Genomic DNA, 55,713 nt, shown 5'->3' with positions numbered 1-55,713 from the left:
TGAACCGGGAGGCCCCGTACCCGTGGACGGAGCAGCCGTCGGACTTCGGCACCGCGAACTTCGCCGGCAACACCCTGGTGGAGTCGACCGCCTTGGACGGCACCCGTACGGAGGTCGGCTTCGAGGTGCGCGACGAGATCACCACACCGAGTCTGGGCTGCTCCGCCAAGCGGGAGTGCGCGCTCGTGGTGATCCCGGTGATGGAACTGGTCTGCACCGAGGACGCGGGGGCACCGTGTTCGGCCGGTCCGACCGGCCCGGCGGGCAGCCCCAGCAACAACCCCGACTACAACGAGACCCTCACCGCCAGCGGCTGGGCGCTGGAGTCGAACTGGCGCAACCGGTTCGTCGTACCGATCGAGTTCGCGCCGACGGAATCCACCTGCGCGACCACCGACTCCCGTCCCCAGCGGGCCGTGGTCGGGGCGGAAACCGCCGACCTGGCCCTGCGTCGCTGGGGGCAGGCCATGTGCGTGGACCCGGACGCGCCCCGGCTGGCCCACGTACGCCAGAGCGAGGAGGTGGCGCGCAACCTGTTGTCGAACCGCAGCGGGAGCGGCTACGGCGCCGACGCCGCCCTGGTCACCCGACCGGTGACCGGTTCACCCCGACCGCTGGTGCACGCCCCGGTGCTCGCCACCGGGGTCGCGGTGGCGTTCGTGGTCGACGTACGGCTCAGCGGGAAGGCGCCGTACGAGCTACGCGACCTGCGGCTGAGCCCTCGACTGCTGGCCAAACTGCTGACCCAGTCGTACCAGGGAACGTTCTTCTTCAACCGCGACCATCCCGCGGTCAGCGCCAACCCGGAGACGCTCTTCCACGACCGGGAGTTTCTCGCGCTCAACCCGGACTACCCGACCGACGCCACCGGTGCGCCGCTCAACGTCAACAACGCCAGCGGCGCGCAGGGCCTCACCGTCATCACCAACGACGCGGACGCGTACTACGAGCTGACCCGGTACGTGGCCGAGGATCCGGAGGCCACCCGCTGGCTGGCCGGGGAGCCGGACGAGTACGGCACCAGGGTCAACCCGACCTACCGGGGCACCCCCTTCCCGATCGCCCGGTTCGAGTTGCGCGACGAGTGGGTCCCGGAGGGTGTGCCGTGCGGGCCGCTGCCCGGCCTGACCCGGGTCCAGCACGTCGCACCGAGCCTGGAGGGCGGGATCTACTCGATCGCCGACTCGCAGGGGCTCAACCAGGAATGCGTGAACGCCAACCCGCCGGGGGAGACCCCGAACTGGGTGTGGACGAAGCCGAACCGGCAGTACTTCCCGAGCCGCGTCTACCTGACGATCACCTCCGTGGCGTACGCCGAGGCGTACGGGCTGCCGATGGCGCGGTTGCAGACGGACCGCACCGGCGACGAGCGTACGTTCGTCGGCCCGACCCCGGCGGCGATGGCCGAGGCGCTGCGGCACACCGTCACCGACGACGACTCCGGCACCCGGCGGATCGACCACGCGGCGCTCCCGCCGACCGCCTATCCCGGCACGCTCCCGGTCTACCTGGCGGTGCCGACCGCCGAGCTGCCCGGCGACCTCGCGGCCGACTACGCCGAGATCATGCGCCGTGCGGTCAGTGCCCGGCACCAGACCCTCGGCGGTGGGATCGGCCAGCTGCCGCCGGGCTACCTGCCGCTACCGGACGAGTGGCGGCGCCAGACCCTCACCCTGGCCGACGCGGTCGCCCGGCAGCAGCCGGAGCCGAGCCCGACGACGAGCGCGCCGCCGGCACCGGCACCCACCGACTCGGACGCGGACGACGAGGAGGCCCGGCCCGCCGCCGTGCCCACCCGGGGCACCACCCCGAGCGTGTCGGCCCCGGCGACGGCCCGGCCCACGCCGTCGGTCACCGGCGCCGCGCAACCGCAGGTCCGCGCGCTGACCCGCACCGACACGTCGGCGCTGGGCACCTGGGCGTTGCCCGTGGTCCTCGGCACCGGGCTGCTCGTCCTCCTGGTGATCCCGCTCGTGCTGCTCGCCGCCCAGCCGGACCATCCGGTACGGCGCTTCACCCGGGCCACCGGTCGGGTGCTGCGGCGGACGGGTCGGTAGCGGCCCACCACTCGCCCGCAGCGCCGCTCGCGCCGATCCCGGTGGCGGCCACCGAGCGTTACTGCCGCTGCTCGCGCCGATTCCGGTGGCTCGACCCGAGTCGCCGGCGGCGCGGTGGCCCGTCCGTCGCCGGTCGGCCGTCCGTCGCCGACCGGCCCGTCGAGAAGGAGTTCCGATGGCCGGTACCAGCGTGTCCGTACCGGGTCCGCCGGGTGTGGACCGGAATCCCGGACCGGGTCCGGACCGCGACCCCCGAGCTGTCGGCGGCGCCGGGGCCGGTCGGTCGCCGGCCCGGCCGGCGACCGGTGGGGTCGCGGTCTCCGTGGTCCGCGCCCTGCTCCTGGTGGCGCTGCTGACCTTCGGCTTCGTCGGCTACCTCAGCGTCGTCAGCCCGTTGCAGCAGTTGCGGACCCAGAACAACCTGTACGACCGGATCAGGGGTGAGCTGGCCCAGGCGACCACCCCGTTCGGTGGTGCGATCGAACCGGGCACCCCGGTCGCCGTGATCACCATCGACGCGATCGACCTGCGGGCCGTGGTGGTCGAGGGCACCTCGTCGACGGACCTGCTCGCCGGCCCCGGACACCGCCGGGACACCCCGATGCCCGGCCAGGCCGGTGTCTCCCTCGTGTACGGCCGGGCCGGCACCTTCGGTGCGCCGTTCCGGCGGCTGCCGGACCTGCCGGTGGGGACGGAGATCCAGGTGGTGACCGGCCAGGGCGGCTTCACCTTCCGGATCACCGGTTCGCGGCGCGACGGGGACCCGGTCCCGGCGCCGTTGGCGGCCGGTGCCGGGCGGCTGACCCTGGTGACCGCCGAGGCGAACCGGCCCCTGACGGCGGTCAGTACCGTCTTCGTCGACGCCACCCTGGACGGTCCGGCCCAGCCCGCACCGGCCGGGCGGCCGGCGCTGATCCCGTCCTACGAGCGGGCTCTCCAGCCCGACTCGACCGCCGGCTTCGCGCTGGTGCTCTGGCTCCAGGCGCTCGCTCTGGCCACCGCCGGGCTCACCTGGAGCCGGTACTACTGGGGACGCTGGGAGACCTGGGTGGTGGGCAGCCCGATAGTGCTCGCCTGCGTGTGGCAGACGTACGAGGCCGGGGTGCGGCTGCTGCCCAACCTGCTCTGACGGCGATCGTCGGTACGCCGACGGAGGGGCCGGGCGGCGGTTGCCACCCGGCCCCTCCTGGTCGGTGTCGGGGTCAGGAGACCGGGACGCCGCAGTTGTTGGCCGCCGTGCCCTTGGGCAGGGTCTGGAAGCCGTTGGCGGTGATGACCGCGTCGGCGGCGCTGCTGCACAGGTAGCCGGTGCGGGCGAAGACGGCACCCACGGTGGCGGTACGGCTGTTCTTGACCACGTTCCAGAGCAGCCGGCTGACGTTGAAGTTACCGGTGGTCGTACGCAGAGCGATGATCTTCTGGCCGTTGACGACCGGCACGTTGACGTTGTAGCGGCCGACCGAGAACGGGGCGATAGCGTTCGCGTCGGCGCTGATCGGAGCCGCGTCGTGCTCCTGCGGGTCGTCGTTGACGCAGAAGCTGCTCGGGCTCTCGCTCTTGGTGATGATCTGGGCCTCGGTCAGCCCGATCTGCTCCAGGAAGAACTTGCGGGTGCCGGAGTTCGGCTGCGGCAGCAGCGGCTTGATGGTCTGGGTGCTGGCACCGGCGACGAAGTCGCTCCACTGGTTGGCGGTCGCCTGGCACTGGTAGATGGAGACCAGCCGGGCGACGGTGAAGACCAGGCTCGACGGGGCGTTGGTGGCCGGGCTGCCGTCACCGTTGGCGCGGGCGACGGCGATCGCGAGCGAGTCCTGGGCGAACGGGTACCAGGTGGTGGTGCCGGCCGGGCTCGGGGCGCTCGACGAGCGGGCGAAGTCGAGGTAGTCGTCCTCCGGGTTGCCGGGGGTGGGGCTGTTGGTCGCGGCCAGCAGCGCCGTCACACCGGCGCCGGAGCCGTTCGGCCGGGTGATCGACGGCGCTCCGGACTGCGGGACGATGGTGCCCGTGCCGGCGTCGAAGGAGGCCAGTCGCCGGGTGGGCGGGGTGGCCTGGGAGTTGTAGGCGGTGGCGAGGCCGTTCAGGACGAACTGGCTGGTGTCCGAGCCGGCGCCGACGAAGTCGTCGCTGTCCGGGGTGAAGGACGGGTCGGCCTGGGCGCCGGTGGCGGCGAACGCCAGCGACATGGCCACGGCGGCGAACGCTGCCCCGGCTGCCTTGAGGACGGTCTTGCGCATCTGCGGGATACCTCCGCTTATTTCGATCTACCTCGATCTGAGGCCTCGTACAGCCCACCAGTCCGTCACTGGGCGTACCACCAACGTCACCTAACGACTGACTGCGCGCGGCACGGCCCTTGTGTGAACGCACAACCAATCCTCCAAATCGGACATTCGACGGCGCCCGGTGGACGGCCATGTCCAGGAGTGGTCGTGTTCACATCCGCGTCGCCGTCGATGCCTACGGTCGGATGGCCCTTGTCCGGCGGGACCACGCCGTCCTTGTGACGGCGTTGCTGAGGAGTCGCAGGTGACAACGAGTACAGGGTCGGATGTCGCGGTGCACGTCGACCGGACGTCGACGACCGCCGTCGAACCGGTTGTGGCCGGTGCGCTCGGCTCCACCCTGCGTACCGACCGGCTCTCGGCCTGGTTCGGTACGCACAAGGTGCTCGACCGGGTCAGCCTGACCATGCCGGCCGGGGTGGTGACCGCCCTGATCGGCCCCTCCGGCTGCGGCAAGTCCACCTTCCTGCGGATCCTCAACCGGATGCACGAACTGGTGCCGTCGGCGTCCCTGGCCGGCGACGTCCTCCTCGACGACCTGGACATCTACGGTGCCGGTCAACCCCTGACCGAGACCCGGCGGCGGATCGGGATGGTGTTCCAGAAGCCGAACCCGTTCCCGACCATGTCGATCGCCGACAACGTCACCGCCGGACTCAGACTCACCGGCCGGCGTACGGGACGCGCCGAGAAGGCGGCGCTGGTGGAGGAGTGTCTGACCCGGGCGGGACTGTGGCGTGAGGTCAAGGACCGGCTCCGGCAACCCGGCGGAACCCTGTCCGGGGGACAGCAGCAGCGACTCTGCATCGCCCGGTCGCTCGCCGTACGCCCCGACGTGCTCCTGATGGACGAACCCTGCTCGGCACTCGACCCGACCTCCACCCGGCGGGTCGAGGAGACGATCGCCGACATCCGCTCCACGGTCACCGTGGTGATCGTTACCCACAACATGCAGCAGGCCGCCCGGGTGTCCCAGCAGTGCGCCTTCTTCCTGGCCGAGGAGGGCCGGCCCGGACACGTGGTCGAGTCCGGCGACACCCGCCAGATGTTCGGCGCCCCACGGGATCCGCGTACGGCCGACTACGTGAACGGGCGCTTCGGCTGAGGCTGTGATGCCAACCACCGGGTTGGCGTCAATCGGACGGCGATGGTTCCTGCCGCGTTAAGCTGTTTGACCGGTGCCGCGATCCCGTCGCGCCGCCGAAGAACCGATGCGCCGAGTTCCTGGCACGCACAGCGTTGCCATCGTGCGGATCGCCACGCTGACCGCGAACCGGGTAGCCGATGGGCCGGGAACGCCCTCCCCCACGCGGTGCAGCTCATGTTCGTCGAAGGGTGGCACATGCGCGCGTACCTGGCCGGCACTGAGCAGATCGAGGCGTCCGAGGAGACCACGTCGCTCGCGGTGGGCGACCCGCGCCACCCCGGCGCCGAACTCCTCGGTCGGCCCGGCGACGTGCCGCCACGTACCGCCGAGCCCGCAGAGGTGCCCGTCGGGCCGCCCGTCGATGACGACGACGGGCTCCGGGCGCTGTATCCCGGGCAGGCCGCGCCGCGTACCCGTACCCTGCTGGACATTCTCGGCGAGACCACGCACCGGCACCCGTACGCGCCGGCTCTCGACGACGGGATCACCCTGCTCAGCTACCAGGCGCTCGAAGCCCGGGTCGACGAGCTGCGCCGACGGCTCGTCGCGGCGGGCGTCGGGGTCGGGGATCGGGTCGGCGTACGGGTCCCGTCCGGCACCGTCGACCTGTACGTCTCGATCCTCGCCGTGCTCGCCGCCGGTGCCGCGTACGTGCCGGTGGACGCCGACGATCCGGACGAACGGGCCGAGGTGGTGTTCGCCGAGGCGGACGTCTGTGCCGTTCTCGGACCGGAGCGGACCCTCACCCCGCGCCGCGCCCCCGGTGGCACCGCCGGTCGGCCGGGCCCCGACGACGACGCGTGGATCATCTTCACCTCCGGATCGACCGGCCGGCCGAAGGGGGTCGCGGTCACCCACCGCGCCGCCGCCGCGTTCGTCGACGCCGAGGCGGGGCTCTTCCTGGCCGACGAGCCGATCGGTCCCGGTGACCGGGTGCTGGCCGGGCTGTCGGTGGCGTTCGACGCCTCCTGCGAGGAGATGTGGCTGGCCTGGCGGTACGGGGCGTGCCTGGTGGCCGCGCCGCGCTCGCTGGTGCGTACCGGAATGGATCTCGGCCCGTGGCTGGTCGAACAGCGGATCACCGTCGTCTCCACGGTTCCGACGCTCGCCGCGCTCTGGCCGGCCGGCACCCTCGACGACGTACGGCTGCTGATCTTCGGCGGCGAGGCCTGCCCGCCCGAACTGGCCGAGCGGTTGGCCGTCGACGGACGCGAGGTGTGGAACACCTACGGGCCGACCGAGGCCACCGTGGTCGCCTGCGCCGCCCGGCTGACCGGCGAGGGCCCGGTGCGCATTGGGTTGCCGCTCGACGGCTGGGAACTGGCGGTGGTGGACACCCACGGCCGGGTGGTCCCGATGGGCGAGGTCGGCGAACTGGTCATCGGCGGCGTCGGGCTGGCGCGTTACCTGGACCCGGTGAAGGACGCCGAGAAGTTCGCGCCGTTGCCGGCGCTGGGCTGGTCGCGTGCGTACCGCAGCGGTGACCTGGTCCGGGCCGAGCCGGAGGGACTGCTCTTCGTCGGCCGGGCCGACGAGCAGATCAAGCTCGGTGGGCGGCGGATCGAACTGGGCGAGGTCGACGCCGCGCTCCAGGCGCTGCCGGAGGTGGCCGCCGCGGCGGCCGCCGTACGCACCGCCGGACACGGCAACCAGCTCCTGGTCGGGTACGTCGTGCCCGCCCTCGGTGCCGGGTTCGACAGGGCCGCGGCGGTGGCCCGGCTCCAGGTGGCCCTGCCCGCCGCACTGGTCCCGCTGATCGCGGTGGTCGACGGGCTGCCCACCAAGACGTCGGGAAAGGTGGACCGGGCCGCGTTGCCGTGGCCGCTGCCCGGTGTGGAGCCGACCGGAACCGGTGCCCGGTTGGCGGGGACCGAGGCGTGGCTGGCCGAGTGCTGGGGCGAGATCATCGGCGTCGCACCGACCGACCCCGACGACAACTTCTTCGCCAGCGGCGGTTCCAGTCTCAGTGCCGCACAACTGCTCACGTTGCTGCGCGACCGCTATCCGGGCGCGTCGGTCAGCGACGTGTACCAGCACCCGACGCTGACCGCGCTGGCCCGCCGGCTCGACGGGTTCGAGACCGTGGAGGCCACCGCCAGCCGGGTCGTGGCGCCGACGCCACGGCGTACGGGTCTCGCGCAGACCGCGCTGATGCTGCCGCTGTTCGGCATCGTCGGGCTGCGCTGGGTGGTCGCCCTGGCCGCGATCAACAACGTGCTCGCCCTGTTCGGCACGTACCCGTGGGCGCCGACCGTCTCCTGGTGGTGGGTGTTGCTCGGCTGGTTGCTGGTGATCAGTCCGCCGGGCCGGATCGCGATCGCGGCCGGCGGCGCCCGACTGTTGCTGCGGGGCCTGCGGCCCGGCAGCTACCCGCGCGGCGGCAAGGTCCACATGCGACTGTGGGCGGCCGAACGGCTGGCCGCGTCGGCCGGCGCGACCAACCTGGCCGGCGTCTGGATCACCTACTACGCCCGTGCGCTCGGCGCCCGGATCGCGAACGACGTCGACCTGCACTCGCTGCCGCCGGTGACCGGGATGCTCCAGCTCGGGCCGGGCGCCGCGATCGAGCCGGAGGTCGACCTGTCCGGGCACTGGGTCGACGGCGATGTCGTCCACGTCGGCCGGATCCGGATCGACGCCGGTGCGACCGTCGGCGCCCGCAGCACCCTGATGCCCGGCGCGCGGATCGGCAAACGGGCCGAGGTCGCACCCGGATCGTGCGTGACGGGTCCGGTGCCGGCCGCGCAGCGCTGGGCCGGCGTCCCGGCGAGCCGGTCCGGCAAGGCGGCCCGCCGCTGGCCGCAGGATCGTCCCGGTCGGGCCCGCCGGTGGACCGTGGCGTACGGGCTGAGCTCGCTCGCGCTCGGTTTCCTGCCCGCCGTCGCGGCGGTACCCGGACTGCTCGTGCTCGGCCGGTTCCTGCGCGACACCGCCACCCTGCCCGACGCCCTCGGCCGGGCACTGCTCGGCGTACCGCTCGCCACGGTGACGGCGATGGCGACGTACGCGCTGCTCATCCTGGTCCTCGTCCGGCTGCTCGGGATCGGCCTGCACGCCGGTCACCACCCCGTGCACGGGCGGGTCGCCTGGCAGGCGTGGGCCACCGAGCGGCTGATGGACCTGGCCCGGGTCGGCCTCTTCCCGCTGTACGCGAGCCTGTTCACCCCGGTCTGGCTGCGCGCCCTGGGGATGCGGGTCGGTCGTCGGGTCGAGGCGTCGACCGTGCTCGCCCTGCCCTCGATGACCACGGTCGGCGACGGCGCGTTCCTCGCCGACGACACCCTGGTCGCCTCGTACGAGCTGGGCGGCGGCTGGTTGCGGATCGGTGCCGCGCGGGTCGGCAAGCGGGCGTTCCTCGGCAACTCCGGCATGACCGCGCTCGGCCGGGCGGTGCCCAAGCGCGGGCTGGTCGGGGTGCTCTCCTCCACCCCGAAGCGGGCCAAGGCGGGCAGCTCGTACCTGGGCATGCCGCCGATGAAGCTGCCCCGGTCGGCGGAGCGGGGCGACCAGAGCCGCACCTTCGACCCACCGGTACGGCTGATGGTGGCGCGGGCCGCCGTCGAGCTGTGCCGGGTCGTACCGGTGATGTGCGCGGTCGCGCTCGCCGTCGGCACCCTCGCCACGTTCGAGGCGATCATCGCCGGGTACGGCTACGTCGCCGCCCTGGCCGCCGGTGGTGCGCTGCTGCTCGCCGCCGGGGTGGTCGCCGGGGTGGTCGCCACCCTGGCGAAGTGGCTGCTGGTCGGCGCGTTCCGGCCGGTCGAGCACCCGCTGTGGAGTTCGTTCGTCTGGCGCAACGAGCTGGCCGACACGTTCGTGGAGGTCCTCGCCGTGCCGTGGTTCGCCGGTGCGGTCGGCGGAACCCCGCTGATGAGCCTCTGGCTGCGTGGTCTCGGTGCCCGGATCGGGCGCGGGGTGTGGTGCGAGACCTACTGGCTGCCGGAGGCCGACCTGATCCGGATCGGTGACGGTGCCACGGTGAACCGGGGGTGTGTCGTGCAGACCCACCTGTTCCATGATCGGATATTGCGCATGGACCAGGTGACTCTCCACGAGGGCTCCACGCTCGGCCCGCACGGGATCGTGCTGCCCGGCGTGACGGTGGGGGAGCACGCCACGATCGGCCCGGCGTCACTGGTGATGCGGGGGGAGACCGTGCCCGGTGGTGGCCGTTGGCTCGGCAACCCGATCGTCGCCTGGCCGGCGGAGAGGGCACGCCGAGGGTGAACGCGAAAGGGGCCCCGTCGGGCTCCGTCGGTGGCCTGCCGGCGGACCCGTACCTGCCCGGACACGGCAACGCCGGCTACCGGACCACGCACTACGACCTCGACCTGGAGTACCGGACCGGCCCCGGCCGGCTCTCCGGGCGGGCGAAGATCTCCGCGGTCGCCGACGCGGTGCTCGCCGAGATCAGCCTGGACCTGGGCATGTTCCGGGTGGAACGGGTGCTGGTCGACGGGGTGGCGGCCAGCTATGTGCACCGCGCCGGCAAGTTGCGGATCCGACCGGCGCGGCCGCTGCCCGCCGGGGCGTCGTTCACGGTCACGGTGCGGTACGCGGGCTCCCCCCGACCGATTCCGAGCCGGTGGGGCGACCTCGGCTGGGAGCGGATCGACGACGGCGCGCTGGTGGCGAGCCAGCCGACGGGTGCGCCGTCCTGGTTCCCGTGCAACGACCATCCGGCCGACAAGGCCGCGTACCGGATCGCGGTCACCACCCAGTCCCGGTACGCGGTGATCGCCAACGGCACCCTCGTCTCGCGCAAGGCCGGCGTCAACACGACCACCTGGGTCTACGAGCAGTCGGCGCCGATGCCCAGCTACCTCGCGACCGTCCAGATCGGACGGTACCGCCTGCTCGACCTGGCCGCCGGTCCGATACCCCAGCGGGCGGCCCTGCCACCGCGACTGCTCGCCCCGGCGGGGCACGACTTCGGCCGGCAGCCGGAGATGATGACCGCGTTCGAGTGCGTCTTCGGCCCGTACCCGTTCGACGAGTACGCGGTCGTCGTGGTGGACGAGGAACTGGAGGTGCCGGTCGAGGCGCACGGGCTGTCCATCTTCGGCGCGAACCACGTCGACGGGCGGCGGGGGTCCGAGCGGCTCGTCGCCCACGAGTTGGCGCACCAGTGGTTCGGCAACAGTCTGACCGTCGCCGACTGGCGCCACATCTGGCTCAACGAGGGCTTCGCGAAGTACGCCGAGTGGCTGTGGTCGGAGCTGTCCGGCGGTGAACCGGCGCGTACGCACGCCGCCCGCTGGTGGACCGTGCTGGCCGCGCAACGGCAGGACCTGCGGCTGGCCGATCCGGGCGTACGGCGGATCTTCGACGACCGGGTGTACCAGCGCGGTGCGCTCACCCTGCACGCCCTGCGGGTCCTCGTCGGTGACGGGGCCTTCTTCGACCTGGTCCGGGACTGGACGCGGGTGTACCGGCACGGCACGGTCACCACCGAGCAGTTCACCGCGTTGGCGCAGCGCCACACGACCCGGCCGCTGGGCGGGTTGTTCGCCGACTGGTTGTACGAGCCGGCCCTGCCGCCGTTGCCGTCCTGACCGGACGTTCCCGGCGTCCTGCGGGCTGACCGGGATGTCAGGTCGGCCGGAGGCCGGCCAGGACGAGGTCGTAGAGGCGGCCCGCCTGCGCCCGCCAGTCGCCGGTCGGGTTGAGCTGCCAGAGACCGGCCAGGGCGAGCAGGACGTCGTCCGGGTCGAGCCCGGGGCGTACGGCGTCCGCCCGTTCCGCCGCCGTGAGGAGGGTGGCGAGGGCGTGCGCGATCGGTGCGTACGTCTCCGCGAACAGTTCGTTGTCGGAGGTGGTGGCACTGCGCAGCGCCTCGGCGAGTCCGTGTTTGGTCATCGCGTACTGGGCGAGGCGGGCGACCCAGGCCCGCAGCGCCTCGTCTGCCGGTAGCTCCGCGAGCAGTTCGTCGGCCGTCCGAACGAGTTGCTGCACCTCGTGCCGGTACGCCTCCAGGACGAGGGCCTGTCGGGTCGGGAAGTGCCGGTAGAGGGTGGCGTTGCCGATGCCGGCACGTCTGGCGATCGCGTTGAGGGAGATGTCCCCGGATTCGGCCAGGGCCTCGACCGCCACCGCGAGGATCGCCTCGCGGTTTCCGCGCGCGTCGGCGCGCAGGGACGCCGGTCGTGCGGGCATCGTTCCTCCCGGACTGGGAAACGGGGAGTTCCCCGGTTATGCTGGTGAGACTAAACGGGGAACTCCCCGCTTAGTTGTCCGTGGGGACCGGTCCACGATCCCCGTCCCCGATTATCGCAAGGAGCCCCGGATGGCCACCCACATCGAGATCACGCCGGCCGAAGCGGCGGACCGGCTCGCGATCCGTGAACTGTTCGACGCGTACGCGCACTGCGCCGACCGCCGCGACGCGGACGGACAGAAGGCCCTCTTCACCGAGGACACCCGCTTCGCCGTGCAGATGGGCGGACCGGGCACGGAGCCGACCTACGTGCTGCACGGACGCGAGGCACTCACCCCGGTCTTCGCCGACCTCAACCGGTACGAGTCCACCACGCACCTCAACGGCCAGAGCACGGTCACCCTCGACGGCGACCGGGCCACCGGCGAGAGCTACTGCGTCGCCCACCACCTGTTCACCGTCGACGGCGAGCGGAAGATCATGGTGGCCGCGCTGCGCTACCTCGACACCTTCACCAAGCGCGACGGCGGGTGGTACTTCGCCGAGCGCGTCCTGGTCGTGGACTGGACCGAGACCCGCCCCTCGGCGGCCTGAGCGCGGATCGGTCGGCGGCTCAGGGCTGGACGGTGCCGGCGTCCGGCGCGTGACCGGTCGGTCTCGTCGTCTCCGGTTCGGGCGCGAGGAACTCGCCGAGTCCGGTGGCCGCGAGGACGCGGGCGACCACCCCGGTGGCGCCGGTGACCCGTAACCAGCCACCCGCGTCGGTGCACAGGTTGTTGCCCCGGACGAAGCCGCCCAGGCCGGTGGAGTCGCAGAACGACAGCGCCGACAGGTCGAGCAGGATCCGGTGCCGACCGGCCTCCAGGAGCCGGTCGATCCGGTCGTCGAGCTGCGGGACCGTCGCCAGGTCCAGCTCGCCGCCGAGGCGGAGTACGGCGGGGTCGGCGCTGCCGCCCGGCACGATGGTGAAGGTCATGCGTCCGTTCTTCCTCGCCGGAATCCTGCCCGTGCAGCTTCGCACGCGACCGCCGGTGCTACCGCTACCGGTAGGTAACGATAGGAGGCCGTTGCCGCCGCCGGGAGGTGCTGCCGGATGAGAAAATTCTTGACGGGTTTCATACATTTCTGAGCTTTCATGATTTCGTGAAATCTGTGTAGCGTCGAGGTATGACAACAGCTATCTCGGTCTCCGGCCTGGTGAAGGCGTTCGGTCGCAGCCGTGCACTGGACGGGCTCGACCTGTCCGTCGACACCGGCGAGGTACACGGCTTCCTCGGGCCGAACGGCGCCGGCAAGTCGACCACCATCCGGGTCCTGCTGGGGCTGCTCCGCGCCGACGCCGGCGAGGTCAGCCTGCTCGGCGGGCACCCCTGGCGGGACGCGGTGGCACTGCACCGGCGCCTCGCGTACGTGCCGGGCGACGTCAACCTCTGGCCGAACCTGACCGGCGGGGAGGCGATCGACCTGTTCGGGGCCCTGCGCGGTGGGCTGGACCGGCGCCGCCGGGACGACCTGGTCGAACGGTTCCAACTCGACCCGTCGAAGCGGGCCAGGACGTACTCGAAGGGCAACCGGCAGAAGGTCGCCGTCATCGCCGCGTTCGCCTCCGACGTCGAGCTCTACATCCTCGACGAGCCGACCTCCGGGCTGGACCCGCTGATGGAGGCCGTCTTCCAGGAGTGCGTACGCGAGGTCAAGGCGCGCGGCCGGACCGTACTGCTCTCCAGCCACATCTTCTCGGAGGTGGAGGCGCTCTGCGACCGGGTGAGCATCATCCGGCACGGCTCGACGGTGGAGTCCGGCACCCTGGCGCAGCTGCGGCACCTGACCCGTACCTCGATCGCGGTGGAGACCGCGCGGCCGATCACCGGCCTGACCGAGCTGCCCGGCGTGCACGACCTCGACGGGGACGCCACCCGGGCCCGGTTCGACGTCGACACCGCACAGCTGGACCCCGTACTGCGGCACCTGACCCGGTTCGAGATCCGTACGCTGACCAGCGCCCCGCCGTCGCTGGAGGAGCTGTTCCTGCGCCACTACAGCAACGAGATGGCCGGAACCGGCAGCACACCGGCCGCCACGGGCAACGAACTGGCCGGTACGCGATGAGCGCCCTCACCGGCACCGCCCGGCTCACCCGGCTCGCCCTGCGCCGGGACCGGACCCAGCTGCCGATCTGGATCCTGAGCACCACACTGCTGGCCGCCGTGTCACTCGCCGCCGTCACCGACCAGTACCCGACCGAGGCCGACCGGATCACCGTCCTGCGTACCGCCGTGCAGACCCCGGCGCTGCTCATGCTGCGGGCCGCCCCGACCGGGGCGAGCAGCGGCGAGATGGCGATCTTCTCGATGCTGGCGTTCCTCACCGTACTGGCCGGGTTCATGAGCACGCTCGCCGTCGTACGGCACACCCGGCAGAACGAGGAGACCGGCCGGACCGAGATGATCGGCGCGACCGTGGTCGGCCGGCACGCCAGCCTGACCGCCGCACTGATCGTCACCGTCGCCGCGAACACCGTACTGGCCGCCCTGGTCGCGCTCGTCCTGGCCGGCGGCGGCGAACCGGTCGCCGGCTCGGTCGCGGCGGGCCTGGCGGTCGGCGCCGCCGGGGTGGCCTTCGCCTCGATCGCCGCCGTCGCCGCGCAGTTCGCCTCGACCGCGCGCGGGGCGAACGGGATCGCCGCCGCCGTGATCGGCACGGCCTACCTGCTCCGTGGCCTGGGCGACGCGTTCGGCGAGGTCCGGCCCAACGGCTACAGCATGACCAGCGGGTGGGCGTCCTGGCTCTCGCCGATCGGCTGGGCGATGCGGGTGCGGCCGTTCGCCGACGAGCGGTGGTGGGTGTTCGCGCTGCCACTGGCCCTGGCCGTCGTCGCGGTCGGGCTGGCGCTGGCACTGACCGTCCGCCGGGACGTCGGCATGGGTCTGCTGGCCGCCCGCCCCGGCCCGGCGCGCGGTGGAACGGGACTGCTCGGCCCGCTCGGCCTGGCCTGGCGGTTGCAGCGCGGCACGCTGATCGGCTGGGCCGTCGCGATCACCGTGACCGGGGTCGGCGTCGGTTCGATCGGCGGCGCGGTGCAGGACGGGCTGGGTGGGAACGCGAGCGCGGTGCGGACCATCAACAACCTCGGCGGCGGCGGTGGGGGAGCGCTGATCGACGCCTTCTTCGCGGGGATGCTGGCGATCGTCGGGGCGATGGTCGCCGGTTACCTGGTGCAGGCGCTGCTGCGGCTGCGGGCCGAGGAGACCGGCGGGCGGGCCGAGGCCGTCCTCGCCACCGCCACCGGCCGGTTGCGCTGGCTGGGTGGCCACCTGCTGGTCGCCGTGCTCGGCGCCGCGGTCCTGCTCGGGCTCGCCGGTGCCTCGATGGGCCTGGCGTACGGGCTGGACGTGGCGAACGTCGGCGGCGAGCTGGCCGAGCTGACCGGTGCGGCGTACGTGCAGTTGCCGTCGGCGTTGATCCTGGCCGGGTTCGCCGTCGCGGTGTTCGGTCTGGTGCCCCGGTCCGCCGTCGGGCTCGCCTGGCTCGGCTTCGCCCTCTGCCTGGTCCTCGGGCAGTTCGGCGCCCTGCTGAACCTGCCGGAGGCGGTACGCGACGTGTCCCCGTTCAGCCACGTGCCGGCGGTGCCCTCGGTGGCGCTCACCGTGCCGCCGCTGGTGGTCCTCTCGGCCGTCGCGCTGACCCTGGGCGCCGCCGGCATGGTCCTCTTCCGGCGGCGGGACCTCACCCCGTGAACCGACCCGTCCGCCGGTTGCCGGACACCTCACCGTGATCTTCACGGAATGGTGAAGGATAGGTAGATGCAACCTGACGGCCGGCGTGACGAGGAAGCGGTCCGCCGCTTCGTCGAGCACTTCGCTCTCACCCTCAGCGACATGGGCATGCCCCGGATGGCGGCGCGGGTGTTCGCGGCACTGATGGCCGCCGAGGAGCCCGGCCTCACCGCCGCCGAGATCAGCGAGCGGCTCGGGGTCAGCCCGGCGGCCGTCTCCGGGGCGGTGCGCTACCTGATGCAGGTCGGGATGGCCGTACGCGAACCCGCACCGGGCTCGCGTCGGGACCTCTACAAGGCACCGGTCACCTCCTGGTACTCCTCCACCGTCCGGGGCGGGGTCTACCAACGGGTCGCCGACGTGGTGCAGGAGGGTGTGCTGGCGGTCGGCGACGAGACCTCGCTCGCCGGTGGCCGACTGGCCGACATGCGGGACTTCTTCACCTACGTACAGGGCGAGATGGGCGAGCTCGTCGAGCGGTGGGAACAGATCCGCCGCGAAGCCCGGGCCGGCGCCTGAGCAATGACGGCGGGCGGAGTGTCGGAGATCCGGGAGTCCGCCCGACCCATCCGCACCGGGCCGACCCCGGTCCCGCGCCCACCAGGCAGGAGACCGGGGTCGCCAGTCGATGGACTGGGATCAGGGGCCGCAGTAGAGCAGCCGGTTGGGTGAACCGGCGCCGGGGTTGACCACCACATTGGGAGTCGACACGGCGGCGAGATGGCTCGCCACCTGCGCCGGGGTCCAGGTCGGGTTCGCCGAGAGCAGCAGTGCGACGCACCCGGCGACGTGCGCCGACGCCATCGAGCTGCCGCTGATCGTGTTGGTGGCGGTGTCGCTCGTGTACCAGGTGGACGTGATGCCCTGGCCGGGGGCGAAGATGTCCAGGCAGCTGCCGAAGCTCGCCGAACTCATCCTCGCGTCGGTGATCGTGGTGCCGGCGACGGTGAGCGCGGTCGGCACCCGGGCCGGCGAGTAGTTGCAGGCGTTGGCGGCCGAACTGCCCCCCGGTACGGCGACCGGGATGCCCCGGTTGATCGTGTTCGTCACGGCGGCGTCGAGGGTGGTGCTGGCGCCGCCACCGATGCCCATGCTCACCACCGCCGGTCGGACCGCGTTCTGGACCGTCCAGTCGATCCCGGCGATGACCTGCGCGTAGCTGCCGCTGCCGGCGCAGTTGAGTACGCGTACCGCGATCAGCTGGACGTCCTTGGCCACCCCGTGCAACTCGCCGCCGATGATCCCGGCGAGGTGGGTGCCGTGCCCGTTGCAGTCGCCCGGTGGCAGCGTCCCGGCGAAGGCGTCGAACCCGGCGCTCACCCGACCGGTGAAGTCGACGTGCGTCGGGCGGATCCCGGTGTCGATCACGTACGCGCGCACATTCGGGGCGGTGTTCGGGTAGAAGTACCGCTGGTCGAGCGGGAGCAGGTGCTGGTCGATCCGGTCCAGTCCCCAGTTCGGCGGGTTCGGCTGCACCCCGGCGGCGAGCGGCACCAGGTGGTTCTGCTCCACGAACGCCACCGACGGGTCGGCGGCCAGGCGTTTCGCGGCCGGTTCGGACAGGCGTACCTCGAAGCCGCGCAGGGCCGCGTGGTAGGTCCGGACGACCGTACCGTCGTAGTCGGCGCCGAGCCGGTCGGCGGTGGCGGCGACCCCGGCCCGGCCGGTGGTGGTGGCCCGGTCGCGCAGGACGACCAGGTAGCTGTCGGGTACGGCGGTGGCGCCGCCGGCCCGCAGGATCTGCCCCGTGGGTGCCGGGGTGCCGGTCGCGGCGGACACCGGAGTGGCGGTGCCGACGGTGAGAGCGGCGAGCAGGCCGGCCGCGAGCAGGCGCCGGCCCCGGATACCTGATGTGGTCATCGTGTGATCCCTCCAGGCAGGCGGCCCCGGGGCGCTCTCGCCCCGGGGCCGGTCGAACACTGCGGTCAGTACGTCGGCGGCAGGTAGAGCAGCCGGTTCGGCGAGCCGGCGCCCGGGTTGATCACGACGCCGGGCGTGGCGGTGGAGGTGATGTACGAGTGCACCGTCGCCGGTGGCCAACCGGGGTTGGCCTGGAGCACCCTGGCCGCCGCGCCGGCCACGTGCGGCGCCGCCATCGAGGTGCCCTGGAGGCTGGCGGTGGCGGTGTCACTGGTGTACCAGGCGGAGAGGACGCCGACGCCGGGGGCGAAGAGGTCCAGGCAGCTGCCGTAGTTGGAGAACGTGGCCCGCACGTCGTTGCTCTGGGTCGCGCCGACGGTGAGCGCGGTGCCGACCGCCGCGGGCGAGTAGTTGCAGGCGAGTGCGTTGTTGTTGCCCGCTGCCACCGCGTAGCTGACCCCGTCCAGGATGGAGTTCTGCACGGCGGTGTTGATGGAGCCGTTGAGCGCGCCGCCGAGGCTCATGTTCGCCACCGCAGGCTGGCCCGCACCGTGGTTACTGGTCACCCAGTTCACCCCGGCGACGACCCCGGCGAGGGTGCCGCTGCCGGCGCAGTTGAGCACCCTGACGGCGACCAGGCGGACACTCTTGGCCACGCCGTACGTCCGGCCGCCGACCGTACCGGCGACGTGGGTGCCGTGGCCGTTGCAGTCGTCGGCCGGCAGGGCGCCGTCGACCGCGTCGTAGCCGTAGACCGCCCGGCCGCCGAAGTCGGTGTGGCTGATCCGGATACCGGTGTCGATGATGTACGCGATCACACCGCTGCCGCTGCGGTTGTAGCTGTATGTCGCGCTCAGCGGAAGATTCGGCTGGTCGATGCGGTCCAGCCCCCACGGCGGGTTGGTCTGGGTCACCGAGGTCGTGACGGTGTAGTTCTGCTCGACGTACGCGACCGCCGGGTCGGCGGCGAGGCGCTTGGCGGCCGATTCGGACAGTTTGGCCTCGAAGCCGTTGAGTGCGTCGCCGTACACGTGACCGGTGCTGCCGCCGTAGCGGGCGGCGAGGCTGCCCGCCTGGCTGGAGACCTGGGCCTGGCGGGTGCCGGCCTTGCCACCGACCGCGCTGTCCTTGAGCACCACGATGTAGCTGCCGGGGACGGCGGTGGTACCGGCGTGGACCCGGATGTCACCGGTCGCCGGGGCGGCGGCCACCGGACCGGCGACCATGACCGTGGCCACGGTGGTGGCGATGACGGTGCCGATGGCGGCCAGTCGGCGCCTGGGCGTGAGTGGAAGCGTCAACTCCCGAACCTCCCTCGATCGGGCCTCTCCCACGGGCTTCGTGGTCCCTGGAAGGTCGGCCTGAATGATTGCGGAGATCCTATAACCACATTTATTGCTGTGTATATAGCCCCTTTCCAGAAAGGCGCCCCCTGATTCACCCAGATCAATTACCGGACCCCTGAAAAAATCCCCTTACCGGCCCTGTCCCCCCCCGCGTCCCTCCCCCCCTGCCACCCCACCACCACCCCAAGATCCCCACTCTTGTAGAGAAAGAGGGGTTATTCGTCGACCGATAACCCCTCTTTCTCTACAAGAGTGGAGGGGTCAGGCTCGCGGGGGGGGGGAGTGGGGGTGGGGGGTATGGGTGGGTTGGGTGGTGGTGGGACTTGTTTGTTTTTTGCGGGCTGTTTCGTGGTGGGTGGCGGCTTCCGTCGGGTGGCCCAGTGCGGCGGCGAGGTCGCCGAGATACCCGGCCACCGGGCCGAGGGTGAGCACGCCACTGCCCGCCCCGGCCAGCTCGTCGGCGGCCGGCAACAGTCTGCTGTAGACCCACTCCATCGTGGTCGCGTCGCCGAGGGCGAGGGCCGCGTGGGCGAGCAGGCACAGGCGCGCTTCGTACAGCAGATCGTGCGGCGGCTCCGGAACGGCCGCCAGTGCGGCGGCGGCCTCCTCGCGGCGCCCGGCGTCGAGCAGGAGCAGTGGCCGGGTCCACGGCTCGTACGGGCCCCGGTCGGGGACCGGCGTCCCGATCTTCCCGCTGGCCCGCTCCGGCACCGGCCGGCCCGGATCCGGTTCCCCCGTGCATCGTTGCCGGGCCGGCCCGCCCGGATCCGGTTCCCTTGTGGTTCGTTGCAGGGCCGGCCGGTCCAGATCCAGTGTCAGCAGGGCGAGCGGGAGCAGGTCCTGCTCCATGCCCGGCATTCCGGCGCCGCCGAGCCGGGCATTCGCCGCCCGGTACGCCGCCTCCGCCTCGGTTCGGTGGCCGGCGACGGCCAACCGCAGGGCGGCGTACCACTGGGTGAAAACACCGACCAGCGGCAGGTCGTACCGTTCGGCGAGCCGGTCGGCGGCCCGTGCGTGCGTGTCGGCGGCGGCCAGGTCGACCAGCGCGCAGTGGGCCTGGAGCAGAATCAGGTGGCCGAGGACCTCGAAGGTCACCAACTCGTGCCGGGCACCCAGGTCGACCAGTTCGGCACCGATGCGGGCGCGTTCGCCGGCCTGTCCCGCCCGTTCGAACGTGTGCATGAACCGGGCGTTGAGGGCGAAGGCCAGCAGTGCCGGGTCGCCCGTCGTCCGGGCGATGGCCTCCGCCTCGTACGCGGCCCGCCGGCCCCGGTCCGTGGTGGTGCCACGCGTCTCCAGGGCGATGGCGCTCAGCAGTCGGCTGCGCTGGTCCGGCCGCTCCTCACCGAGTGTGGACAGGGCCCGTTCGGCGGCGTCGACGATCCGGCGGGAGAGGTCCTCGTCGTCGTTGCGGGTCCAGATCGCCGGTACGTCGAACGCGGTGACGACCTCCACGGTCAGCTCCGGATCGTCGAACCGTCCCGCCGTGGTGACCGCCTCGGCCCGGTACCGGCGGGCCTCGTCCAGGTGCCCGGTCACCGCGAGGGTACGACCCAGTCCGAGCAGTGCCAACAACCGTCCGCGTACGTCGTCGCCGTCGGCGCGGTCGTGGGCGGTGAGTGCCTGCCGCCAGAACCGGGCCGCCTCGTGCGGGTTGGGGCGGCGCTCGGCCCGTTGCGCGGCAACCCGGGCGTAGTACGCGGCGCGGGGCGCGGTGGCGCGGCTGGCGGCCCGGCCGAAGTGGTGGGCCAGTGCCGTCACGTCGCCGGGGTGCAGCCGTTCGATGGCCTCGCCGACCTCGGCGTGCCAACGGGCCCGGCGCAGTGCGGACAGGTCGTCGTAGAGCGTGTCGCGTACCAGGATGTGGGTGAACCGGGGCTGCCCGTCGTCGTCCCGTTCGGTCAGGAAGCCGGCCTCCAGTGCGCTGTCGAGGGCGTCGAGGATCGGCCCGTCGTCGCCGACGAGTGCGGCGAGCACGTCCGGGTCGACCTCCCGGCCGATCACCGAGGCCTGCCGCAACAGGGTCTGCGCCGGCTCCGGGAGCCGGCGCCAGGCGGTGCCGGATGACGTCGCGTACGCCGGCCGGGACGCTGTGCAGGGCGGCACTGCCCTCGGCGGCGAGCAGCCGCGCGAGTTCCCGGACGAAGAACGGGTTGCCGCCGCTGCGGCGGTGTATCAGGTGCGCGGTGGAGGCGTCCAGGTCCCGCCCGGAGACGGTCCGGGCGAGTTGCCCGGTGGCGGCCTCGGGCAGTCCGCCCAGGTAGACCCGCACCGGTTCGGTACGGGCGAACCGGGCCAGCGCCGTGGTCAGCTCCACGGTGATCTCGGTGGACCGGTACGTGCCGACGATCAGGACCGGCCCGGTGACCGGTTCCGGATCGGCGAGCAGTGCGGTCAGGAGGTCGAGGGTGCTCTCGTCGGCCCGGTGCAGGTCGTCGACGACCAGCAGCAACGGCCCCCGGGCCGCCGCGTCGGTGAGTCGGGAGACTGCCGCCCGGCGCAGACGGAATCGGGCAACCGCCGGATCACCGGCCGCCTTAGGGTCCTCGCCGGCCACGGTCGGATCGCCGGCCGCCTTAGGGTCCTCGCCGGCCACGGTCGGATCGCCGGCAGCCTCAGGGTGCTCGTCGGTCACCGCGGGATCGTCGGTCACTGCGGGATCGTCGGTCACTGCGGGATCGTCGGTCACTGCGGGATCGTCGGCCGCCTCCGGGCGCTCGTCGGGGTCGAGTTGTATGTCGGGTTGCGGGTGGCCGGGGCGGGCGGGTGCGGTGGTCGTCGATCCGGACAGCGGGTGGTTGAGCCGCTCCCACGGCCAGTCGACCGGAGTGCCTTCGTACTCGGGGACGCGTCCCCATGCCGTGGCCCAGCCGCGCTCCGCCAGCCGTCGGGTGAGCGCCTCGGCCAACGCCGTCTTGCCCGTACCCGCCTCCCCGGACACCAGGGCGACCAGCGGCCGGCCGCGCCCGGCGACAACCTCCGCCGCCCCTTCCAGGCGTGCCAGTTCCTCCGCGCGGCCGACGAACGCCCGAGGCTCCTCGGCCGAGCCCGGCCCGTTGGGCGGGATCGGTCCGTTCGTCGAGTCCGGTCCGTGGGGCGGGATCGGTCGGTTCGGGGCGGGGGCGGTTTCCGGTGTCGGGAGCGGATCCAGGTGCGGTGCGTGGGCGAGGATGTCGGCCTGTAGCTGCCGCAGCCGGGGGCCGGGATCGACGCCGAGTTCCGTGGACAGGACCCGCCCGGCCCGACGCAGGGTGGACAGGGCCTCTCCCTGGCGACCCGACCGGTACAGCGCGATGGCCAGCAACCGCCAGGCGTCCTCCCGCAGCGGGTGGCTGTCGGTGGGTGCCCGCAGGTCGGAGGCGGCCTCGGCGGCCCGTCCGAGGGCGAGCAGTGCCTCGGCCCGCCGTTCGACGGCCAGCATCCGCAACTCGTCCAGCCGGTTGATCTCCGCCAGCGCCCAGCTCTGTCCGGCGTACTCGGCGTACGCCGGCCCGCGCCACAGGCCGAGCGCGTCGTCCAGGCCGGTCAGCGCCTCGGCCGCCCGTCCCGTCGCCAGCAGTGCGGCGGACCCGCCGACCAGTGTCTCGAACCGTCGGGCGTCCACCGTTTCCGGTGCCGCCCGCAGCGCGTACCCGGGTGGTGCGGTGACCAGCAGACGGGCCGGCTGCCGGGGTGGCCGGTCCGGTTCCAACGCCCGCCGCAGATCGGACACGAAGGTACGGATCGCCGCGACCGCACCCGGCCCCGGCACCTCCCACAGGTCACCGGCCAGCCGGTCGACGGGCACGACCCGGCCCCGGGCGATCAGCAGACGCGCCAGCACCGCGCGCTGGCGGGCACCCTTCAACGCGACCGGGCCCCGGTCGGTCGTCGCCGCCACCGGTCCCAGCACGCCGAAGGCCACCACCGGTGCGGTCGCCTGCCTGGTCATGGCACCAATGTATGCGCGCCCACTCATCCGTTGCTGATCAGCCGCTCATCGCCGGCCGGCACGCTCGACCGGTACGAAGCGCACCACAGACCGTCACAGCGGAAAGGCACACCGTGGATCCCAGGATCGATGGGTTCGACTACCAGCGCGTCACCGTCGCCGAGAACGTGGCACTCAACGTCGCCGTCGGCGGCTCCGGCAGCCCGATCGTGTTGCTGCACGGCTTCCCACAGACCCACCTCATGTGGCGGCACGTCGCGGCGGATCTCGCCGCCGACCACACCGTCATCTGCCCCGACCTGCGCGGCTACGGGGCCAGCGACAAACCGGCCGAAACCGACGGAACCACGTACTCCAAGCGGACCATGGCCGCCGATGTCGTGGCCCTCGCCCGGGCGCTGGGCCACGACCGCTTCGCCCTGGCCGGACACGACCGTGGCGCCCTGGTCGCCATCCGCGCCGGCCTCGACCACCCCGACGCGGTCACCCGGCTCGCCTCGTTCGACGTGCTGCCGACCCTGGACATGTGGGGGGTCATGCACGGCACCACCGCCGCCGTCGGTTTCCATCTCTACCTGATGGCCCAGCCACCGGGGCTGCCCGAAAAGATGATCAGCGCCAGCGCCGACGCCTTCTTCGGCTACTTTCTCGACCTCTGGACCCGTGATCCTGAGGCGATCCCGGCCGACGTGCGGGCGGCGTACCTGAGGGCGTCCCGCGAAGCCGTCACCTCGATCGTCGCGGACTACCGGGCATCGGCCGGCATCGACGTCGACCACGACCGGGCCGACCGGACGGCCGGGAACCGGCTGCGCATGCCGGTGGCCGTTCTCCAGCAGGACTGGGGTGGCGCGCTCGGCTTCGACGCGGCCGCGCTGTGGCGGGCGTGGGCCCCGAACCTGGCGCACCGCACCGTCACCTGCGGTCACTTCATGGCCGAGGAAGCGCCCGGTGAGGTGGTCGGGACCCTGCGCTCCCTGCTGGCCGGGTAACCCGCCCGGAGCACCGTGGGCGCCGCGCTGAGCTGGCCTTTTCCGGCGCCGGACCCGTGTGTCGTCGGTCCATGATGGAGTGAAAGCATGTCGGGCATGGAAATCTACGAGGACGCCCGTACGGTGTCGCGGGCCGACCTGGCCGCGTGGCTGCGCCAAGTCGCCAGCCAGTTGGAGTCCGGCGGACAGCTCTTCTACGGCGCCGCCGGATCGGTGACGGTCGCCGACCAGGTGCGGTGCGAACTGGAGATCGAGCGCGAGGGCGACGGGGAATTCTCGGTCGAGATCGAGTTCTCCTGGACCGGTGTCGAGGCGGCCGGATCGGCAACCGATTCGGACGAGGCGGAGACCGACGGCGAGGAAGACGAAGAGGAGAGCGAGGAGAGCCCGGCCACGCCGGAGGCTACGGCGGAGACCGAGACCACGTCGGAAACCGAGGCCGAGCCGGCAGCGGCTGGGTCGACGGAGAGTGGGACGGGAGCCGAGTCGACGGAGGCTGAGCCCGCGCACGCCGAGCCGACCGAGGCCGAGTCGACGGAGGCGGAGTCCGCCGAGGTCAAGCCCACCGCCGCCGGATAGCGGTCGCACGGCGAGCGGCGGCCCGAGCGAACCGGGCTGCCGCCGCCGGCACGACAGAAGCCATGTCCCGGCCACGGACATGGCTTCTGTCGATCGGGGCCCCACCCGCCGGTGAACCGGGTTGATCTCCGTTCCCGATCGGCCACGATCCGGAATCGGGACAGGACCTGCCCTCCCCGGCCGGGTTCTGCCAGACTTCAGCCGGAACGTGACCGTCACGGCGGGGGACAGGGGCGGCCGACCGGTCCCGAAAAGAGGGGGCTTCGGATGAAGGCGCGGCCCGCCGCAGGTGGTGGCCGGTGGGTGGAGATCTCGCCGGAACGGATCCGGGGTTGGCTCGACGGCTTCTACGGCCGGCACGACGGCGCCACCGAGGACGGGCTGGTGCTGACCGGGGCGAGCAACGGCGACACCGCCACCCTGCACCCGCCGCCGGGTCTCGCCGCCGTGCCCGACCTCGACGCGCTGCTCGCGGAGGTCATCCGACCGCCGAGGATCGCCGTGCTGCTGGTACGCAAGGGCGCGATCGCCACCGGCATCGCCGACGGTACGCGGGTGACCGTCTCCAAGGTCGAGCGCTTCTACGTGCAGGGGCGTACCGCGGCCGGTGGCACGTCCCAGCAGCGCTACGCCCGGCGCCGCGCGAACCAGGCCCAGGCCGCCGCCCAGCGGGCCGCCGACATCGCCGCCCGGGTCCTGCTGCCCTACGCGCCGGGGGTGCCCGCCGATCCGCACGCCGAGATCCGGGCTCTGGTCTGCGGCGGTGACCGGTCGATGCTCGACATCGTGCTGGCCGACCGGCGGCTGTCGCCGCTGGCGGCACTGCGACATCCACGCCTGCTCGAATCCGCCGAGCCGAGGTTGGCCGTGCTTGAGGACGCGGCGGTGACCGCCAGGAAGATCTGCATCCATCTGGTGCCGTGAGCGTCGGGGACCGATGGTGCGGCGGGTCGCAGTACCCGGCGGGTTCGGGCGGGGCGACGCGCCACTGTGGTCGGTCGGGTCGGTGGGAGTGTCGTACCCGACCGGCAGCATGGGCGCATGGCTGCTCCCGCCCTGGATCCCGGCATCGACCAGACGCGCGTCCTGCCGCTGCGCGAGGCTCGCACCCGACTGACCCAGCTCGTCGCCCTGGCCGAGCTGACCGACACGGTCACGGTGGTCACCCGCGACGGTGACCCCCGGCCGGTCGCCGCGATCGTGCCGGCGTCCGCCGCCCGGTCACTGGCGCAGGCCCGCGCCGACGCCGACCGGGTCGCCGAGGTGTCGGCGGGTTGGGCCCGCCGGCTCGACGAACTGCACCGGCAGGGTGCCCGTCGGCACGCGGCCGAGTTGCGTGCGGTCACCGACGCGCTCGCCGAGGTCTGGGCCGAGCTCGACCGCCGGGTCACGCCCGGCAGCGACCCGGTCCTCACCCGGCTGCGCGGCGCCCACGCCGACCTGCTCCGCAACTGACCCGTCCGACCTGCTCCGCAACTGACCCGACCGCGATCGGGTCGGCGAACTCCGGAAGCCGATCGCGATCGGGTCGGCGAACTCCGGGCGACGGCGGCTGAACCACGTCCGTGCCAGGTCCGGGCGTGGGGTCGGGCACCGGGTTACGGTCGCTCGGCGGCGGCGGCGGCGCGTAACCAGTCCATGGCGACGGCGCTGGCGTCGAGGATCGAGACGTGGCCGTCGCGGGGACGCAGCCAGAGTTCGGCCGACGGGCAGGTGCGGACCAGCCAGTCGGCGTGGGTCGGCGGCACGACCCGGTCCTGCCCGCCCTGCACGAAGAGGGCCGGCACGCCGATCCGGGTCAGCTCGAACCCCCAGGGGGCGACGAAGGCCAGGTCGTCGGCGATCAGCCCGTCCGGTCCCTCGGCGCCCGCCCGCTGCGCGTCGGCACCCAACGACGCCCAGGTGCCGGCCAGCGCCGCCCAGTCCGCCGACGTGAAACTGTTCTCGTCGAACTCGTCGGTCTCCGCATAGCGCTCCCGTGTCTCGCGTCCGGTGGCGGCGGCCCGCAACCCACCGGCGGAGACCATGCCGGCGTACCAGTCGAAGTCTTCGGTGAACGGGGCCAGACCGGCCAGGCAGACCACGCCGGTCACCCGGTCGGGCAGCAGTGCGGCGCAGGCGAGGGCGTGCGGGCCACCGCCGGACGCACCCATCACCGCGAACCGTCCCACCCCCAGCGTGTCGACGATCCGCGCGACGTCGGTCGCCGCGGACGCCACGTCCCGGCCGGGGTGGGGGCTCGATCCGCCGTAACCGGGGCGGCCGTACGACAACAGCCGGATGCCGCGTACGCGGGCGGCGGAGAGGTGCGGTGCGAGCGGGGCGCCGGTCTGCGGTGAGCCGTGGTGCCAGAGCACCGTGAACGCGGTGTTCTCGTCCCCGCTGTCGTACACCTGCACCAGCCGGCCGTCGTCGAGCCGTATCTCCCGCCGGGTCACCATGGGCCAGACTCTAGTCCCCGCGTACGCGCCGGTGGTCGCCCCCTGACCAGGGAGGCGACCACCGGATGCTGGTTCAGCGGGCCACTGCCGGTCCGCTCTGGCCGGCGTGCTTGACCGCCCAGTCCAGGGCGTAGTCGGCGATCTCCTCCCAGCCTTCCTGGGCGGGGAGCAGGTGGGCCCGACCGGGGAACTCGGTGACCTCGGTGATGGTGTCCGACCTGTAGTGCTTGGCGTTAGACCGCTGGATCGACGGCGGCATCAGGTGGTCCTTCTCGCCGGAGATGAACAGCAGCGGCGCCCGGTTGTTGTTGTGGTAGTCGACCCAGGCGTCCTGGTGGCCGGGCTGGAGGTTCGCCAGCACGCTGCCCCAGAGGATCGAGCCGGCCGCCGGGATGTGGTAGCGCTCGTAGAGGGCGCGGGAGGTCTCCTCGTCGAAGGTGTTCGTGAAGGCGTAGTGCCACTGTTCGTGGGTGAAGCCGATGGCCTTGTGCCGGTTGGCCGGGCTGCTGAACACCGGGAAGGTGGACTTCGCCTGGGTCAGCGGCAGGAGCTTGACGCCCTCGGTCGGCGCGGAGTTGATCGCGACACCGGCGGCGCCGTACCCGTGGTCGAGCAGGATCTGGGTGAACGCCCCGCCGGCCGAGTGGCCGATCAGGATCGGCGGCCGGTCCAGCTCCTTGATGATCGATTCGATGTGCTCGATGATCTGCGGGATGGTGACCTTGGTGATCGGGGTGGGGTCGGCGTTCAGGGCCTCGACCTCGACCTCGTAGCCGGGGTACGCGGGCGTGAGCACCCGGTAGCCCTTGTTCTCGTAGTGGGTCTTCCAGTGCTCCCAGGAGCGCGGGGTCACCCAGAAGCCGTGGATCAGGACGATGGTGTCGGGCGCGGAGGTCATGACGTGCTCCTCGTCTCGTGGTGCGGGGTCGGGGTGGTCGTCGCGCCGGTGCCTGCCGACCGGCGGGTCAGTTGAAGGTCTTGAGGAAGGCGAGCAGGTCGGCACCGAGCTGTTCCTTGTGGGTGTCGGTGATGCCGTGCGGCGCACCGGGGTAGACGATGAGTTCGGCGCCCTTGATCCGTTCCGCCGACGCCTTGCCGCCGACCTCGAACGGGACGACCTGGTCGTCGTCGCCGTGGATGACGAGGGTCGGCACGTCGAAGGCGTCGAGGTCGGGGCGGAAGTCGGTGGCGGAGAACGCGGCGACGCACTCCAGGGCGTTGCGGTGCCCGGCCTGCAAACTCTGGCGCCAGAACGCGTCCCGGATGCCCTGCGAGACGTTCGCGCCGGGGCGGTTGTTGCCGAAGAAGGGTCCGTCGGCGAGGTCCTTGTAGAGCTGGGACCGGTCGGCGAGGGAGCCGGCGCGGATGCCGTCGAAGACCTCGATCGGCACCCCGCCCGGGTTGTCCTCGGTCCGGAGCATGAACGGCGGTACGGCGGAGACGAGCACCGCCTGGGCGACCCGGCTCGTGCCGTGCCGGCCGATGTAGCGGGCGACCTCGCCACCGCCGGTGGAGAAGCCGATCAGGGTGGCGTCGCGCAGGTCGAGGCTGTCGATCAGGGTGGCCAGGTCGTCGGCGTACGTGTCCATCTCGTTGCCGTGCCAGGTCTGGGTGGACCGGCCGTGTCCGCGCCGGTCGTGGGCGATGACCCGGTAGCCGTTCGCGGCCAGGAAGAGTGCCTGTGCCTCCCAGCTGTCGGAGTTGAGCGGCCAGCCGTGGGAGAGGACGACCGGGCGACCGGTGCCCCAGTCCTTGTAGAAGATCTGCGTGCCGTCGGAGGTGGTGACGAAGCTCATCGCTGTTGTTCCTTTCGGGAGAACGGGGGAGTTGGGGGCCGCCGCCGGATTTCCGGGTCGGCGGGCGGCGGCCACCGGAGCGGGGACTGTCGGATCAGCGGGTGGTGGTGCGGGCGGCGGCCTGGATGAGGTCGGCGGTCGCCTCGGGCTGCGACATCATGGCGACGTGCGAGGCGCGTACCTCGACGGTGCGGGCGTTGGCGCGGTCGGCCATGAAGCGCTGGGCGGCGGCCGGGATGAGGTTGTCGTTGCGGGCGACGAGGTACCAGGTGGGGATGGTCTTCCAGGCCGCGACACCGGACGCCTGCTCCAGGCTGTGGCCCTCGCCGGGGCGCTGGGTGGCGGCCATGATGTCGGTGGTCGAGCGGGGCAGGTCACCGGCGAAGATGTCGCGGAACAGGGCCGGCTTGACGTAGCCGTCGACGCTCGTGGTGCCGTCCGGCGTCGTGTACGGGCGGAAGTCCAGCGAGTCGAGGCCGAGCTTGGTGCCGGGGAACTTGGTCTGCAGCTCGATCACGGTCTCGCCCTGGTCCGGGGCGAACGCGGCGACGTACACCAGGGCCTTGACGTTGGGGTTGCCGGTGGCGGCGTTGCTGATGATGACGCCGCCGTAGGAGTGGCCGACCAGGACGATCGGGCCGGGGACGGTGGCCAGGATGGAACGCAGGTACTCGGAGTCCGGGTTGACGCCGCGCAGCGGGTTGGCCGGGGCCAGGACCGGGTAGTCCTCGCGCTGGAGCCTGCGGATGACCTCGTTCCAGCCGGAGGCGTCGGCGAACGCGCCGTGCACCAGCACCACGGTCGGCTTGGGCTTGTCCCGGTGGGTGGCCGAGGCCGAGGCGGCGGGCATCGCGGCGAGGGCGGCGGTGGCCACGGCGGCGGTGCCGACGAGCACCGAACGGCGGGAAGCAAAGATGGACATGATGGTCCTTTCGGGTAGCACGGCCTGGCCGGGTGCCGGCCGTGTTTCGGGTGTGCGGGGTCGCTCCACGAGCCGTACCGGCGCGTGGATCGGGGTGCGGGATCGGTCGGTTATTCCCGGAGGAAGTCCAGGAGGACCCGGTTGAACAGCGCCGGGTGGGTCAGGGTGAGGGCGTGCGGCGCCGGGTCGAGGACGACCAGGCGGCTGCCGGAGATCGCGTCGTGGGTGGGTTGACCGGTCGCCGCCAGCGGCAGGACCGCGTCGGCACCGCCGTGGACGACCAGCACCGGTACGCCGATGCGGCGCAGATCCGTACGCAGGTCGGTGCGGGCGAACGTGTTGATGGTGTCCGAGGTGCCCTTCGGGGTGGCCGCCGCCGCGATCGCCAGCAGGTACGCCCGGCGTGCCTCGCTCAGCAGCGTCGTCTGCTCGTCGGTGCGGAACGCGTCGGTGGCGAAGCGGTCCAGTGCCGCCGGCCGGTCGGCGCGTACGCCGTCGACCAGTCGGGCGATCGCCGCGTCGTCGAGCGCCCCGTCGGGGTTGTCGTAGGACCGGTAGAGGTACGGGGTGACGGTGCTGACGAAGACCGCCCGGGTGACCCGTCCGTCGTCGTGACGGGCCAGCAGCCGGGTGATCTCCCCGGTGCCCATCGCGGTGCCGACGAGGGTCACGTCGTGCAGGTCGAGCTTGGTGATGAGGCCGTACAGGTCGGCGGCGAGGGTGTCGTAGTCGTACCCGTCCCAGGGCCGACCGGAGCGGCCGGAGCCGCGCCGGTCGTAGGTGATGGTCCGGTAGCCGGCGGCGACCAGCGCGGGCACCTGCGGTTCCCAGCAGGCCTCGCCCCACGGCCAGCCCGGCACCAGGACCAGCGGCCGGTCGTCGCCGTGGTCCTCGTAGTGCAGTTCGACGGATGCGGTGTGTTCCGTACCGACGACCAGCGTGGCCATGTCACCGCCTCCGTTGCCGCTGTGGGTGGTGCTGTCCGGTGCTCCGTTTCCGGAGTGCCGTTCAGCTCGTACCCATATGCAACCAGCGGCGCGGGACCCGGACCATGCAGAACAACATGCAGAACTGGCTCTGCGTGTCCGTACGGGACGGGCGTCGGTCAGGCGGCGAGGGCCGCCAGTTCGGCCCGCGCCTGGTCGACCAGGACGGGCCGGGACACCGCGTCCTCCAGCAGTCCGAGGGCGCGGGTGAGCTGGTCGTGGGCCTCGGTCCGGGCGCCGAGGGCGGCGTGTGCCCGCCCGAGCACCAGGTGCCCGTGACCGAGCAGCCCGAGTTCACCGAACTCGACCAGCAGGGGCATGGCCGCCTCGGCCTCGGTGAGCGCCTCCCGCCACCGGGCCGCCTCGCACAGCGTCTCGGCCAGGTAGACCCTGGCGCTGGCGGTCGCGACCTGTGCGGGGGCGGCGCCGACGGGGCGTAGTTCCACCTCCCGCAGCGTGGACCGGAACTGTTCGATCGCCTCGTCGTACATGCCGATGTCGCTCAGGGCGCTGCCGATGCCCTGGAAGATCTGCACGTACCCGTCGTGGTCGCCGATGTCGTCGGCGAGTTCCTGCGACAGGCACCACGCCCAGAGGGCCTTCACCGAGTTCCCGCCGAGCCGCCAGGCCTGGCCGGCGTAGAACAGCGCCGCCGACTGTTCCCGGACGTCGCCGAGTTCGCAGGCCAACCGGTACGCCTCCATCGCCTTCGCGGCGCTGTCCTCGTACTGCCCCTCGCAGACGACGATCGCCCAGGCCAGGTAGTTGAGGTGGGTGATCTCCTGATGCCGGTCCGGCAGCTTGGCCGCAGCGGCCCGGGACAACCCGTAGACGTCGCTCCAGTGTCGCCAACTGATCGCCCGGTCGGAGTACCAGTGCATCGCCTCCGCGACGTCGACGACCCGCTGGTGCTGGCCCTCGGTGGCAGCGGCGCGCAGCGCGGCGAACCAGTTGTCGCTCTCGGCCTGGAGCCAGCGCTGCGCCTCGTCGGCGGTGGCGAGTGGGATCAGGCCCTGCCAGTCGGCCGGTGGTGCGCCGTACGCCGGTTCGAACCAGCGCCCGGCGACGATCGCGGTGTCCAGCAGCCAGTCGACCATCCGGTCCTCGGTCGTCGCGCGGGTGTCCGCCGGTTCCTCGGCCCGCAGCCGTTGCCCGGCGAAGAGCCGGATCAGGTCGTGGAACCGGTAGCGGTCGGTGCCGTCGGCCTGGAGCAGTCCGAGTTCGACCAACTGGTCGATCTCGTCCTCGGCGGCGAAGAGGCTGCTCTGGGTCAGCACCGCCGCCAGCGGTACGCCGAAGTCCGGCCCGGGTACGTGGGCGAGCCGGCGGAACATCGTCCGGGTCGGCTCGGACAGTTGCGCGTACGACAGCGCGAACGCCGCCTCCACCGCCAGGTCGCCGATGCTCAGGTTGGCCAGCCGCCGGTCGGCGTCGGAGAGCCGGTCGGCGAGGTGGGCCATCGTCCAGCCGGGTCGGCTGGCGAGCCGGGTCCCGGCGATCCGCAGTGCCAGCGGCAGGTTTCCGCAGAGCCGGGCGACCTTGTCGACGTCCTCGTCCCCGGCGCGGGCGGACGCCGGCCCGGCGATGGTCCGGAGCAGCCCGGCGGACTCGGCCGGCGCCAGTGGCCCCAGTGGGATCCGGTGCACCCCCTCCAGGCCGCCCAGGGTCCGCCGGCTGGTCACCAGGGCCATGCCGGGTCCGGTGGCCGGCAGCAGCGGGCGCAGTTGCGCCTCGTGTGCGGCGTTGTCCAGCACCAGCAGGCAGGACCGTTCACGCAGCAGCGCGCGGAGCTGGCTGGCCCGTTCGTCGTCGTTGTCGGCCACCCGCCGCGAGTTGAGCCCGAGCGCCTTCAGCAGCCGGGTCAGCGCCTCTCCGACGGCGAGCGGGGTGGGGTGCGCGCCGCGCAGGTCCACATAGAACTGGCCGTCGGGGAAGTGGGGCCGCAGGTCCTCGGCGGCCCGTACGGCGAGCGCGGTCTTGCCGAGGCCGGCCGCGCCGTGCACCAGTGCGACCGGGGTGGGTTGGTCGGCCGACGCCGATCCGGCGTGCTGGCGCAGCAGGTCGAGTTCGGTCCGTCGGCCGGCGAAGTCGCCGACCGCGCGGGGCAGTTCGCAGGGGCCGGGTAGGCCGCTGGTGCTGCGGGTGCGACCGGACCGGGCTGCCGCGACGAGTTCCGCGCGGTCGGTGTCGGTGAGGCCGAGCGCGTCGGCGAGCGCGGTCAGCGTACGGGCCTGGGGTGCCCGGCTGTGCCCGCGTTCCATGTCGCTGATCGCCCGTGCGCTCACCCCGGACGACTCGGCCAGCTCCTCCAGGGTCATCCCCGCCGAGCGTCGTAACGTTCGTAGCTGCGGCCCGAAAGACGGTTCGGTCACCACGCCTCCCCTGGCTGTGCGAAACCACCGGTGCGGCGACGTCGCACCGGTGGATGTGCCCTTCCTAGCAAAGAAATGTGAACCGTCGCTTCCGGTTTTCGGCCGATCCGGTGGCTGCTCCGGCCGGGGAGATCGACAGCCGTCGCCGCGCGGGCGGGGTGGGAGCGGGGCGGGATCCGGCCGGGGTCAGCCGGGGGTGGAGGTCGGCGGGTCGGCCGGTTTGCGGGCCGCCGGCACCAGAGCGAGTGCCGGCACCAGCAGGATCGGCACGACCAGCAGCGCCTTCAGGGTGCCGACGTGGTCGCCGAGCAGGCCGACGACGGGCGGCCCGGCGAGGAACGCGGTGTAGCCGATCGTCGCCACCACGCTGACCCGCGCGGGTGCCCGGTCCTCGTCGTCGGCGGCGGCGCTCATCCCGACCGGGAAGCCGAGTGAGGCGCCCAGCCCCCAGAGTGCGACCCCGGCCAGGGCGACCGGTGCGGAGGTGGCGAAGACCGCGATCAGTACGCCGAGCACGGCCAGCCCGATCGTGGCGAGCAGCACCGGGACCCGGCCCCACCGGTCGAGGGCGATCGTGCCGGTGGTCCGCCCGAGGGTCATCGCGGCGACGAAGATGCCGAACACGGCCGCGCCGGCCGCCTCGCTCACCGCGTGCCCGTCGATGAAGGCCACCGCGACCCAGTCGTTGGCGGTCCCCTCGGTGAAGGCCATGATCAGCACTAGCAGGCCGACGAGCAGCGTACGGGGCTCGCGCCAGGCCCGCAGGACACCGCTGTCGCGGCTGTGGCCGGTGGTGGCCGCCTCGTCGGTCCGGGCGGCGTCGGCTCCGGTTCGCGCGGTCAGGAAGGAGCGGACCGCGATCAGCGTGCCGGCCAGGACGAGGGCGGCGACCAGGGTCAGGTGGGCGAGGACGGGGAAACCGGCGTGGGCGCTGGCGGCACCGAGCCCGGCGCCGGTGACGGTGCCCAGGCTCCAGGCGGCGTGGAAGCGGGGCATGATGGTCCGCCCGAGCCGCCGTTCGACCAGTGCGGCCTCGACGTTCATCGCCACGTCGGTCAGGCCGGAGCCGTAGCCGATCGCGGCGAGACCGAGGGCCACGACCGGGACCGAGGACCAGCCGCCGACGCCGACGCCGACCACCACCAGGCCGACCGCGACCAGCGCGGTGGAGCCGGCGACCGTACGCGGTGAGCCCGCCCGGTGCACCACGGCTCCGGCGGTCACCATCGCCAGGATCGCGCCGAAGGACATCGCGAGCAGCAGCAGTCCCAGTTGCCCGGCGGTGAGGCCGAGCCCCTCGCGGGCGGCCGGCACCCGGGAGAACCACGACGCGACGGCCAGCCCGTTGAGGGCGAAGACGAAGGCGACGGCGGTACGGGCGGCGAGGACCTGCCGTGACGGCGGCGCCACGGGTGGGGTGATCGGGTCGGCGGGACTGGCCTCGGTCGGGCTCACGGACGTACTCCTTCCGCGCCGGGGTGGCCGGCGCACAGAAGATCGCACCCCTGAGAGCGCTCTCATCGCAAGAGTAACCTGGGCGTATTCCCCGAGAACCGGGCCGGCCGGCACCCTCGTGCCAGCCTCCGGGAAGGCTGTGAGCGGAGGTAGACATGACGGTGCGGCCGGCACGACAGATCAGGCTGGAGGACGTGGCGAAGGCTGCGGGCGTGTCCCGAGCGACCGCCTCCCGGGTCATCTCCCGGACCGGGCCGGCGTCACCGGCGACGCAGGACCGGGTCCGGGCCGCGGCCCGCCAACTCGGCTACCAACCGGACCAGGTGGCCAGGTCGCTGGCGGGCGGTGGGGGTTTCCGGCTCGTCGTCGCGTTCGTCGGCACCACCGCCCGGGTGCTCGACGACCCGTACGTCGACCGGGCGCTCGCCGCCGCCGCCGAGACCGGCGCCCGGTACGGCGTCGGAGTGTCCCTGGAGTGGCTGCCCCGCCGGGCGCCCCGGCTGGACCGGCTCGCCGAGGACCGCAGCGTGCGCGGGGTGGTGCTGTTCAACACGACCGAGGCGACCCTGGCAGGAATGCCGGCGGGGCTGAACGGGCGGGTCGTCTCGATCGGCATCGGCTCCCGGCGGGTGCCGTCCTTCGACGTCGACAACGGCGGTGCCGCCCGCGCCATGGTGCACCACCTCTACCAGAGCGGGCGGCGTCGGATCGCCATGGTCACCGGTCCGCCGTGGCTGCCCTGCTCCTGGCGTTCGGTCAAGGCGTACCAGGATCTGGTGCGCTCGGCCGGGCTGCCGGTCCGCCTCGTCGCCGGGGACTTCTCCGCCGCCGGTGGTCAGCGGGGGATGCGTACGGTGCTGCGCCGCTGGCCGGACACGGACGCGGTCTTCGCGATCAACGACGCCACCGCCCTCGGCGCGATCGCCGTCCTGCGCGAGACCGGTCACCGGGTGCCGGACGACATCGCGGTGGCCGGATTCGACGACATCCCGTTCGCCGAGCTGAGCGCTCCCGCGCTGACCACGGCCAGTCACCCGGTGGGCGAGATCGTCTCGGCGGCGGCGAGCGCCGTCCTCGGCGGGTCACGGATGCCCCCGGCGGCGGTGTTCCCCTCGACCCTGGTCCGTCGGGCGAGCGCCTGAGACTCGGCGCCGGCCCCGCACGGTCCACCGGCCGGTGCCACGGTCTCCGATCGAACCTTTCGCCGCCGGTTTCCGTACCTCCCGGGCGGGAGGTCGACCAGGATGACCGTACGTCGAAAGCTCTTCGTCCACGTTGCCGTAGCCGGGATCACGACGCTGCTGTCCGGCCTGGCCGCCGGGCCGGCGCTGGCGCACGGCGCGCCGGGCAGCCCGGTCAGCCGGGCGGTGGCCTGCGGCCCGGACGCGCCCCGGACCAACGGCTCGGCGGCGTGCCGGGCCGCGGTCGCCGCCGGTGCCGTCGTGGCCCAGTGGGACAACGTACGGGTCGCCGGGGTGGCCGGGCGGGACCGGGAGAAGATCCCCGACGGCAGGTTGTGCAGCGGTGGCGTCGCCGCCTACGCGGGGCTGGACCTGGCGCGGGCGGACTGGCCGGCGACGAGGCTCGAAGCGGGGGCCGAGTTCACCTTCACCTACCGGACCACGATCCCGCACGAGGGCACCTTCCGGTGGTATGTCACCGACGACGGTTACGACCCGACCCAACCGCTGACCTGGTCCGATCTGGGCGAGCGACCGTTCTTGACGGCCACCGACCCGGCGCGGGCCGATGGTGCCTACCGGATGCGCGGGCGGTTGCCGGCGGGGCTCTCCGGCCGGCATGTCATCTTCGCGATCTGGCAGAACTCGTCCACTCCGGACACCTACTACTCGTGCTCCGACGTCATCTTCGGGGGCGGCTCGGCACCGGCGAGCACCCGACCGGCGACCGGCGCTGCCCGGCCCGCCGGTGGCGCGTCCACCGGCAGCGGTGCGCCCGCGTCCGGGGCGCCCGGCGCGGCGGCCGTCTCCGGCATCGGGTCGTCCACCGACCCGACCGGCACCCGTCCGACCGCCGCCGTCGCCGCTGACCGGGGCTGGCCGCTCTGGCTCGGGCTGGGCGGTGTCCTGCTCGCCGCCGTGGTGCTCGTCCCGCTCGGGCTGCGGCTGCGGTCCCGGACCACCGACCGCCGTCGGCGCCTCGGTACGTGATTGGGACGGTTCGCGGTGTCTTACTAGGATCAATGCGTGCCGGGTGTGGATGCGCATGTTCCGTCGCCGGGCCGGGCTGACGGTCCGGCCGAGTTCATGGCCCTCCTCCAGCAGATGAAGGAGCGGTCCGGGTGTACCTACCGGCAGCTTGAGGAGCGGGCGACCAGTGCCGGTGACGTCCTGCCGCGCAGCACGATCGCCGACGCCATGCGCCGGCAGACGTTGCCACGCGCGGAGGTGGTCGCCGCTTTCGTCCGGGCCTGCGGTGCCGGCCCGGCGGAGGTCGACGCCTGGCTGACCGCCCGGGACCGGATCGCCTCCGCAAGCCCGCCGCCACCGCCGGTCACGCCCGCTCCGGCCGTGCCCGTGTCACCGCCGCCCGCGTCCCTGCCACCGCCGCCGGCCGTGCCCGTGCCGGCGGCACCGTCGGTGCCTGGGGACGAGACGGTGTCGAGGGCGCCGGCACAGGTGCCGGCCGGTGCCGCGTCGACCTGGGCACGTCCGCTGGTGCTGCTGACCACCCTCGCGGTGGTCGGCGCGATCGTCGTCGGGACCTGGCTGGTGTCCCGGATGGAGCGGGCCGACCCGTCCTGGCCCGGCGACTCCGCGTCCGCGCCGGACAGCCCACGGACCGGCGGTTCGCCGGGACGGACCGCGGGGACGGGATCGGTACGCATCCACCCCGCCGCCGAGCCGGAACTCTGCGTCAGCGAGGGCCGTGAGCACACCGGCCGGTCCGAGAAGCCGGTCGCGGTCAAACGTTCCTGCGTCGGGGCCGAGCCCCCGCAGACCTCGCTGCGACAGGTCGACGAGCGGCACTACTTCATCATCTGGGACCATCCCGAACACGGCCCGGGTTGCCTGACCCTGCTCGACGCGGGGGTGGTGGCGGACATGCTCGAACCCTGGAGCGACTGCCTGGAGGACCGTTCCGCCCAGCTGTTCCGGATCGAGCCGGTCGACCTGCCGGTCCGGGGCGGGTACCGGATCCGGCCCGCCTACACCGATCTCTGCCTCGGCTTTCCCCAGAGCGGTCCGGACGTGGGGCCCGAGCTGCGCCGGGAGCCCTGCACCGGTGCGGTCGAGCAGCAGTTCGTGATCGAGTCGCTTCCCTCGACGCCCGTGCCGGGCGGTAGCGGCTCACCGGCCCCCTGATCCGGGACCGGTGGCCGTCATCACCGCTGCCCGGTGAGGACCTCCCGGGCGATGGCGTCCCGCCGGGCGGCTTCCCGTTCCGCCTCCTCCTGCTGGACCAGCTCGCGGGCGTCGTACGCGGATCGGGCGGCGGCGATCTCGTTCTGGTGCCCCTCGGTCCAGGTGACCAGCGCGCGGATGGTCTCGTGCAGGGTCGAGCCCAGCGGGGTGAGCGCGTAGTCGACCCGGGGCGGCACCGTGGCGTGCACCGTACGGGTGACCAGGCCGTCGCGTTCCAGGTGGCGCAGCGTACGGGTGAGCATCCGTTGGCTGACCCCGTCGATCGCCCGGCGCAGCTCGGTGAAGCGCAGGCTGCGCCGGTCGAGCAGGGTGATGACCAGCAGCGACCACTTGTCCGCGATCCGGTCGAGGATCTGCCGGACCTCGCAGTCCGCTCGGGTGTCCCACTGGATCATGTCGTGGTCGGTGGTATCCCCGCAGTAACCGGGTGACTCTGAAGTGCCGACTTCCATGCCCACCGATGTTCCCTGACGATGCTGTTGGTTACAAGAGGGAACCGGCAGTCGTCGGAAGAACCGACGCCGGTCCCGCCACTGCATGAGGAGTTGGACTGGTGTCCATGTCGAATCGGCGGATGGACGGTCGCGCGCGAGCCGTGCTGTTCGTACTCTGCGGGGCGATCTTCCTGGAGGGGATCGACGTCGCGATGCTCAACGTCGCGCTGCCGGCGATCCGGGCCGACCTGGGCCTGAGCACCGGGATGCTCAGCGGCGTGGTCAGCGCCTACGTGCTCGGGTACGGCGGCTTCATGCTGCTCGGCGGCCGGGCCGCCGACCTGCTCGGCCGCCGCCGGATGTTCCTCACCTGGTTGCTCGTCTTCCTCGTCTTCTCCGGCCTCGGCGGGTTTGCCACCGAGGGCTGGATGCTGCTGGTGGCCCGGTTCGTCACCGGTGTCGCGGCCGCGTTCCTGGCACCCGCCGGGCTCTCCCTGGTCACCACGAACTTTCCCGAGGGTCCGCAGCGCAACCGGGCACTGGGCATCTACGCCGGCATGGCCTCGGGCGGTTTCACCCTCGGCCTGGTCGCCGGTGGCCTGCTCACCTCGATCGGGTGGCGGTGGGTCTTCTTCGCCCCGGTCATCATGTCGGCGCTGGTCCTCGCCGCGGCCATTCCCCTGGTCCGGGACGCGGGACCGACGCGGCGCCCCACCGGCGGGTTCGACCTGGCCGGCGCGGTCAGCATCGCCGGGGCGATGCTGCTGCTGGCGTACGGCGTGGTCCGGCTGGAGCGCCCCGCCGAGGGCAGGGCCGGTACGGCCGCCGTGTTCCTCGCCGGCCTGCTGCTGCTGGCCGTGTTCGTGTCGGTCGAGCGGCGCTCGGCCAACCCGCTGGTCCGGCTGGGCATCCTGCGCAATCCGGCCCTGGTCCGCAGCAACCTGGCCGCGTTGCTCTTCCTCGCCGCGTTCGCCGGCTTCCAGTTCCTGGTCACGCTCTACCTTCAGGAACTGCGCGGCTGGAGCGCGTTGCAGACCGGGCTGGCGATGCTGCTGATCGGACTGGACCTGATCCTGTCACCGCTGCTCGCCCCGCGACTGGTCGAACGTTTCGGCAACGTACGGGTGCTGTTCGGCGGGCTGCTGGTCGCCGTGCTGGCGTACGCGCTGTTCGTGCCGGTCGGACCGGACTGGACGTACGCCGCCATGGTGCCGACGATGCTCCTGCTCGGCCTGGCCTTCTCCCTGGTGTACGCGCCGTTGACGATGGCCGGGATGGACGGTGTCGAGGAGTCCGAGCACGGCCTCGCCAGTGGACTGCTCTACACCGCCATGCAGTTCGGCACCGCCCTCGGCCTGTCGGCGGTGACCGCCGTCAACGTGGCGGCGCTCGGCGACCACGGCACACCCGGCGCGGCGCTCGACGCACTCCGGGCCGCCCTGCTCGTTCCGGTCGCCTGCGTGCTGCTCGGCGCTCTGATCACCGCCTTCGGGCTGCGCTCCGGTCGGGCCACCGGGAGTGCCGGGTCGGTCTCCGCGCCGGCACCGGCCCCGGCCGGGACCGCCACCTGAGCGCGGCGGGCCGATCCGGTGACGCGACACCCCGGCCGGTCGTCGGGGTGTCGAGCCGGCCGGGCCGGGGTATGGGGGTGCGGTATGAGTGCAGAGAGCAGTGACCGCAGTCAGGTCGAGCGGCGTGCCGAGTATCTGCTGCCGGAGGAGCGGGCGGTGGGCAGCGAGGATCCGCTGGCGCAGGCCGAGGCGATCCTCGCCGATTCCGACCGGCGTACCGCCGGGCTTCCGACCGGTCCCGGATCGGTGGTCGAGCACCGTACCTCGGAGCAGACGGTGACCCCGGTGGACTGACTCCGGGGCCGGCTCGCCGGTGCAACGTGTCGCTTTGATGGTCGACTGGCGGGTAAGACCGGATCGTCGTAGTCTTCCGGCGGCTCGGCGCGGTGCCGGGCTGTCTAAGGAGGACAAAGGGATGCTGGGACTCGAGAAGAAGCTCTCCAAGGCGTGGGAAGGCAAGAGCGCCCAGGAGATCGCCGACGCACCGGTCACCGCTATCGAGGGTGTCTCGGCCGGCGACGCGGAGCTGCTGCTCAAGGCGTTCGGCATCAAGACGGTGCGTGACTTCGGTACCAACAAGTACTTCCGGTGGGCCCAGTCCATCGCGACCCTGGCCGACTGAACGAACCCGTACGCCCGACGGTGCGGTGCCGCGCCGTCGGGCGTACGACGGCCCGGCCGACGCCGGCCGGGGGCGGGATCACGGCTGGAGCCACCACGGGCTGGAGTAGGCGACGCCCCAGTCGTTGCACGGGTGACCGGCCGGGCCGGGACTCGGGTTGGCCTGGGCCGGGTCGGAGACCCGCAGCACCACCCAGTTACCGTCGGCGAGGTCGAGCGGCACGGTGAACCTGGTGACCTGCCCGGCGACGGTGTCGACCACCAGCGGCACCGTGGGCGCGTCGCTGCCGGGACGCAGCACCTGGATCCGCAGCGGCTTGCCGGTCCACTCCGGGCCCCGCTCCAGGTCGATCTCGAAGGTCACGTCGCCCCGGATCACCGGGACCACCCCGCCCATCCGTACGCCGTTGGCGGTGGCGTCGAGCCGCAGGCCGGAGACCCGGGTGGCGAAGAAGCGGCGGGCGCGTAGCGCGGCCAGCACCTCGGCTCGGGTGTTCTGGGTGACCCAGAGCCCGGTGCGGCCCTTGCCCTCGGGGAAGCCCCAGTTGGTCCCGTGTTCGTCGGAGACCCCGGTGAGGCCGGGCCGCCAGCCGGCGTTCAGGCAGGCCACGAGTGGTGACGTCTGCCCGCTGCCCCAGCCGTCGAAGAGGTAGTCGTCGCCCCGGTTGAACATCTCCAGCCCGATCATCGGTTCCCGTACGGCCGCCGTGTAGCGGAAGTTGTCGAACCGCCCGACCTCGCGGCCGGGGTGGTTGAACCCGGCGACCCCGCCGGAGCCGGCGAGCCAGCTGTAGAGCCGGCTCATGCTCGACGACTGGAGCAGGTCGGTGTAGTTGCCGGAGAACCAGACGTTGACGTGCCCGAGCAGCGGGTGGGACCACTCGAAGCCCCGGATGGCGGTGTACTGGCCGGGGTCGTCGGCGGCGTCGGCGAGGGCGCCGGTACGGTCCCACTCCGACCGGGAGAGCCCCTCGATCGAGAACAGGGTGGCGTGGTCGGTGAGTGCCGCGACGTCCAGTCCCGCGTCGCGCATCGAGGCGAACGCCAGCGCGGGGTCCCCGTCGCCGTCCGACATCAGGGTGTGGTTGTGCAGGTCGGCGTGGACCAGGGTGGTGCCCTGGGTCAGCAGGGAGGCGCGGGCGGCGCCGGTTGCCGCCGTCCGGACCGGTCCGGCGGTGGCGAGCGGGGTCGCCGCCGCGTGTGCGGTGCCCGGTGCGGCGGCGAGCATCAGCAGCCCGCCGGTGCCCGCGATCAGCGTCCGCCGGGTCGGACCGTCGTGGGTGTGTGCGGTGTCCGAATGGTGGTGAGTCATGCCGGACAGTGCAGCCGACGGGCGGCAACGGATAGATAGGCGCAGTTGTCTATCCGATGAAGTCTGTCGATAGTTACCGTGGCCCTGTGCGCACGGCGACCGGGGGTCAGCGGCGGATCGCGGCCTCGACCAGCGTCTGCGCGACGGTACGGGCGGCGGCGCCCGCACCGACGTTCCGGTCGAGCTGTGCGGCGACGGTCGCGCCGTCGTAGAGCAGGACGAGCTGCTGGGCGAGGGCGTCCGGATCGGCGGCCCCGGCCTCGGCCGAGAGCTGCCGGAAGGTCGACCGGACCCAGCTCCGGGAGGTTTCGCAGACCTCGCCGACCGTGCCGCCCGCCGCGACCTCGGCGCTGGCGTTGAGAAACGCGCAGCCCCGGAAGCCGGGCTCGGCGATCGCCTCGCTGAGCGCGTCGAACACGGCGAGCACCCGGTCGCGGGGCTGCTCCGCCCGCGCGACCCAGCGGGCCACCCGTTCCTGCCGGCGGGTGAGCCGGCCCAGCAGGTACGCCCGGATCAGCTCGTCCTTACTGCCGAAGGAGTTGTACAGGCTCGCCTTGGCGACCCCGGCGTGCTCGATCACCCGGTCGATGCCGACGGAGTGCACACCTTCGGCGTAGAACAGCTCGTCGGCCGCTGTCAGCAGGCGTTCCCTGGCTGACGTACGACCGGTGGTTGTCGCGGACATGCTCCGAGATTACTGGACCGGGCGACCGGGCCGAGTCGCCATGTGAACAAAACGGTCTGTCTAGTCCGGTTTCCGGTATGTGACGTTCCGGACAGCCTGCCCGGACGGGGGTCCGGCAGCCGTCGGGAGACTCTTTACGCCGTAAGGTAATGTGCCGCCCATGCCTGAGGTGGAACTGCCCGACGGAGGCGTGATCGAGGTGGCGGTGCGCGGGTCCGGACCGACCGTGCTGCTGCCGGTCAACCCGCGACCGACCGAGGGACCGGCCGCCGACGAGCTGCGGCGCTGGGGAGTCGACCCCGGGCTCGGCCGGAACCTGGTCGACGGGCTTGCCGACCGCTTTCGGGTGGTCGCCTTCGACTACGAGGGCCATCGCGCGACCACCCCGAAACCGGACACCCTGACCCCGGACACCATCGCCGCCGACCTGCTCACCGTCGCCGACGCGGTGGGCGCCGAGCGGTTCGCGTACTACGGGTACTCGTGGCTGGCGCTGAGCGGGTTGCAGCTGGCACTGCGTACCGATCGCCTGTCGGCGCTGGTCATGGGCGGCTTCCCGCCGATCGACGGCCCGTACCCGGAAATGCTCGCGGTCACCACCGCGACCCACGCGATCACGTCCACGCCCGCGACCCCGGCCACCCCCGCCGCCGACGGCCCGACCAGATCCGGTGAGGTCGACTGGTCGACGGTGCAGGTGTCGCTGCCCGAGCCGCAGGCCCGGCAGTACCTGACCCTCTACCTGGCCCTGCGCGGGTTCGACGACCGGGCCGCCCAGACCCGGATCACCTGCCCCCGGCTCTGCTTCGCGGGCTCGGCGGACACGATCCCCTACGGCGAACGCTGGGGCGGAGTGACCGTGGACATCGCCGGTCCGCTGCGGAACCGGCGCGCGGAGCTGGAACAGCTCGGCTGGCGGGTACGGGTGCTCGACGGGCTCGACCACACCGGGGCGATGCAGCCGTCCAACGTCCTGCCGGTCATCCGCCCGTGGCTCACCGAGGTACTGACCGACCACTGACCCGTGCCCGGTGGCGCGCGGCGAACGGGCACCGGCTCGAAGTATCTTGGTAGCTCCGCGTGGTGCGGAGCCGGGCGGATCAGCGGGTCAGCGGATCGGCGGGTCCGGGGGAGTCGTCGGGGGAGGCAGTCGCGTCCAGGGAACCGGAGCGCAAGCTCGTCGCCTCGAACAAGAAGGCTCGGCACGACTACGAGATCCTCAAGACGTACGAGGCGGGCATCGCCCTGCTCGGCACCGAGGTCAAGTCGCTGCGGGCCGGTCGGGCGTCACTCGTGGACGCCTTCGCCCAGGAGTTGGACGGCGAGCTGATGCTCTACGGGCTGCACATCGCCGAGTACGCGTACGGCACCTGGACGAACCACCAGCCGCGCCGGACCCGGAAGCTGCTGCTGCGACGTACGGAGATCAACAAGATCCTGGACCGGGTACGTGATCCCGGCCTGACGCTCGTACCGCTGTCGATCTACTTCAGCAACGGGTGGGCGAAGGTCGAGATCGGCCTCGCCCGGGGCAAACGCTCCTACGACAAGCGGCAGACCCTGGCCGAGCGGGACGCGAACCGGGAGATGGCCCGCGCCCTGAGCCGGCACCTGAAGGGTCAGAACCGGCAGCGCCCCCGCCCCGGGCAAAACGAGCCTGCCCGCCGCACCTCACCCACCCCACGATCGCGCTAATACAGAGAAAGAGTGGCTATCCAGCGCGGAATAGCCACTCTTTCTCTGTATTAGCGCACCACTCCGGTCAGCGGACGGACCAGCGTTGGTTGGCGCCGCCGGTGCAGGTGTAGAGCTGGGCGACGGTGCCGTTGGCGGTGCCGGTGCCGGCCACCTCGACGCACTTGCCCGAGGCGGGCACCACGAGCGAACCGTCGGTGCCGAAGGAGAAGCGCTGGGCGCCGGTGCCGTTGCAGGTCCAGATCTGCACCTTGGTCCCGTTGGCCGTGCCGCTGCCGGAGATGTCCAGGCACCGGTTGCCGTAGACGCGCAGTTCACCGTTGGCGGTCCGGGTCCAGACCTGGTTCGTCCCGCCGTGACAGTCCCAGATGTGCACCTGGGCACCGGCGACGGTGCTCACGCCCGAGACGTCGAGGCACCGCCCCGACTGGGGGTTGACCAGTGAGACCGGGGTGCCGACCGGCGGCACACCCGGCGGGACCAGGCTGTTCGGTACGGATTGCAGCGCGGTGAACCAGCGGGCCGCCATCTTGTCGTAGCCGGCCGCGTTCGGGTGCACCCCGTCGGCCAGGTCGGCGGTGGTCAGGGCGGAGAACATGTCGACCAGGTGGGTCCGGGGCCCCTTCTGTGCCACGATCCCCGGAATGGTGGCGTTGTACGCCTGCACCCGCGCCTGGAGGGTGGGGTTGCTCTCCGGGGTGATGGTGGCGACGAAGAGTTCCACCGTGGGCGCGTTGGCCCGGATCTTGTCGATCAGCGCGGAGAGGCGGGCCGGTGCGTTCGGCACGTCGTAGTTCTGGTTCATGTCGTTGGTGCCGATGTGCAGCAGCACCGTACGCGGGGTGGTCGCCTGGAGCCAGCCGACGATGTTCGCGTCGAGCTGGTCGATCCGCCAGCCGGAGTGCCCCTCGTGGTCGTGGTCGCCGAGGCTCGCCGGCCCGTTGAAGCCGGAGCCGACGAAGTCCACCGTGTACCCGCTGGCGACGAAGCGCTGCCACAGGTTGATCCGGTATCCGCCGGGGACGTTGAAACCGTCGGTGATCGAGTCACCGAGCGGCATGATCCGTACTCCGCCGTTCGACTCGGCCATTGTGACCGGCGGTGCCTGGGTGGGGGTGGCCTGCACCGGGGTTGCCTGGGCCAGGGCGATTCCGGTGCTGAGGGCGAGTCCGAGGCCGGCGGTGGCGAGCCGGCGTCCGTTCCATCGCATGGGGGTGGTCCTCTCGTCGATGCCGGCCGGGGACGGTGGCGCGGGTGCACCGCTGGGCGAGAGCGGAAGCGCCGGTACGGTCGGCTGTATCGAGACTTCGCGATGGAATCGTTCCCGCGCGAGACCATCGGCGGGGCGGACCCGACGAACGCCGTCATCACTGCGCCGAACGGTCCACCGGCATCGACGGCCGGCACCGGGCCAGCCGCCCCCGCTGCCTGAAGCCGGGCTCCCTCCCGTACACCCCGGCCCCTGGCGGTCCGCCCTCACGGGAGCGAAGGGTTTGGGCCGGTCGTGGCGAGCAGAACTCCTCGTGAGCGTGAAAGGCGTCCACCGGAAGTTCCGTACGTGCTGGCCGGGAGTTGGTTGTCCCGTGCTTCGTAATTGATTTGCAGTATGCGGCGGTATTTCTCCCACTCAATGATCATCTTTCGACAAAAGTCGTTTCCGGCACGTATTGCGGTGTGAGCTGCACAACTTTTTCGCGCCATTGAAATATGCAAATTCCACCAGTAGCGTCTCGGCCATGTCCCCTCTGCTTGCCATGGTGCTACTGGCGATTCCGGTGCCGGTGGCCGTAGCTCCGTCCGTGTCCGCAGACCCCACGGTGCTCCGCGATCAGATCGCTGCGGTCGCCCCCGCCGGCACCGCGTCCCACGTCGACCCGGCGTCCGGTGTCGTGGTCGTGAAACTGGGCGGACAGCCGTCCGGCCAGTTCCTCTCCACCGTAGCCGGCCTGCCCGGCAAGGTGCGTGTCGAGCAGGCCGCGCCGGTTCGGCCCCTTGCCAACTTCTGGGGTGGTGTGGGTATCTCCAACTCGGCCGGGGCGACCTGCACGGCCGGCTTCGTCATGAAGCAGTCCGACAACACGCCGTTCGTCACCACCGCCGGCCACTGCCTCTCGGACAATGTCCGGAATTGGTATTACAACGGCGCGTTGATCGGCCCGGCGTACGCTTACTCCTACCCAGGTAACGACTACGGCGTCATCATGCGGGTCTTCAACTCGTCGATCCAGCCGAACAGCAACATTATTTACCACGGTGCGAAGGTCCGGGTGAACGTGGTCGTCAACTCACCCATCATCGGCTGGAACATCTGCAAGACCGGTAACATCACCGGCACCACCTGCGGCACCATTCTGGCAACCAATGTCAGCGTCACGTACCACGGGGGAGAGGTTGTGACGGGGCTGATCGAGACGAGCGCCTGCGGTGCCCCGGGAGACTCGGGCAGTCCGATGTTCCGTGACCCCGGCGACCGCCGCCTCCAGGGCATCGGCGTGCTCTCCGGCGGCAATCTCTTCCCGTGTGGTGACCCGAGCGCCCGTACCTACTACAACCCGCTGTCGGAGATCGCCTCCGCCTACGGACTGACCCTGCTCACGAACAACTGACGCGCTACCCGTCGTACCAACGACCAACCTGCGCGCGGTGGCTGCCCGGTTCGACGAACACTGGCAGCCACCGCACCTCCCACCGTGTGGCACGACGCACCAGGCCCGCCCCGGCCCGGCCGGAGCGGGCACGCGGAGACGATCATCCCCGACGGTATGGCAAGCGCATCATCGAAATCCACTTTCGATACGCGGCCTAGCAGCCCTCCCGGCCCGCGAGAGCGGGGTACGCGTACGCGCGCAGCCGGGCGTGCGGGTTCGGCAGGCCGTACTCGCCGAGCAGCATGCAGAAGTTGCCGAACTCCAACTGGTCGTAGCGCCAGGTGTTCGGCGAGTCGGCGAGCACCCGTACCAGTTGTTGCTGGTCGGGGTCGAGGCTTTCGAACGGGGTGCCCGCCGGCACCGGGCCGGTCGGGAAGGCGTGCCGCAGCGCCTCGCCGAGCACGGTCAGCGCCTCCATAGCGTGCACCTGCGGCAGCCGGGCCAGGTTGGCGGCGAACGCGGCTGCGGCGTGCGCCGGACCGAGCTGGCCGAGCGCCAGGGTCGCGTACCCGGCGAGGTCACCTTCGAGGTACGGCATCCGGTGGTCGACTCGGCTGCCACCGCCCGCCCAACGTTGCAGTTCGGCCGCCACCCGTGGCTCGGCCGCCGGCCCGTGCAACCGGGCGAGCGCCACCGCACCCGCCCAGCGGACCAGCGGATACCCGCTGTCCAGTGCGGCGGACGCGACCCGGTCGGCGCCGTCCGCGCCGACCAGCCCGGCGGCGACGACCGCGACCGCCGCCGGCCCCTCGTCCGTCCCGGCCGCGATCTCGGCCAGCGCCGCGAGACTCGCCGCCGCGTGCTCCGGCGCCGCCGTCGCGGGAAACCACCCCAACGTGTACGCGACAACGGTGCGCAGGTCGGAGTCGTCCTCGCAGAGCAGGGCGTCGTTCTCGTGCAGCAGGGCGCGGAGCAGCGGCAGTCCTTTGCGGACGGCCTCCCAGGCGGTCAGGTCGGCGTGCGCGTCGATCCGGCCGTGGTCCTCCGGGGCCAGTTCCGTGCCCTCCCGACAGCGTGCCAACGCCTGCTCACCACCGTCGGCGCGGGCGCGGATGCCGTCCACGTCGATCCCGTCGGGCACCCACGCCTCGTCGGAGCCGATCGCGACCAGCGCCAGGAACTGGGCGACCAGGCTCCGGTCCGGAGTGGCCGGGTCGGCGACCAGGTCGAGCAGGAAGGGCACCGCGTACGCGCTCGCCTCGTAGCGGCTGCCCTGGTGGACGAGGCTGCCCCACAGCTCGCCGAACGCCCCGTGGCGCACCGACTCGTCCTCGTCTGCCAGGTCGCGCAGGAGCGCCGGTACGTCCTCGGCGGTGCCGTACGCGTGCCGCAGTTTCGACCAGTCGACGGTGTCGATCCCCTGTGTCATCGGCCCATCCTGCCCCGTGCAGTCCGCTGTAAAACGCTTGTCCAGGAGCCCGCCTGTGTACTAATCCCGCGAGCTGCCCTCTCCGGGTGGGTCCGGGTCGCTCGTCCTGCCCGTCCGGTCGGGCAGGAAGATCTCCTCGATGGTCCGACCGAAGACGTCGGCGATGGTGAACGCCAGGGGCAGGCTGGGATCGTACCGTTCGGTCTCGATGGCGTTGATGGCCTGTCGGGAGACCTGGCACCGGTCGGCCAGGTCGGCCTGGCTCCACCGGCGGGCTGCTCGCAGCTCGCGTAGTCGGTTCTTCACGAGTGTGGGGCGTTCAACGGTCGAAGCGGGTGCGCAGGTCCGCGACTACATGCCAGATCGCCATGCCGCCGGTGATGATCGGCAGCGTGAGCTGGTGGAGCTGGACGACGCCTGCGGAATCGAGCACAGCGGACACTTGCAGTGCCACGAGGACCACCGCGAACGCGATGGCCATGCTCTCCAACTGGATTTTGCGTAGGTATTCGTCGGCGCGTCGGAACGCCCGCAGCAGGACCCATGCCATGGCGAGGGCGAACACCGGCATGCCGTCGACGAGAACGGCACGGCGGGCCGCGCGTCCCGCTTGATCCTGCTGTGCCCGCTTCACCATGGAACGAAGGTAACGTGACCCTTCCATTCAGTCAAGCGTCCCTGACTTTGTGGAAGGTCTCCCTTACATCTGCCTCGTCGACCACTCCGTCTGCCCCGTGGGCTGGGCTTTGGTTCCGGTGGCTACGGGGGCAATGCCCTGACGGTCGGAATACTTCGAAACACCTCTAACGCCGGTAACGCGCATATCGCGGGAAAAGGTTCATTAGGCGATCGACCTGTTTGTGCTGGGACGCGATGATGCTCGGATGGGCTTGGAGATATAGGTGATTTCGAAAGGTCGAGGCCGCGAAAAAGTGAAGGCAGCGCTGTTGAAACGTCGACTCATGCTCATCGTGATAATGGGAACCCTGCCGCTCGCCGCTTGTACCGGTGCTGATGATGCCAAGGAGACCCCTGCGGTCAAGGTCGAGGACGCTTACGTTGTGACCACCGGTTGGGCCGAGGGTGATAATAAATTGGCGGGTGTTTCCGTCGGCGCGGCCGTGGCGATAGAGGTGGATGTCTCGGGCCTCAAGGTAGACCTTGAGTGTGCCCGGAAGCAGTATTATCAGAAGATTGAGGACGTGCGGTGGAAGCTGCTGCGGCAGGGATGTGCCGAGATCGTCGGAACTGCCGGTAGCGAGGTGGAGCAAGAAGCCCAAGCGGCTGCGATGAAGGACGGCTTGGGGAGATGGGACCCAGGCCCCCTGGCTCGTGCCGAGCGGTGGTTCACCGAGAACTGGCAGGTTATCAAAGAAATCCTCAGTTGGGTGCTGGCGATTCTCGGACTTGGGTTCGTGACGAATTTTGCCGCCAGAGTGTGGGCAAAGCGTAACGAGCGGCGTATCCATGTCGTACTTGTGGGTTCGCCGGGATCCGGTAAGACTCAACTGTGGAGGAAGTGGCGGGACAACAGCGCCCCGTTCGGGGGTTCGAAACCGACCGTGGGGTATGCCAGGACGCCGGATTTGGACCACGTGCCCTACGGGAAATACACCCTCATCCCGCAGATTACGGATACGGCTGGCGGTGAGTCCTGGCAGATCAATCAGCTGAACAACTCACCTCGTCGGGCGAAGCGCGTGCTGGTCCTCGTGGTGGCACCCCGGGCAGACGACGGGGGCGCGGGTTTCGATCCCAACTACGTCGCAGAGCAGAAAGGGTACGCCAACGTGCCGCGCGCGGTTCTCGGGAGCAGGAAGTTGTACCGTAAGATCGATTTGGTCATCGTGTTCGCCACGAAATTCGATCTCATGTCGAACAGTGCACCCGAGGACTCCAGTGCCAAGGCAGTCAGAGAACAGTTCGACAAGACGTTCCAGGAGCATCGTGGACTTCTCGAAGGAATCTGCAAGAAGAACAGGATTCCGTTCGAATGGATCGTGGGAAGCTCCAAGACGGGCTGGGGAGTCAGGGAGATCCGCGAAAGCATCCGCAAGACGGTGATGTCGTGAGCATCAAGAGTTGGCTCCCCGGTCGCAGCGGTGACAGTGCCGTCGTCTCGCCATTTCTCTTCGGGTTCATGCCCGGAGTGCAGCATTGCCTCGTCGCCGGTGACGTCGGTGAGTTGTCCGATGAGCAGAACCGCAGGGTGCACGATCTGGCGGGGGCGATCGCGGCCGAGATGGGGTCCGCGAGGTTCCCGTTCGGGCTGTCGTGTCGGTTGGGGGAATCAAGATTGCTACTGCTCGGCATCCCCGTCACGGCGGTGGAGGCTGCTTCTTCGAGGGCTGGTCTGTCCGTCACGCTGGGATGCGTGCTGCCCGGAGCTGCGGCGCCTGAGCTGTGGGTCCAGGTCTTCGCAGCCATGGGCATGGCTGTCAGCCGGATGTTCTCACTGCCGTACGCGGGCATGCAGGCGTCTGTCGAGTACCTCGCTCGACGACTACAGGAAACAGACGGAGGAGCGACCCAACGAGACCTCGGTCATGCACTGACGCGACTGGAAAGCTCCTTCTCGGTCCTGGCAACCCAGAAGATCGTGGACGATTTCGGGTCCGTGATCGGAGGCTTCGCTCACGATCCGGCGTACGTGGTGATGAACGCCCTGGCCCGTTCCGCGAAGGTTGACAGGCGTGACGTCACGGCGAGGTTCCTGCCGTTGAGTGCCGTCTTGGATGGCGTCCTGGATTCTTTGCCCAAGTCTTCGCTGTTGCATTTCTCTGTCGACGGTATCGTCGTGTGCAGCCCGTTCGACTGAATTTTTATCCCGCCGGGGATAACCCCGGCGGGATGGCGCAAGTTGGGTGATCAGTCGCACACCCGTACGACGCGGTAAGTGGTCTTGGGGGTCGCGGGGACGGACAAACGCGCGTTGACCGCGTAGAGGCTTGAGCCGAAGGAAACCACGGCCGACGGCTCGTCGAGGTCGCGGTCACGGATGACGTCGATCGGCGTGGCCCGCGTCAGCTGCTCGTTGAGGCGGAACTTGACGATCACATTGTTTCGGTTGCGCACCACATACAGCGTGCGCCCCGCAAGCAGCAGACCGTCGCCATTGGACAGCGATACGCCGCTCGTGTTGATCTGGCCGGCCATGCCCGCGCGGGGATCGTAGCAGTAGAGCCGACCGGTCTTGGCCTGCACGATAATGAGCTTGTCTCCCCAGGCGGCGACGATGCCGGTGTTGCAGGCGGTCGGGTCACCGAGCCCACCCGGCAACGGCAGCGCCCGTACGCCCGATTGTCCGGGCAGCGATCCGTTGCGGCCAAACTCGACGCAGTACACCTTGCCCTTCTTCGAGTCCGTGAAGAACACCGCCTTCTTCGTGGCGGTCACGCCGTCGATGAAGCCGCCGCCGAAGTCGTACATCGCCAGGGTTTCGCCGGTCGACTCACGGTAGACGGCCGCGCCGCCCATGTTGCCACAGGCCGCCCAGATCCTGCCCCGTTCAATGTGCAAACCCGTTGCCTGGGTGCCGGGTACGGGCGGCACGAGGAGCATTCCCTTGCCGGTGCGCACGTCGGCGCACCAGATGCATCCGTCGGCCATGGAGCTGACGTAGATCTTCGAGCCGGTACCGCGGGCGATCCCCTCCGGGCAGAACCCATTGGGTAGTTTGATCACCGAGGGATACCGGCTGTTTCCGTGAGCCGAGGCCGGAGCTGCGGCGATGGTGGCCCCGATGGGCGCGGCAACGGCTGCGGCCAAGAGTGTTCGTCTGTGCACTGTCGTGCTCCTTTTCGATAGGCGAACACCTACATGGGACCTGTGGATCACGTACCGGGGCCACTTCGCCATTGCTCGACAAGCAACTGAGCATTAATTCGGGCATTGACCCGGACACGGCAAGGCCCCCGTACCCGTGGGGGGTGCCGGTACGGGGGCGCGTGTGCGGGCTGTCAGTGCTGCTTGGCGAGGCCGACGAACGCCTGCCACGCGTCCGGCTCGAAGGTCAGCGCCGGGCCGGACCGGTCCTTGCTGTCCCAGACGAGGACACGGCTGGGGAGGTTGTCGGCCACCTCTACGCAGTTTCCCTGGTTTCCGCTGCTGCGGGTGCCCTTGCGCCACCGAGGGGCCGGGTCAGGCCGCACACGCGCGCATCACCTTAGATGTTTCCCTGCACCAGAGGGTAGTTACCATTGCCAAGAATCTTCGGATCAGCGATGGCGTCTATGCTGCGAAGCCGTGCAGCGGCAGCGAGAGTCCTTGTGACCCCAATAGCCGGTCTTTCTTGCGTCTGTGATTGGTAGTTGGGTGGAAGGAAACCCGGGCGTCCGTATCAGCGATGGGTTCCTATCAGCATGTGTGAGGGGTACCTGCGTGTTGACTCCTCGCAAGATGGCGCTTCATTGCGCTCCATTGCTACAGTAGTCGCGTGTATGGAAAGCCTCTGTGGGTCACGCTATCCCGTATCCTTTAGGAGTACGGCATGATGCGAAAGAAAATCGCAGTATGCATGGTTGGGATAGGTCTGGTTGTCGCGACGTCATCGTGCGGGAGTAGCGAGCATGAGCCGCGACCTACCTCTGGTATTCCTGCGGCAGCAGCGGTGGCGGACCAGGTGTCTATAGAGGATCGAAGGGTCACTCTGCGGTTACTTCTACATGGAAGTCCGGAGACGGGGAGTGGTGCAGCCAGTAGTAGGTGTTGGTATCTGACCGAGGAGCAGATAAACAGTCGTTCGTCATCAACAGTTTCAAGCTGCAGTCACGCTCTCGTGACGTCAGCATCGCGCGTCTTCGATGCTGTGGTTGTTCTGACCGACTGTCTTGACTCTTCCTCGGTGGTATACGGCTCTGAAACGTCAAATCTTGACCACGTCGCTAATCTCATTCAGGGCGCATTCCTTGTCCCGCCGCATGGGTTGACTCCCGATACTAAAGCGATTAGCTATGCTTGCCGATCGGCCGATGAAAAGCGAGGGCCGGTGGTAACGCTCGAAGTCGCTGCATAGTCCGGCCGGCCCTGGCGTCGACGGCGAACAGCGACCACGACCGAAGGGCCGAGACACATGAGCAACGAGACCATCGCCGCCGCCCGCTCCGGGCGCCTCCGAGGCCGCCGGGCTGCCGCCGATCAGCGTGTCGCACGCCCAGGGCAAGCTGCTCGCGCTGCTGGTCCGCAGTGTCGGCGCGCAGCGGGTCCTGGAGGTGGGCACGCTCGGCGGGTAAAGCGCCGTCTGGATGGCCCGAGCGATCGCTCGGCCCGGCCGGTTGGTCACCTTTGAGCTGGAGCCGCACCACGCCGAGGTGGCCCGGACCAACTTCGACCGGGCGGGCGTCGGCGACCTCGTGGACATTCGGGTCGGGACGGCCGCCGACGGCCTGCGGGCGCTGCTCGACGAGCGGCCCGAACCGTTCGACTTCGCCTTCATCGACGCGGACAAGGCGTCCAACGCCATCTACCTTGACTACGCGATACGGCTCGGGCGGCCGGGAACGCTCATCGTCGTCGACAATGTGATCCGTGGCGGCCGGGTGCTTCACGGCGCCGGGATACCGTCCGGCGTATGGAACGTTGGACGTGACGAGGAGCGACATCCGTGACAACTTGTTCCGTTGGTCAGCTACGGGCCGCTGCCTCAGACCCGTACACGTTGTGTTGTGCCCGGCTGGACACGTTGACCCGTACGGTGACAGATGCGTGAGTGGGTCGTCGGCCTGGCCGTCGCGGTCGTGCTGATGCTCGCCTCGTGGGCGCTGTTGATCCTGCTGGCCCGCCGGCTTCCGCCGGGGATCCTGCGCGACCTCGCCGCGTTCATCCCGGACTGCGTCACGATGGTCCGGCGGCTGCGTACGGATCCCCGAGTGCCCCGCCGGGCAAAGATCGCCATCCTGGTGGCCGCGCTGTGGGTGGCCAGTCCGATCGACCTCATCCCCGAGTTCGTGCCGGTCATCGGCCCCCTCGACGACATCGTCGTGGTCGCGCTCGCGCTGCGCTACGCCGGTCGGCAGGTCCCTCGGGATGTTCTGCTGGCCGCCTGGCCCGGTGAACCTCGACTCATCGAACGACTCCTCGGCAAGCCATCGGCCTGACGGCCGCGCTAACTCTGTGGTGCGTATCGGGGTGGCTAACGCTGCTGTTTGGTGAGGCCGACGAACGCCTGCCACGCGTTCGGACCGAAGGTCAGCGCCGGGCCGGAGTGGTTCTTGCTGTCCCGGACGAGGACGCGACCGGGCAGGTTGTCGGCCACCTCCACGCAGTTCCCCTGATTCCCACGCGACCCCCGAAGAGCTGGACAAACGTTTCCTCGGTTGGCTGACGCGCCCACCCACCCGGCGACTCAGACTGCGATCGATCGGATGAACGGGAAGAGGCTTGACCGATAGGTCGACCATCTGCTTATGTTGATGACATGACTAAGGTTTCCGCGTCGATGCGCGAACCGACATACTTCATCCTCGCCGCGTTGCAGGACGAACCACTGCATGGCTACGCCATCGTCAAGCGGGCGCAGGAGCTGTCCGACGGGCGAGTGCGGTTGACGACCGGCACGCTGTACGCCGCCTTGGACCGGCTCACCAACGAGGAGATGGTGCGGGTGGCCGAGGAGGCGGTGGTCAACGGCCGCGCCCGCCGCACGTACGAGCTGACCGAGCATGGGTTGTCCGCCCTGAACGCGGAGGCCGCGCGGATGATCGCCGCAGCTCGGGTCGTACGAGACCGTGCCGTACGGCCGACGGTCGCGACGGTTCGGACGGTGCCGGCATGAACGGCCTGGAACGCCGCTACCGGTGGCTGCTGCGCGCGTACCCTCGGACCTACCGGGAGTACCGCGCCGACGAGATGCTGGAAACACTCCTGGGCGTCGGCGAGACGGACCGGAGGTACCCGAGCCTTCGAGAGTCCCTGGCCCTCGTGCTCGGAGGTCTCCGGGTCCGCTCCGGTCTGGCCCGGCTCAGCTCCGGGGACACCCTGCGACACTCCGCGCTGCGACTGACCGCGCTGTCCCTGCTCGTGTGCGGCGTCGTCATCGTGGCCCTGCCCCCGATGTGGCGTCTATGGCTGCTGTTGCCGGGTAATTCCGCCAGCTTCACGTACGGCGGGAGCCTGGTCACGCCCGCGCTGCTGCTCCTCGCGACGATCGCCGCAGCATGGGCTCGCTACCGCCTCGCACTCGCCATGACCATTGGCGCCCTCGGTGCGGAGATCTGGTACGCCTCGGTGAACAACCTCTGGCACACACTGGAGCCGTGGACCGGGCTCGATGGGACATTGGGGGTCCGGATAGGTTTTTACCTGGTCACGCAATCTACAACGTGGGTGTGCTTACTGGCCGCCCTGGCGATGGTGCCGCTGCTCCGAGCACGCCGAGTACGGGTGGCGCGACCCTGGACCTGGCTCGTCGGCGCGGCGATCACCGTGGCCGTCCTGACACCCAATCCACTCAATGACTGGGTCGGCTGGATGACCATGCCGGTTATCATCGCCGCCGGGCTGGTGGCGGCCTTCGTGGGCGCGGTGGTCGACGTGCGGATATCGATCGCGGCCAGCGGGGTCCTGCTGGCGGTGATCCTGCCCATGCTGGCCAACCAACCAACCAGCTGGTCGCAGTACGGTGTGGGCTTGAGGCCGGGGGAACTGTTCCTCGGAGCCGTACTCCTGGTGCTTGCGATCAACATCGCGGTAAGCAGAATGGGCACCCGCCGGCAGGTCGCTCTGTGAGCAGCGCGGTCACTCCACAGCAGCGTAACCTGGCTCACTAAAGTCCAGTTTGGACGACAATCTCGGTCGAGGGGGGGGGGGGGGGGGGGGGGGGGGGGGGGGGGGGGGGGGGGGGGGGGGGGGGGGGGGGGGGGGCGACAACCACCAACGGAAAAAAGAAAAAAGGAA

At 71.1% G+C, this 55,713-nt stretch carries 51 protein-coding genes and 1 pseudogene (1 of these 52 only partly in view); 28 read left to right on the top strand and 24 right to left on the bottom strand.

Annotation, left to right across the window (positions count from 1 at the left end):
• A protein-coding gene (locus ACZ6QQ_RS13190; protein ID WP_465876215.1) for a hypothetical protein crosses the window boundary here: on the top strand, window positions 1-2,057 show its 3' portion. The gene continues 484 nt to the left of window position 1, outside the view; the window shows 2,057 of its 2,541 coding nt (coding positions 485-2,541); its start codon lies beyond the left edge, outside the window; the stop codon is at window positions 2,055-2,057.
• 175 nt (window positions 2,058-2,232) lie between these two features.
• Window positions 2,233-3,186: a sortase gene (locus ACZ6QQ_RS13185; RefSeq protein WP_465876214.1), complete on the top strand. Its 954-nt coding sequence runs from the start codon at window positions 2,233-2,235 to the stop codon at window positions 3,184-3,186.
• A gap of 73 nt (window positions 3,187-3,259) precedes the next feature.
• Here the strand turns inward: ACZ6QQ_RS13185 and ACZ6QQ_RS13180 are convergent, their stop codons facing one another.
• A complete protein-coding gene (locus ACZ6QQ_RS13180) occupies window positions 3,260-4,291 on the bottom strand; it encodes a substrate-binding domain-containing protein (RefSeq protein ID WP_465876213.1) in 1,032 nt (343 codons plus the stop codon).
• Window positions 4,292-4,655: 364 nt separating this feature from the next.
• Here ACZ6QQ_RS13180 and ACZ6QQ_RS13175 point away from each other — a divergent pair, with 364 nt between their 5' ends.
• The 3 genes from ACZ6QQ_RS13175 (at window position 4,656) to ACZ6QQ_RS13165 (ending at window position 11,041) form a co-directional block, all read left to right on the top strand.
• Window positions 4,656-5,444, top strand: a complete 789-nt coding sequence (locus tag ACZ6QQ_RS13175; protein ID WP_465876293.1) for a phosphate ABC transporter ATP-binding protein — start codon at window positions 4,656-4,658, stop codon at window positions 5,442-5,444.
• A 216-nt stretch (window positions 5,445-5,660) separates the two neighbouring features.
• Window positions 5,661-9,713 carry a Pls/PosA family non-ribosomal peptide synthetase gene (locus tag ACZ6QQ_RS13170; RefSeq protein WP_465876212.1) on the top strand — a complete coding sequence of 1,351 codons (4,053 nt, stop codon included), beginning with the start codon at window positions 5,661-5,663 and terminating at the stop codon, window positions 9,711-9,713.
• Window positions 9,710-11,041, top strand: coding sequence for a M1 family metallopeptidase (locus tag ACZ6QQ_RS13165; RefSeq protein ID WP_465876210.1), 1,332 nt, complete (start codon window positions 9,710-9,712; stop codon window positions 11,039-11,041). Before ACZ6QQ_RS13170 ends, ACZ6QQ_RS13165 begins: the two co-directional genes overlap by 4 nt.
• 37 nt (window positions 11,042-11,078) lie before the next feature.
• Here the strand turns inward: ACZ6QQ_RS13165 and ACZ6QQ_RS13160 are convergent, their stop codons facing one another.
• Window positions 11,079-11,642, bottom strand: coding sequence for a TetR/AcrR family transcriptional regulator (locus ACZ6QQ_RS13160; RefSeq protein ID WP_465876208.1), 564 nt, complete (start codon window positions 11,640-11,642; stop codon window positions 11,079-11,081).
• 130 nt (window positions 11,643-11,772) lie between these two features.
• On the opposite strand from ACZ6QQ_RS13160, the gene ACZ6QQ_RS13155 reads away from it, so the two are divergent.
• The gene (locus tag ACZ6QQ_RS13155; RefSeq protein WP_465876207.1) at window positions 11,773-12,237 is read left to right on the top strand and encodes a nuclear transport factor 2 family protein; all 465 of its coding nucleotides are present in this window, start codon (window positions 11,773-11,775) and stop codon (window positions 12,235-12,237) included.
• 19 nt (window positions 12,238-12,256) lie between these two features.
• Here the strand turns inward: ACZ6QQ_RS13155 and ACZ6QQ_RS13150 are convergent, their stop codons facing one another.
• Window positions 12,257-12,619: an STAS domain-containing protein gene (locus ACZ6QQ_RS13150; protein ID WP_465876205.1), complete on the bottom strand. Its 363-nt coding sequence runs from the start codon at window positions 12,617-12,619 to the stop codon at window positions 12,257-12,259.
• A gap of 191 nt (window positions 12,620-12,810) precedes the next feature.
• On the opposite strand from ACZ6QQ_RS13150, the gene ACZ6QQ_RS13145 reads away from it, so the two are divergent.
• The 3 genes from ACZ6QQ_RS13145 (at window position 12,811) to ACZ6QQ_RS13135 (ending at window position 15,938) form a co-directional block, all read left to right on the top strand.
• Window positions 12,811-13,752: an ABC transporter ATP-binding protein gene (locus ACZ6QQ_RS13145; protein WP_465876204.1), complete on the top strand. Its 942-nt coding sequence runs from the start codon at window positions 12,811-12,813 to the stop codon at window positions 13,750-13,752.
• Window positions 13,749-15,380: an ABC transporter permease gene (locus tag ACZ6QQ_RS13140; RefSeq protein WP_465876203.1), complete on the top strand. Its 1,632-nt coding sequence runs from the start codon at window positions 13,749-13,751 to the stop codon at window positions 15,378-15,380. The genes ACZ6QQ_RS13145 and ACZ6QQ_RS13140 overlap by 4 nt, the downstream gene beginning before the upstream one ends.
• A gap of 66 nt (window positions 15,381-15,446) precedes the next feature.
• On the top strand, window positions 15,447-15,938 hold the full coding sequence (locus tag ACZ6QQ_RS13135) for a GbsR/MarR family transcriptional regulator (protein WP_465876202.1): 492 nt from the start codon (window positions 15,447-15,449) through the stop codon (window positions 15,936-15,938).
• Between the two features lie 120 nt (window positions 15,939-16,058).
• On the opposite strand, the gene ACZ6QQ_RS13130 is transcribed toward ACZ6QQ_RS13135, so the two are convergent.
• From ACZ6QQ_RS13130 to ACZ6QQ_RS13115, 4 genes and pseudogenes are all read right to left on the bottom strand, one after another.
• Window positions 16,059-17,279 (bottom strand): S8 family peptidase, encoded by a 1,221-nt coding sequence (locus ACZ6QQ_RS13130; RefSeq protein WP_465876200.1) that lies wholly within the window; start codon window positions 17,277-17,279, stop codon window positions 16,059-16,061.
• Window positions 17,280-17,344: 65 nt separating this feature from the next.
• Window positions 17,345-18,580, bottom strand: coding sequence for a S8 family peptidase (locus tag ACZ6QQ_RS13125; RefSeq protein ID WP_465876199.1), 1,236 nt, complete (start codon window positions 18,578-18,580; stop codon window positions 17,345-17,347).
• A 306-nt stretch (window positions 18,581-18,886) separates the two neighbouring features.
• Complete coding sequence (locus ACZ6QQ_RS13120) at window positions 18,887-20,731, bottom strand: ATP-binding protein (RefSeq protein WP_465876298.1); 1,845 nt, start codon at window positions 20,729-20,731, stop codon at window positions 18,887-18,889.
• 298 nt (window positions 20,732-21,029) lie between these two features.
• A pseudogene (locus ACZ6QQ_RS13115) lies at window positions 21,030-22,556 on the bottom strand (BTAD domain-containing putative transcriptional regulator); the annotation flags it as partial.
• 113 nt (window positions 22,557-22,669) lie between these two features.
• On the opposite strand from ACZ6QQ_RS13115, the gene ACZ6QQ_RS13110 reads away from it, so the two are divergent.
• The 4 genes from ACZ6QQ_RS13110 to ACZ6QQ_RS13095 all read left to right on the top strand — a co-directional run bounded on the left by ACZ6QQ_RS13110 (window position 22,670) and on the right by ACZ6QQ_RS13095 (window position 25,582).
• Complete coding sequence (locus tag ACZ6QQ_RS13110; protein ID WP_465876198.1) at window positions 22,670-23,548, top strand: alpha/beta fold hydrolase; 879 nt, start codon at window positions 22,670-22,672, stop codon at window positions 23,546-23,548.
• Between the two features lie 87 nt (window positions 23,549-23,635).
• Entirely contained in the window at window positions 23,636-24,127 is a 492-nt protein-coding gene (locus tag ACZ6QQ_RS13105) for an amphi-Trp domain-containing protein (RefSeq protein ID WP_465876196.1), read from the top strand.
• Window positions 24,128-24,394: 267 nt separating this feature from the next.
• A complete protein-coding gene (locus ACZ6QQ_RS13100; protein ID WP_465876194.1) occupies window positions 24,395-25,051 on the top strand; it encodes an acVLRF1 family peptidyl-tRNA hydrolase in 657 nt (218 codons plus the stop codon).
• A gap of 117 nt (window positions 25,052-25,168) precedes the next feature.
• Window positions 25,169-25,582, top strand: coding sequence for a type II toxin-antitoxin system Phd/YefM family antitoxin (locus ACZ6QQ_RS13095; RefSeq protein WP_465876193.1), 414 nt, complete (start codon window positions 25,169-25,171; stop codon window positions 25,580-25,582).
• 143 nt (window positions 25,583-25,725) lie between these two features.
• On the opposite strand, the gene ACZ6QQ_RS13090 is transcribed toward ACZ6QQ_RS13095, so the two are convergent.
• From ACZ6QQ_RS13090 to ACZ6QQ_RS13060, 7 genes are all read right to left on the bottom strand, one after another.
• Window positions 25,726-26,568, bottom strand: a complete 843-nt coding sequence (locus ACZ6QQ_RS13090; RefSeq protein WP_465876192.1) for an alpha/beta fold hydrolase — start codon at window positions 26,566-26,568, stop codon at window positions 25,726-25,728.
• 73 nt (window positions 26,569-26,641) lie between these two features.
• Window positions 26,642-27,466, bottom strand: a complete 825-nt coding sequence (locus ACZ6QQ_RS13085; RefSeq protein ID WP_465876190.1) for an alpha/beta hydrolase — start codon at window positions 27,464-27,466, stop codon at window positions 26,642-26,644.
• A gap of 67 nt (window positions 27,467-27,533) precedes the next feature.
• Window positions 27,534-28,439, bottom strand: coding sequence for an alpha/beta fold hydrolase (locus ACZ6QQ_RS13080; protein ID WP_465876189.1), 906 nt, complete (start codon window positions 28,437-28,439; stop codon window positions 27,534-27,536).
• A 19-nt stretch (window positions 28,440-28,458) separates the two neighbouring features.
• Window positions 28,459-29,286 (bottom strand): alpha/beta fold hydrolase, encoded by an 828-nt coding sequence (locus ACZ6QQ_RS13075; protein WP_465876187.1) that lies wholly within the window; start codon window positions 29,284-29,286, stop codon window positions 28,459-28,461.
• A gap of 110 nt (window positions 29,287-29,396) precedes the next feature.
• On the bottom strand, window positions 29,397-30,233 hold the full coding sequence (locus tag ACZ6QQ_RS13070) for an alpha/beta fold hydrolase (RefSeq protein WP_465876186.1): 837 nt from the start codon (window positions 30,231-30,233) through the stop codon (window positions 29,397-29,399).
• A 158-nt stretch (window positions 30,234-30,391) separates the two neighbouring features.
• Entirely contained in the window at window positions 30,392-32,644 is a 2,253-nt protein-coding gene (locus tag ACZ6QQ_RS13065) for an ATP-binding protein (RefSeq protein ID WP_465876184.1), read from the bottom strand.
• A 186-nt stretch (window positions 32,645-32,830) separates the two neighbouring features.
• Window positions 32,831-34,099 carry an MFS transporter gene (locus tag ACZ6QQ_RS13060; protein WP_465876183.1) on the bottom strand — a complete coding sequence of 423 codons (1,269 nt, stop codon included), beginning with the start codon at window positions 34,097-34,099 and terminating at the stop codon, window positions 32,831-32,833.
• Between the two features lie 155 nt (window positions 34,100-34,254).
• Between ACZ6QQ_RS13060 and ACZ6QQ_RS13055 the strand changes: the two genes are divergently transcribed.
• From ACZ6QQ_RS13055 to ACZ6QQ_RS13045, 3 genes are all read left to right on the top strand, one after another.
• Window positions 34,255-35,241 carry a LacI family DNA-binding transcriptional regulator gene (locus ACZ6QQ_RS13055; protein WP_465876182.1) on the top strand — a complete coding sequence of 329 codons (987 nt, stop codon included), beginning with the start codon at window positions 34,255-34,257 and terminating at the stop codon, window positions 35,239-35,241.
• A gap of 102 nt (window positions 35,242-35,343) precedes the next feature.
• Window positions 35,344-36,270, top strand: a complete 927-nt coding sequence (locus ACZ6QQ_RS13050) for a lytic polysaccharide monooxygenase auxiliary activity family 9 protein (RefSeq protein WP_465876181.1) — start codon at window positions 35,344-35,346, stop codon at window positions 36,268-36,270.
• A 36-nt stretch (window positions 36,271-36,306) separates the two neighbouring features.
• Window positions 36,307-37,425: an RICIN domain-containing protein gene (locus ACZ6QQ_RS13045; RefSeq protein WP_465876180.1), complete on the top strand. Its 1,119-nt coding sequence runs from the start codon at window positions 36,307-36,309 to the stop codon at window positions 37,423-37,425.
• 20 nt (window positions 37,426-37,445) lie between these two features.
• On the opposite strand, the gene ACZ6QQ_RS13040 is transcribed toward ACZ6QQ_RS13045, so the two are convergent.
• Window positions 37,446-37,880 (bottom strand): winged helix-turn-helix transcriptional regulator, encoded by a 435-nt coding sequence (locus ACZ6QQ_RS13040; protein ID WP_465876179.1) that lies wholly within the window; start codon window positions 37,878-37,880, stop codon window positions 37,446-37,448.
• A 164-nt stretch (window positions 37,881-38,044) separates the two neighbouring features.
• Between ACZ6QQ_RS13040 and ACZ6QQ_RS13035 the strand changes: the two genes are divergently transcribed.
• The 3 genes from ACZ6QQ_RS13035 (at window position 38,045) to ACZ6QQ_RS13025 (ending at window position 40,112) form a co-directional block, all read left to right on the top strand.
• Complete coding sequence (locus tag ACZ6QQ_RS13035) at window positions 38,045-39,490, top strand: MFS transporter (RefSeq protein WP_465876291.1); 1,446 nt, start codon at window positions 38,045-38,047, stop codon at window positions 39,488-39,490.
• Window positions 39,491-39,574: 84 nt separating this feature from the next.
• The gene (locus ACZ6QQ_RS13030) at window positions 39,575-39,784 is read left to right on the top strand and encodes a hypothetical protein (RefSeq protein ID WP_465876178.1); all 210 of its coding nucleotides are present in this window, start codon (window positions 39,575-39,577) and stop codon (window positions 39,782-39,784) included.
• Between the two features lie 121 nt (window positions 39,785-39,905).
• Entirely contained in the window at window positions 39,906-40,112 is a 207-nt protein-coding gene (locus ACZ6QQ_RS13025; RefSeq protein WP_329108775.1) for a hypothetical protein, read from the top strand.
• A gap of 78 nt (window positions 40,113-40,190) precedes the next feature.
• Here the strand turns inward: ACZ6QQ_RS13025 and ACZ6QQ_RS13020 are convergent, their stop codons facing one another.
• Both ACZ6QQ_RS13020 and ACZ6QQ_RS13015 read right to left on the bottom strand, forming a co-directional pair.
• On the bottom strand, window positions 40,191-41,423 hold the full coding sequence (locus ACZ6QQ_RS13020; RefSeq protein ID WP_465876177.1) for a CehA/McbA family metallohydrolase: 1,233 nt from the start codon (window positions 41,421-41,423) through the stop codon (window positions 40,191-40,193).
• Between the two features lie 106 nt (window positions 41,424-41,529).
• Window positions 41,530-42,108 carry a TetR/AcrR family transcriptional regulator gene (locus ACZ6QQ_RS13015; protein ID WP_465876176.1) on the bottom strand — a complete coding sequence of 193 codons (579 nt, stop codon included), beginning with the start codon at window positions 42,106-42,108 and terminating at the stop codon, window positions 41,530-41,532.
• A 160-nt stretch (window positions 42,109-42,268) separates the two neighbouring features.
• Between ACZ6QQ_RS13015 and ACZ6QQ_RS13010 the strand changes: the two genes are divergently transcribed.
• Window positions 42,269-43,129 carry an alpha/beta fold hydrolase gene (locus ACZ6QQ_RS13010; protein WP_465876175.1) on the top strand — a complete coding sequence of 287 codons (861 nt, stop codon included), beginning with the start codon at window positions 42,269-42,271 and terminating at the stop codon, window positions 43,127-43,129.
• A 62-nt stretch (window positions 43,130-43,191) separates the two neighbouring features.
• Window positions 43,192-43,803: an SsrA-binding protein SmpB gene (gene smpB / locus ACZ6QQ_RS13005; protein WP_465876290.1), complete on the top strand. Its 612-nt coding sequence runs from the start codon at window positions 43,192-43,194 to the stop codon at window positions 43,801-43,803.
• 67 nt (window positions 43,804-43,870) lie between these two features.
• Here the strand turns inward: smpB and ACZ6QQ_RS13000 are convergent, their stop codons facing one another.
• Window positions 43,871-45,013 carry an RICIN domain-containing protein gene (locus ACZ6QQ_RS13000; protein WP_465876174.1) on the bottom strand — a complete coding sequence of 381 codons (1,143 nt, stop codon included), beginning with the start codon at window positions 45,011-45,013 and terminating at the stop codon, window positions 43,871-43,873.
• Between the two features lie 526 nt (window positions 45,014-45,539).
• On the opposite strand from ACZ6QQ_RS13000, the gene ACZ6QQ_RS12995 reads away from it, so the two are divergent.
• Complete coding sequence (locus ACZ6QQ_RS12995; protein WP_465876173.1) at window positions 45,540-46,409, top strand: S1 family peptidase; 870 nt, start codon at window positions 45,540-45,542, stop codon at window positions 46,407-46,409.
• Between the two features lie 196 nt (window positions 46,410-46,605).
• Here ACZ6QQ_RS12995 and ACZ6QQ_RS12990 read toward each other — a convergent pair whose 3' ends face one another.
• The 3 genes from ACZ6QQ_RS12990 to ACZ6QQ_RS12980 are packed head-to-tail and all read right to left on the bottom strand — an operon-like array spanning window position 46,606 to window position 48,457.
• Window positions 46,606-47,820, bottom strand: coding sequence for a hypothetical protein (locus ACZ6QQ_RS12990; RefSeq protein WP_465876172.1), 1,215 nt, complete (start codon window positions 47,818-47,820; stop codon window positions 46,606-46,608).
• A gap of 60 nt (window positions 47,821-47,880) precedes the next feature.
• Window positions 47,881-48,126, bottom strand: a complete 246-nt coding sequence (locus ACZ6QQ_RS12985) for a helix-turn-helix transcriptional regulator (RefSeq protein WP_465876170.1) — start codon at window positions 48,124-48,126, stop codon at window positions 47,881-47,883.
• 13 nt (window positions 48,127-48,139) lie between these two features.
• Window positions 48,140-48,457 (bottom strand): hypothetical protein, encoded by a 318-nt coding sequence (locus ACZ6QQ_RS12980; protein ID WP_465876168.1) that lies wholly within the window; start codon window positions 48,455-48,457, stop codon window positions 48,140-48,142.
• Between the two features lie 295 nt (window positions 48,458-48,752).
• On the opposite strand from ACZ6QQ_RS12980, the gene ACZ6QQ_RS12975 reads away from it, so the two are divergent.
• Complete coding sequence (locus ACZ6QQ_RS12975) at window positions 48,753-49,892, top strand: GTPase domain-containing protein (RefSeq protein WP_465876167.1); 1,140 nt, start codon at window positions 48,753-48,755, stop codon at window positions 49,890-49,892.
• A complete protein-coding gene (locus ACZ6QQ_RS12970) occupies window positions 49,889-50,638 on the top strand; it encodes a hypothetical protein (protein ID WP_465876166.1) in 750 nt (249 codons plus the stop codon). The genes ACZ6QQ_RS12975 and ACZ6QQ_RS12970 overlap by 4 nt, the downstream gene beginning before the upstream one ends.
• A 50-nt stretch (window positions 50,639-50,688) precedes the next feature.
• On the opposite strand, the gene ACZ6QQ_RS12965 is transcribed toward ACZ6QQ_RS12970, so the two are convergent.
• Together ACZ6QQ_RS12965 and ACZ6QQ_RS12960 are read right to left on the bottom strand one after the other, a co-directional pair.
• Entirely contained in the window at window positions 50,689-51,606 is a 918-nt protein-coding gene (locus ACZ6QQ_RS12965; protein WP_465876165.1) for an NHL repeat-containing protein, read from the bottom strand.
• Between the two features lie 173 nt (window positions 51,607-51,779).
• Window positions 51,780-51,971, bottom strand: a complete 192-nt coding sequence (locus ACZ6QQ_RS12960; RefSeq protein ID WP_465876164.1) for a DUF397 domain-containing protein — start codon at window positions 51,969-51,971, stop codon at window positions 51,780-51,782.
• A gap of 1,092 nt (window positions 51,972-53,063) precedes the next feature.
• Here ACZ6QQ_RS12960 and ACZ6QQ_RS12955 point away from each other — a divergent pair.
• Together ACZ6QQ_RS12955 and ACZ6QQ_RS12950 are read left to right on the top strand one after the other, a co-directional pair.
• A complete protein-coding gene (locus ACZ6QQ_RS12955; protein ID WP_465876163.1) occupies window positions 53,064-53,426 on the top strand; it encodes an O-methyltransferase in 363 nt (120 codons plus the stop codon).
• A 93-nt stretch (window positions 53,427-53,519) separates the two neighbouring features.
• Window positions 53,520-53,915 (top strand): YkvA family protein, encoded by a 396-nt coding sequence (locus ACZ6QQ_RS12950; protein ID WP_465876162.1) that lies wholly within the window; start codon window positions 53,520-53,522, stop codon window positions 53,913-53,915.
• Between the two features lie 35 nt (window positions 53,916-53,950).
• Here ACZ6QQ_RS12950 and ACZ6QQ_RS12945 read toward each other — a convergent pair whose 3' ends face one another.
• Window positions 53,951-54,151: a DUF397 domain-containing protein gene (locus ACZ6QQ_RS12945; protein ID WP_465876161.1), complete on the bottom strand. Its 201-nt coding sequence runs from the start codon at window positions 54,149-54,151 to the stop codon at window positions 53,951-53,953.
• Between the two features lie 84 nt (window positions 54,152-54,235).
• Here ACZ6QQ_RS12945 and ACZ6QQ_RS12940 point away from each other — a divergent pair, with 84 nt between their 5' ends.
• Window positions 54,236-54,592 carry a PadR family transcriptional regulator gene (locus tag ACZ6QQ_RS12940; protein WP_465876160.1) on the top strand — a complete coding sequence of 119 codons (357 nt, stop codon included), beginning with the start codon at window positions 54,236-54,238 and terminating at the stop codon, window positions 54,590-54,592.
• Entirely contained in the window at window positions 54,589-55,545 is a 957-nt protein-coding gene (locus ACZ6QQ_RS12935; RefSeq protein WP_465876159.1) for a hypothetical protein, read from the top strand. The genes ACZ6QQ_RS12940 and ACZ6QQ_RS12935 overlap by 4 nt, the downstream gene beginning before the upstream one ends.
• The last annotated feature ends 168 nt before the right edge of the window (window positions 55,546-55,713 follow it).

The sequence above is a fragment of the Micromonospora sp. NPDC049529 genome, assembly GCF_055586685.1.
This window is presented reverse-complemented; position numbering and strand designations above follow the sequence as displayed.

Excerpts from the sequence above, each read along its gene's own strand:
- ACZ6QQ_RS13185 (WP_465876214.1), top strand. The coding sequence starts at position 2,233 with ATGGCCGGTACCAGCGTGTCCGTACCGGGTCCGCCGGGTGTGGACCGG.
- ACZ6QQ_RS13180 (WP_465876213.1), bottom strand. The coding sequence starts at position 4,291 with ATGCGCAAGACCGTCCTCAAGGCAGCCGGGGCAGCGTTCGCCGCCGTG.
- ACZ6QQ_RS13170 (WP_465876212.1), top strand. The coding sequence starts at position 5,661 with ATGTTCGTCGAAGGGTGGCACATGCGCGCGTACCTGGCCGGCACTGAG.
- ACZ6QQ_RS13160 (WP_465876208.1), bottom strand. The coding sequence starts at position 11,642 with ATGCCCGCACGACCGGCGTCCCTGCGCGCCGACGCGCGCGGAAACCGC.
- ACZ6QQ_RS13155 (WP_465876207.1), top strand. The coding sequence starts at position 11,773 with ATGGCCACCCACATCGAGATCACGCCGGCCGAAGCGGCGGACCGGCTC.
- ACZ6QQ_RS13150 (WP_465876205.1), bottom strand. The coding sequence starts at position 12,619 with ATGACCTTCACCATCGTGCCGGGCGGCAGCGCCGACCCCGCCGTACTC.
- ACZ6QQ_RS13145 (WP_465876204.1), top strand. The coding sequence starts at position 12,811 with ATGACAACAGCTATCTCGGTCTCCGGCCTGGTGAAGGCGTTCGGTCGC.
- ACZ6QQ_RS13140 (WP_465876203.1), top strand. The coding sequence starts at position 13,749 with ATGAGCGCCCTCACCGGCACCGCCCGGCTCACCCGGCTCGCCCTGCGC.
- ACZ6QQ_RS13135 (WP_465876202.1), top strand. The coding sequence starts at position 15,447 with ATGCAACCTGACGGCCGGCGTGACGAGGAAGCGGTCCGCCGCTTCGTC.
- ACZ6QQ_RS13130 (WP_465876200.1), bottom strand. The coding sequence starts at position 17,279 with ATGACCACATCAGGTATCCGGGGCCGGCGCCTGCTCGCGGCCGGCCTG.
- ACZ6QQ_RS13105 (WP_465876196.1), top strand. The coding sequence starts at position 23,636 with ATGTCGGGCATGGAAATCTACGAGGACGCCCGTACGGTGTCGCGGGCC.
- ACZ6QQ_RS13100 (WP_465876194.1), top strand. The coding sequence starts at position 24,395 with ATGAAGGCGCGGCCCGCCGCAGGTGGTGGCCGGTGGGTGGAGATCTCG.
- ACZ6QQ_RS13095 (WP_465876193.1), top strand. The coding sequence starts at position 25,169 with ATGGCTGCTCCCGCCCTGGATCCCGGCATCGACCAGACGCGCGTCCTG.
- ACZ6QQ_RS13090 (WP_465876192.1), bottom strand. The coding sequence starts at position 26,568 with ATGGTGACCCGGCGGGAGATACGGCTCGACGACGGCCGGCTGGTGCAG.
- ACZ6QQ_RS13085 (WP_465876190.1), bottom strand. The coding sequence starts at position 27,466 with ATGACCTCCGCGCCCGACACCATCGTCCTGATCCACGGCTTCTGGGTG.
- ACZ6QQ_RS13075 (WP_465876187.1), bottom strand. The coding sequence starts at position 29,286 with ATGTCCATCTTTGCTTCCCGCCGTTCGGTGCTCGTCGGCACCGCCGCC.
- ACZ6QQ_RS13070 (WP_465876186.1), bottom strand. The coding sequence starts at position 30,233 with ATGGCCACGCTGGTCGTCGGTACGGAACACACCGCATCCGTCGAACTG.
- ACZ6QQ_RS13055 (WP_465876182.1), top strand. The coding sequence starts at position 34,255 with ATGACGGTGCGGCCGGCACGACAGATCAGGCTGGAGGACGTGGCGAAG.
- ACZ6QQ_RS13050 (WP_465876181.1), top strand. The coding sequence starts at position 35,344 with ATGACCGTACGTCGAAAGCTCTTCGTCCACGTTGCCGTAGCCGGGATC.
- ACZ6QQ_RS13040 (WP_465876179.1), bottom strand. The coding sequence starts at position 37,880 with ATGATCCAGTGGGACACCCGAGCGGACTGCGAGGTCCGGCAGATCCTC.
- ACZ6QQ_RS13035 (WP_465876291.1), top strand. The coding sequence starts at position 38,045 with ATGTCGAATCGGCGGATGGACGGTCGCGCGCGAGCCGTGCTGTTCGTA.
- ACZ6QQ_RS13030 (WP_465876178.1), top strand. The coding sequence starts at position 39,575 with ATGAGTGCAGAGAGCAGTGACCGCAGTCAGGTCGAGCGGCGTGCCGAG.
- ACZ6QQ_RS13025 (WP_329108775.1), top strand. The coding sequence starts at position 39,906 with ATGCTGGGACTCGAGAAGAAGCTCTCCAAGGCGTGGGAAGGCAAGAGC.
- ACZ6QQ_RS13020 (WP_465876177.1), bottom strand. The coding sequence starts at position 41,423 with ATGACTCACCACCATTCGGACACCGCACACACCCACGACGGTCCGACC.
- ACZ6QQ_RS13015 (WP_465876176.1), bottom strand. The coding sequence starts at position 42,108 with ATGTCCGCGACAACCACCGGTCGTACGTCAGCCAGGGAACGCCTGCTG.
- ACZ6QQ_RS13010 (WP_465876175.1), top strand. The coding sequence starts at position 42,269 with ATGCCTGAGGTGGAACTGCCCGACGGAGGCGTGATCGAGGTGGCGGTG.
- ACZ6QQ_RS13000 (WP_465876174.1), bottom strand. The coding sequence starts at position 45,013 with ATGCGATGGAACGGACGCCGGCTCGCCACCGCCGGCCTCGGACTCGCC.
- ACZ6QQ_RS12995 (WP_465876173.1), top strand. The coding sequence starts at position 45,540 with ATGTCCCCTCTGCTTGCCATGGTGCTACTGGCGATTCCGGTGCCGGTG.
- ACZ6QQ_RS12990 (WP_465876172.1), bottom strand. The coding sequence starts at position 47,820 with ATGACACAGGGGATCGACACCGTCGACTGGTCGAAACTGCGGCACGCG.
- ACZ6QQ_RS12980 (WP_465876168.1), bottom strand. The coding sequence starts at position 48,457 with ATGGTGAAGCGGGCACAGCAGGATCAAGCGGGACGCGCGGCCCGCCGT.
- ACZ6QQ_RS12955 (WP_465876163.1), top strand. The coding sequence starts at position 53,064 with ATGGCCCGAGCGATCGCTCGGCCCGGCCGGTTGGTCACCTTTGAGCTG.
- ACZ6QQ_RS12950 (WP_465876162.1), top strand. The coding sequence starts at position 53,520 with ATGCGTGAGTGGGTCGTCGGCCTGGCCGTCGCGGTCGTGCTGATGCTC.
- ACZ6QQ_RS12940 (WP_465876160.1), top strand. The coding sequence starts at position 54,236 with ATGACTAAGGTTTCCGCGTCGATGCGCGAACCGACATACTTCATCCTC.
- ACZ6QQ_RS12935 (WP_465876159.1), top strand. The coding sequence starts at position 54,589 with ATGAACGGCCTGGAACGCCGCTACCGGTGGCTGCTGCGCGCGTACCCT.